At 35.5% G+C, this 57671-nt stretch carries 57 protein-coding genes (1 of these 57 running past the window's edge); 32 read left to right on the top strand and 25 right to left on the bottom strand.

The annotated features are described in order from the left end of the window. Both hemF and EZ449_RS20530 read left to right on the top strand, forming a co-directional pair. Positions 1 to 752, top strand: partial view of an oxygen-dependent coproporphyrinogen oxidase gene (gene hemF, locus EZ449_RS20535; protein WP_131562466.1) — the 3' portion only. Its footprint begins 142 nt before the window's first position; the window shows 752 of its 894 coding nt (coding positions 143-894); its start codon lies beyond the left edge, outside the window; its stop codon occupies positions 750 to 752. After that, positions 743 to 1111 (top strand): hypothetical protein, encoded by a 369-nt coding sequence (locus EZ449_RS20530; protein ID WP_131562457.1) that lies wholly within the window; start codon positions 743 to 745, stop codon positions 1109 to 1111. The genes hemF and EZ449_RS20530 overlap by 10 nt, the downstream gene beginning before the upstream one ends. A 35-nt stretch (positions 1112 to 1146) precedes the next feature. Here EZ449_RS20530 and EZ449_RS20525 read toward each other — a convergent pair whose 3' ends face one another. The 4 genes from EZ449_RS20525 to gyrA form a co-directional block, all read right to left on the bottom strand. Then, on the bottom strand, positions 1147 to 1437 hold the full coding sequence (locus tag EZ449_RS20525) for an endonuclease V (protein WP_131562455.1): 291 nt from the start codon (positions 1435 to 1437) through the stop codon (positions 1147 to 1149). A 148-nt stretch (positions 1438 to 1585) separates the two neighbouring features. Further along, a complete protein-coding gene (locus EZ449_RS20520; RefSeq protein WP_131562454.1) occupies positions 1586 to 2731 on the bottom strand; it encodes a tetratricopeptide repeat protein in 1146 nt (381 codons plus the stop codon). Positions 2732 to 2829: 98 nt separating this feature from the next. Beyond that, positions 2830 to 3918: a tetratricopeptide repeat protein gene (locus EZ449_RS20515; protein ID WP_131562452.1), complete on the bottom strand. Its 1089-nt coding sequence runs from the start codon at positions 3916 to 3918 to the stop codon at positions 2830 to 2832. 25 nt (positions 3919 to 3943) lie between these two features. After that, the gene (gyrA, locus tag EZ449_RS20510; protein ID WP_131562450.1) at positions 3944 to 6535 is read right to left on the bottom strand and encodes a DNA gyrase subunit A; all 2592 of its coding nucleotides are present in this window, start codon (positions 6533 to 6535) and stop codon (positions 3944 to 3946) included. A 215-nt stretch (positions 6536 to 6750) separates the two neighbouring features. Here gyrA and EZ449_RS20505 point away from each other — a divergent pair, with 215 nt between their 5' ends. Beyond that, positions 6751 to 7962: a TCR/Tet family MFS transporter gene (locus EZ449_RS20505; protein WP_131562448.1), complete on the top strand. Its 1212-nt coding sequence runs from the start codon at positions 6751 to 6753 to the stop codon at positions 7960 to 7962. Between the two features lies 1 nt (position 7963). On the opposite strand, the gene EZ449_RS20500 is transcribed toward EZ449_RS20505, so the two are convergent. Together EZ449_RS20500 and EZ449_RS20495 are read right to left on the bottom strand one after the other, a co-directional pair. Further along, positions 7964 to 8671 carry a hypothetical protein gene (locus EZ449_RS20500; RefSeq protein WP_131562446.1) on the bottom strand — a complete coding sequence of 236 codons (708 nt, stop codon included), beginning with the start codon at positions 8669 to 8671 and terminating at the stop codon, positions 7964 to 7966. Positions 8672 to 8780: 109 nt separating this feature from the next. Continuing rightward, positions 8781 to 10133, bottom strand: coding sequence for a PhoH family protein (locus EZ449_RS20495; protein ID WP_131562445.1), 1353 nt, complete (start codon positions 10131 to 10133; stop codon positions 8781 to 8783). Positions 10134 to 10899: 766 nt separating this feature from the next. On the opposite strand from EZ449_RS20495, the gene EZ449_RS20490 reads away from it, so the two are divergent. After that, positions 10900 to 13059 (top strand): FUSC family protein, encoded by a 2160-nt coding sequence (locus EZ449_RS20490; protein WP_131562443.1) that lies wholly within the window; start codon positions 10900 to 10902, stop codon positions 13057 to 13059. On the opposite strand, the gene EZ449_RS20485 is transcribed toward EZ449_RS20490, so the two are convergent. The 3 genes from EZ449_RS20485 to EZ449_RS20475 are packed head-to-tail and all read right to left on the bottom strand — an operon-like array spanning position 13056 to position 16892. Continuing rightward, entirely contained in the window at positions 13056 to 13496 is a 441-nt protein-coding gene (locus EZ449_RS20485; RefSeq protein ID WP_131562441.1) for a hypothetical protein, read from the bottom strand. The genes EZ449_RS20490 and EZ449_RS20485 overlap by 4 nt on opposite strands. Positions 13497 to 13500: 4 nt before the next feature. Then, positions 13501 to 14496, bottom strand: coding sequence for a PorP/SprF family type IX secretion system membrane protein (locus EZ449_RS20480; RefSeq protein ID WP_131562439.1), 996 nt, complete (start codon positions 14494 to 14496; stop codon positions 13501 to 13503). Next, positions 14496 to 16892, bottom strand: coding sequence for a gliding motility-associated C-terminal domain-containing protein (locus EZ449_RS20475; RefSeq protein ID WP_131562437.1), 2397 nt, complete (start codon positions 16890 to 16892; stop codon positions 14496 to 14498). Before EZ449_RS20475 ends, EZ449_RS20480 begins: the two co-directional genes overlap by 1 nt. A gap of 409 nt (positions 16893 to 17301) precedes the next feature. Between EZ449_RS20475 and EZ449_RS20470 the strand changes: the two genes are divergently transcribed. Beyond that, positions 17302 to 17712: an organic hydroperoxide resistance protein gene (locus EZ449_RS20470; RefSeq protein WP_131562435.1), complete on the top strand. Its 411-nt coding sequence runs from the start codon at positions 17302 to 17304 to the stop codon at positions 17710 to 17712. A 59-nt stretch (positions 17713 to 17771) separates the two neighbouring features. Here the strand turns inward: EZ449_RS20470 and bioB are convergent, their stop codons facing one another. The 4 genes from bioB to EZ449_RS20450 all read right to left on the bottom strand — a co-directional run bounded on the left by bioB (position 17772) and on the right by EZ449_RS20450 (position 21954). After that, on the bottom strand, positions 17772 to 18773 hold the full coding sequence (bioB, locus tag EZ449_RS20465; protein WP_131562433.1) for a biotin synthase BioB: 1002 nt from the start codon (positions 18771 to 18773) through the stop codon (positions 17772 to 17774). 20 nt (positions 18774 to 18793) lie between these two features. Continuing rightward, the gene (gene mgtE, locus EZ449_RS20460; RefSeq protein ID WP_131562432.1) at positions 18794 to 20143 is read right to left on the bottom strand and encodes a magnesium transporter; all 1350 of its coding nucleotides are present in this window, start codon (positions 20141 to 20143) and stop codon (positions 18794 to 18796) included. Positions 20144 to 20219: 76 nt separating this feature from the next. Continuing rightward, positions 20220 to 21341: a magnesium/cobalt transporter CorA gene (gene corA, locus EZ449_RS20455; protein WP_165499823.1), complete on the bottom strand. Its 1122-nt coding sequence runs from the start codon at positions 21339 to 21341 to the stop codon at positions 20220 to 20222. Between the two features lies 1 nt (position 21342). Beyond that, positions 21343 to 21954: a WbqC family protein gene (locus tag EZ449_RS20450; protein ID WP_131562430.1), complete on the bottom strand. Its 612-nt coding sequence runs from the start codon at positions 21952 to 21954 to the stop codon at positions 21343 to 21345. A 39-nt stretch (positions 21955 to 21993) separates the two neighbouring features. Here EZ449_RS20450 and EZ449_RS20445 point away from each other — a divergent pair, with 39 nt between their 5' ends. Beyond that, complete coding sequence (locus EZ449_RS20445; RefSeq protein ID WP_131562428.1) at positions 21994 to 22875, top strand: lysophospholipid acyltransferase family protein; 882 nt, start codon at positions 21994 to 21996, stop codon at positions 22873 to 22875. Positions 22876 to 22880: 5 nt separating this feature from the next. Beyond that, positions 22881 to 23894: a glycosyltransferase family 2 protein gene (locus tag EZ449_RS20440; RefSeq protein ID WP_131562426.1), complete on the top strand. Its 1014-nt coding sequence runs from the start codon at positions 22881 to 22883 to the stop codon at positions 23892 to 23894. On the opposite strand, the gene EZ449_RS20435 is transcribed toward EZ449_RS20440, so the two are convergent. Beyond that, complete coding sequence (locus EZ449_RS20435; protein WP_131562424.1) at positions 23887 to 24612, bottom strand: TlpA family protein disulfide reductase; 726 nt, start codon at positions 24610 to 24612, stop codon at positions 23887 to 23889. The genes EZ449_RS20440 and EZ449_RS20435 overlap by 8 nt on opposite strands. Before the next feature lie 10 nt (positions 24613 to 24622). Beyond that, positions 24623 to 25039, bottom strand: coding sequence for a type II 3-dehydroquinate dehydratase (gene aroQ / locus EZ449_RS20430; RefSeq protein ID WP_131562422.1), 417 nt, complete (start codon positions 25037 to 25039; stop codon positions 24623 to 24625). Between the two features lie 234 nt (positions 25040 to 25273). Between aroQ and xerD the strand changes: the two genes are divergently transcribed. After that, positions 25274 to 26170 (top strand): site-specific tyrosine recombinase XerD, encoded by an 897-nt coding sequence (gene xerD, locus EZ449_RS20425; RefSeq protein ID WP_131562420.1) that lies wholly within the window; start codon positions 25274 to 25276, stop codon positions 26168 to 26170. 10 nt (positions 26171 to 26180) lie between these two features. On the opposite strand, the gene prmC is transcribed toward xerD, so the two are convergent. Further along, positions 26181 to 27035, bottom strand: coding sequence for a peptide chain release factor N(5)-glutamine methyltransferase (gene prmC / locus EZ449_RS20420; RefSeq protein ID WP_131562418.1), 855 nt, complete (start codon positions 27033 to 27035; stop codon positions 26181 to 26183). Between the two features lie 80 nt (positions 27036 to 27115). On the opposite strand from prmC, the gene ribD reads away from it, so the two are divergent. Genes ribD through EZ449_RS20400 form a run of 4 tightly spaced genes read left to right on the top strand, consistent with a single transcriptional unit; the run spans position 27116 to position 30525 of the window. Then, a complete protein-coding gene (ribD, locus tag EZ449_RS20415) occupies positions 27116 to 28171 on the top strand; it encodes a bifunctional diaminohydroxyphosphoribosylaminopyrimidine deaminase/5-amino-6-(5-phosphoribosylamino)uracil reductase RibD (protein ID WP_131562416.1) in 1056 nt (351 codons plus the stop codon). Next, positions 28168 to 29028, top strand: coding sequence for a DMT family transporter (locus tag EZ449_RS20410; RefSeq protein WP_131562413.1), 861 nt, complete (start codon positions 28168 to 28170; stop codon positions 29026 to 29028). The genes ribD and EZ449_RS20410 overlap by 4 nt, the downstream gene beginning before the upstream one ends. Beyond that, positions 29018 to 29632, top strand: a complete 615-nt coding sequence (locus tag EZ449_RS20405; RefSeq protein WP_131562411.1) for an IMPACT family protein — start codon at positions 29018 to 29020, stop codon at positions 29630 to 29632. Before EZ449_RS20410 ends, EZ449_RS20405 begins: the two co-directional genes overlap by 11 nt. A gap of 32 nt (positions 29633 to 29664) precedes the next feature. Continuing rightward, a complete protein-coding gene (locus tag EZ449_RS20400) occupies positions 29665 to 30525 on the top strand; it encodes a nucleoside phosphorylase (protein ID WP_131562410.1) in 861 nt (286 codons plus the stop codon). A 367-nt stretch (positions 30526 to 30892) separates the two neighbouring features. Here the strand turns inward: EZ449_RS20400 and EZ449_RS20395 are convergent, their stop codons facing one another. Both EZ449_RS20395 and EZ449_RS20390 read right to left on the bottom strand, forming a co-directional pair. Continuing rightward, entirely contained in the window at positions 30893 to 31288 is a 396-nt protein-coding gene (locus EZ449_RS20395) for a DUF1398 domain-containing protein (RefSeq protein ID WP_131562408.1), read from the bottom strand. A gap of 3 nt (positions 31289 to 31291) precedes the next feature. Beyond that, positions 31292 to 32341 carry an aldose epimerase family protein gene (locus tag EZ449_RS20390; RefSeq protein ID WP_131562406.1) on the bottom strand — a complete coding sequence of 350 codons (1050 nt, stop codon included), beginning with the start codon at positions 32339 to 32341 and terminating at the stop codon, positions 31292 to 31294. 75 nt (positions 32342 to 32416) lie between these two features. On the opposite strand from EZ449_RS20390, the gene EZ449_RS20385 reads away from it, so the two are divergent. The 4 genes from EZ449_RS20385 (at position 32417) to EZ449_RS20370 (ending at position 36348) form a co-directional block, all read left to right on the top strand. Next, positions 32417 to 33568 carry a galactokinase gene (locus EZ449_RS20385; protein ID WP_131562404.1) on the top strand — a complete coding sequence of 384 codons (1152 nt, stop codon included), beginning with the start codon at positions 32417 to 32419 and terminating at the stop codon, positions 33566 to 33568. A 66-nt stretch (positions 33569 to 33634) separates the two neighbouring features. Further along, positions 33635 to 34165, top strand: coding sequence for an RNA methyltransferase (locus EZ449_RS20380; RefSeq protein ID WP_131562402.1), 531 nt, complete (start codon positions 33635 to 33637; stop codon positions 34163 to 34165). Between the two features lie 9 nt (positions 34166 to 34174). Further along, positions 34175 to 34840 (top strand): YdeI/OmpD-associated family protein, encoded by a 666-nt coding sequence (locus tag EZ449_RS20375; RefSeq protein ID WP_131562400.1) that lies wholly within the window; start codon positions 34175 to 34177, stop codon positions 34838 to 34840. A gap of 221 nt (positions 34841 to 35061) precedes the next feature. Beyond that, positions 35062 to 36348: an OmpA family protein gene (locus EZ449_RS20370; protein ID WP_131562398.1), complete on the top strand. Its 1287-nt coding sequence runs from the start codon at positions 35062 to 35064 to the stop codon at positions 36346 to 36348. A gap of 135 nt (positions 36349 to 36483) precedes the next feature. Here the strand turns inward: EZ449_RS20370 and EZ449_RS20365 are convergent, their stop codons facing one another. Beyond that, positions 36484 to 37779, bottom strand: coding sequence for a DEAD/DEAH box helicase (locus EZ449_RS20365; RefSeq protein WP_131562396.1), 1296 nt, complete (start codon positions 37777 to 37779; stop codon positions 36484 to 36486). A gap of 1002 nt (positions 37780 to 38781) precedes the next feature. On the opposite strand from EZ449_RS20365, the gene EZ449_RS23235 reads away from it, so the two are divergent. Further along, positions 38782 to 39351, top strand: coding sequence for a S66 peptidase family protein (locus tag EZ449_RS23235; protein ID WP_225872390.1), 570 nt, complete (start codon positions 38782 to 38784; stop codon positions 39349 to 39351). Between the two features lie 11 nt (positions 39352 to 39362). Next, a complete protein-coding gene (locus tag EZ449_RS23230; RefSeq protein WP_225872389.1) occupies positions 39363 to 39803 on the top strand; it encodes a S66 peptidase family protein in 441 nt (146 codons plus the stop codon). A gap of 99 nt (positions 39804 to 39902) precedes the next feature. Here EZ449_RS23230 and EZ449_RS20355 read toward each other — a convergent pair whose 3' ends face one another. Then, positions 39903 to 41219, bottom strand: a complete 1317-nt coding sequence (locus tag EZ449_RS20355; protein WP_131562394.1) for a nicotinamide mononucleotide adenylyltransferase — start codon at positions 41217 to 41219, stop codon at positions 39903 to 39905. 182 nt (positions 41220 to 41401) lie between these two features. Continuing rightward, positions 41402 to 41836 (bottom strand): Hsp20/alpha crystallin family protein, encoded by a 435-nt coding sequence (locus EZ449_RS20350; RefSeq protein WP_131562392.1) that lies wholly within the window; start codon positions 41834 to 41836, stop codon positions 41402 to 41404. Between the two features lie 69 nt (positions 41837 to 41905). Here EZ449_RS20350 and EZ449_RS20345 point away from each other — a divergent pair, with 69 nt between their 5' ends. Then, positions 41906 to 42394, top strand: a complete 489-nt coding sequence (locus EZ449_RS20345; RefSeq protein ID WP_131562391.1) for an acyl-CoA thioesterase — start codon at positions 41906 to 41908, stop codon at positions 42392 to 42394. A gap of 321 nt (positions 42395 to 42715) precedes the next feature. Here EZ449_RS20345 and EZ449_RS20340 read toward each other — a convergent pair whose 3' ends face one another. Continuing rightward, positions 42716 to 44131 (bottom strand): FAD-binding oxidoreductase, encoded by a 1416-nt coding sequence (locus tag EZ449_RS20340; RefSeq protein ID WP_131562389.1) that lies wholly within the window; start codon positions 44129 to 44131, stop codon positions 42716 to 42718. Between the two features lie 2 nt (positions 44132 to 44133). Further along, entirely contained in the window at positions 44134 to 44502 is a 369-nt protein-coding gene (gene folB / locus EZ449_RS20335) for a dihydroneopterin aldolase (protein ID WP_131562387.1), read from the bottom strand. 113 nt (positions 44503 to 44615) lie between these two features. On the opposite strand from folB, the gene EZ449_RS20330 reads away from it, so the two are divergent. The 5 genes from EZ449_RS20330 (at position 44616) to EZ449_RS20310 (ending at position 48189) form a co-directional block, all read left to right on the top strand. Beyond that, the gene (locus tag EZ449_RS20330) at positions 44616 to 45806 is read left to right on the top strand and encodes an acyl-CoA dehydrogenase family protein (RefSeq protein WP_205943045.1); all 1191 of its coding nucleotides are present in this window, start codon (positions 44616 to 44618) and stop codon (positions 45804 to 45806) included. A gap of 204 nt (positions 45807 to 46010) precedes the next feature. Then, complete coding sequence (locus EZ449_RS20325) at positions 46011 to 46406, top strand: GxxExxY protein (RefSeq protein WP_131562385.1); 396 nt, start codon at positions 46011 to 46013, stop codon at positions 46404 to 46406. 303 nt (positions 46407 to 46709) lie between these two features. Next, a complete protein-coding gene (locus tag EZ449_RS20320; protein WP_131562383.1) occupies positions 46710 to 47090 on the top strand; it encodes an SRPBCC domain-containing protein in 381 nt (126 codons plus the stop codon). 28 nt (positions 47091 to 47118) lie between these two features. Next, positions 47119 to 47931 carry a hypothetical protein gene (locus EZ449_RS20315; protein ID WP_131562381.1) on the top strand — a complete coding sequence of 271 codons (813 nt, stop codon included), beginning with the start codon at positions 47119 to 47121 and terminating at the stop codon, positions 47929 to 47931. A 45-nt stretch (positions 47932 to 47976) separates the two neighbouring features. Beyond that, entirely contained in the window at positions 47977 to 48189 is a 213-nt protein-coding gene (locus tag EZ449_RS20310; RefSeq protein WP_131562379.1) for a hypothetical protein, read from the top strand. A 68-nt stretch (positions 48190 to 48257) separates the two neighbouring features. Here EZ449_RS20310 and lysA read toward each other — a convergent pair whose 3' ends face one another. Continuing rightward, positions 48258 to 49412 carry a diaminopimelate decarboxylase gene (lysA, locus tag EZ449_RS20305; protein ID WP_131562377.1) on the bottom strand — a complete coding sequence of 385 codons (1155 nt, stop codon included), beginning with the start codon at positions 49410 to 49412 and terminating at the stop codon, positions 48258 to 48260. Between the two features lie 165 nt (positions 49413 to 49577). On the opposite strand from lysA, the gene EZ449_RS22745 reads away from it, so the two are divergent. Continuing rightward, complete coding sequence (locus tag EZ449_RS22745; protein WP_165499822.1) at positions 49578 to 49742, top strand: hypothetical protein; 165 nt, start codon at positions 49578 to 49580, stop codon at positions 49740 to 49742. On the opposite strand, the gene EZ449_RS20300 is transcribed toward EZ449_RS22745, so the two are convergent. Further along, positions 49731 to 51044 carry an aspartate kinase gene (locus EZ449_RS20300; RefSeq protein ID WP_131562375.1) on the bottom strand — a complete coding sequence of 438 codons (1314 nt, stop codon included), beginning with the start codon at positions 51042 to 51044 and terminating at the stop codon, positions 49731 to 49733. The genes EZ449_RS22745 and EZ449_RS20300 overlap by 12 nt on opposite strands. Before the next feature lie 263 nt (positions 51045 to 51307). Between EZ449_RS20300 and EZ449_RS20295 the strand changes: the two genes are divergently transcribed. From EZ449_RS20295 to EZ449_RS22865, 7 genes are all read left to right on the top strand, one after another. Continuing rightward, on the top strand, positions 51308 to 53044 hold the full coding sequence (locus tag EZ449_RS20295; RefSeq protein WP_131562373.1) for a phospho-sugar mutase: 1737 nt from the start codon (positions 51308 to 51310) through the stop codon (positions 53042 to 53044). Between the two features lie 346 nt (positions 53045 to 53390). Beyond that, the gene (locus EZ449_RS20290; protein WP_131562371.1) at positions 53391 to 53675 is read left to right on the top strand and encodes a hypothetical protein; all 285 of its coding nucleotides are present in this window, start codon (positions 53391 to 53393) and stop codon (positions 53673 to 53675) included. Between the two features lie 278 nt (positions 53676 to 53953). After that, on the top strand, positions 53954 to 54724 hold the full coding sequence (locus EZ449_RS20285; protein ID WP_131562369.1) for an MbnP family protein: 771 nt from the start codon (positions 53954 to 53956) through the stop codon (positions 54722 to 54724). Between the two features lie 28 nt (positions 54725 to 54752). Then, a complete protein-coding gene (locus EZ449_RS20280; protein ID WP_225872388.1) occupies positions 54753 to 55757 on the top strand; it encodes a cytochrome-c peroxidase in 1005 nt (334 codons plus the stop codon). Further along, on the top strand, positions 55747 to 56697 hold the full coding sequence (locus EZ449_RS20275; RefSeq protein ID WP_165499821.1) for a transporter family protein: 951 nt from the start codon (positions 55747 to 55749) through the stop codon (positions 56695 to 56697). The genes EZ449_RS20280 and EZ449_RS20275 overlap by 11 nt, the downstream gene beginning before the upstream one ends. An 11-nt stretch (positions 56698 to 56708) precedes the next feature. Further along, positions 56709 to 57164 carry a hypothetical protein gene (locus EZ449_RS20270; protein WP_131562365.1) on the top strand — a complete coding sequence of 152 codons (456 nt, stop codon included), beginning with the start codon at positions 56709 to 56711 and terminating at the stop codon, positions 57162 to 57164. 298 nt (positions 57165 to 57462) lie between these two features. After that, on the top strand, positions 57463 to 57671 hold a 209-nt coding region (locus EZ449_RS22865; protein ID WP_205942949.1), incomplete at its 3' end, for a hypothetical protein.

Raw genomic sequence — 57671 nt, 5'->3', positions numbered from 1 at the left:
TGCAGAATGGGGCAATCATCGAAAAAGGTGGTGTTAATTTCTCAGCTGTTCACGGTAAGCTACCAGAAAGTGTAAAAAAAGCATTTAATGTTACCGAAGAAGATTTTTTTGCAACAGGAGTTTCTATTGTAATTCATCCAAATCATCCACTGGTTCCAATAATACATATGAACATTCGCTATTTCGAGCTAAACGAGGAAACTCGATGGTTTGGTGGCGGCATTGATTTAACACCACATTACGTTTTTGAAAACGATGCTCGCTTTTTTCATTATAAGTTGAAACAAGCTTGTGATGAGTTCAATACAGATTTTTATCCTAAATTTAAAACCCATGCCGATGATTATTTCTTCATTAAACACCGTGAAGAAACCCGTGGAATTGGAGGCATTTTTTATGATAGATTAAAACCTGAAAGTACCAATTTAACTTGGGAACAAATTTTGGATTTTTCTGCGAACATTGGTGAAACATTTTTACCGATCTACACAGAATTAATTGATAGAAACCGTAATAAGGAATTTACCCAATTACAAAAAGAATGGCAATATCAACGTCGTAGTCGTTATGTAGAATTTAACTTGGTTTACGATTCGGGAACAAAATTTGGATTAGAGACTAATGGCAGAATTGAATCGATCTTAATGAGTTTACCGCCACAGGCAAACTGGGGTTATAACGTTCAACCGAAGCCAGATTCTGAAGAATATAAAACGCAACAATTTTTTAAAAAAGGCATTAATTGGATTTAGTAATGAATGAGTTGAGGGAATTTGAAAGATCTCTATTAGAAGTTATTATTAAAGCTAATGCGGCTAAATTTGCTTTTCTACAAACTCATTTAGATTTCATAAGAGTTAAATCGAGAGAAACAAAAGCGATTAGTCTGGTTTTGAATTTTGAGTATTTAAAAGAATTTAATGAGGAAGAATTTGTTAATGGTTTATTGAGCGCTGAACAAAAATTGATCGCTCCAAACTTGAAGAACGAACTAACTTACTGCTTGGATATTACCAATGGAAAGTTAGATTTCCTTGAGATTGTAACGAATGGAAATGAAACCTGGGATGGTAATCTTGAGAATTGCATTTTAAAAGAAGCATCAGAATAAAGTTAAAGGCTGGTCAACAATATGGAACCCGGCACTTAATTTTCCAATTCTAAAATAGTTAATACATCAGACTTATCGGCAATCAAATCCCAAACTTTCAATAATGCGGGAACTTCTTTAAAACCTAAAAACCCAGCTTTGTAAGGAAATGATGTTTCATAGGTTTCTAATGCAAAAGACTTCAAAATCATTTCTGGATATTTTAAAATTACAATTCCAGCATACATCGTTGTGTTGTTTTTATTGAAAGAAATATCTGCGCCAGCTATTGTAGAAATACTTTCAACTTTTTGAAATTTTAATTGTTTTACAAGCTCAATCAGCAATGCCGTTGCTTCTAAAAAACTTTAATGATCATACATGATATGAGTACAATTTATGTTCTAAAAATATTTTTATATTTGTCCTATAATTAATATTATGTTAAGTTGTATTTAATTCACCATCCTGCTTTCACTTAAATTCATTCATCATCTATAACTCCTGTAATCTACGATTTAGCTCCTGAACTTTGTCAGTTGCATTTTTACGAGTGTAAATATCGATTAGCAACTGAACTGTTTTCTTATCATTAGGATTAATTTCATTTGCTCTCTGTAAAGCCAGTTGAGCTTTATCAATTAATCCATTGTACTTAGCAGCTTTGTCCTGCTCGTTTTTATTCAAACTTTCATTAGCTGTGTTTAAATAAGCCAAACTCAATTGGTACAGCGCATCAAAATAATTCTGGTCTGATGTTAAGGCTCTATCATAAGCTAAAATTGCAGTCGCATTATTTCCTCCAGCCTGTTGTAGGTAGCCATACAGAAAATATAAAAGCTTGTTGCCTTTTTCCACTTTTAGGTTGCCTTCAATTAACCCTTGAGCTTTACTATAGTTTTCTGTATCAAGTAAAAGATTGATATAATCATTGGTAAGAAAACGATTGAATGGATTTAGTAATAACCCATCTTCTAATGTTTTGATAGCAGTTTCGTTATCAGATTTAACTACATACATCTGCGCCATTTTCTGAAAGACAGATGGATTTTTAATTCCGTTTTCTTTTGCACGCTTAAAATAATTTAAGGATTCATCATAAGATTGAATATTTAAAGCACAAATGGCAGTATTTAATGCCAAAGTTGTATCACCAGGAAAGCTATCGCTCACTTCTTTCAAATCAGCAAAAGCTTCATTAAAATCATTGTTAAAATATGCTTCGTTGCCTTTATCTTGTTTTTTAATTAAGATATTATGTCGTGAAGCTTTGATTAATCCAGAATTGTCATCGTATTTATCCAAGCTTTTAGCCTGCTTAACGGCTTCTACAGCAGCATCATAAAATTTATTTGCATTGTTTGGATCAGTGTCAATTAATGATGCAAAGGATGTTAAGTATGATTTTATCGACCAAGTTTCTGACCATTTTTTGGTTTTATTATCCTTTTCTGCAGATTCAATAGCCTTTAAACCATCGTTGATAATAGACAATTGCTTTTTTGAATCCTCCTTATTGGCGATGGAAGCTTGTAGTTTTCCAACGGAATTTCTTGCTATTAAAATCTGACTTTTTTGAGCTGATGCATTTATTGAAAGTAAAAGAAGAGCCGCTAACGATATTTTAAAGCAATTATACATGGGATAAATCTATTGGTAAACCTTTTATAAATGATAAAAATAAACATAAAAAAAAGAGCCCCGAAATTTCAGAGCTCTTTTTTTCTATGTGAAGTAAATTATTGCTTAGGTAAAGCGTCTATACGTTTTTTAATTTCATCATAATTTTTAGTGTCGTTTCTGAAAGCATAAATCGTTTTCAGCGTATCTAATGCTCCTCTATTATTGGCATCAACAGCTAAAGCTTTTTTATAAAAAGGAAGTGATTTATCCAATAAACCATTCATTTTGGTAGTTACTTCATTAAATTCCTTTACTTTTTTAGCATCGATCTTATTTCTAACATCTTGCAATTTTAAGGCCTGAGCGAAATAAATATTACCCAATAATACCTGATAATTTGGATTCTCTGGCTCTTTGGCAGCTAAAGCAATAAGCATTTGCTCAGATTTTGCAGCATCTCCCCTGTCAATATAAATTTGGGTCTCCGTTTTAATCCAGTCTGTATTATCTGGGAACTTTGCAGATGCTTCTTTAATTAAAGCTAAACCAGCAGTAGTATCCTTTTGCATGCTCAAAGTGGTATTAATAATTTCTGAGTATAAATCTTTCGACTGCGGAGAATTCATAGAAATTACTTTTTTGAATTGCGTAATCATATTTGGATAATCCTCAATAAACCTAGCAGCAATACCAGCATTTAAATACATAGAGGTGTCTGTAGGATTAATTACCGTTGCAGCCATAAATTTTTCGTATGCTGCTTTGTAATCCTTTTTATTATAGGCAATTACGCCGCCATTTCTAATTGCATTGATAATGTTAGTCTCTGCCAAAGCGATATTATCTTTTTCAGCTCCCTTGGTATCTAATTTTTTAGCTTCAGCCACTGCCTCTTGTGCAATTTTTAAGTTTGCATCTGCATTGGCTGTACTTGTAGAATCCAAAATTGCAACCGATGATGCAAATAGAGCTCGGTAAGACCACGCATCAGGCATTACTTTTGATTTCTCATCAGCAATAGCTTTATCTGTATGGGCCAATCCGGTTTTAAGTGATTCTAACTTTTTATTCAAAGGACCACTTTGATTCTGAAGTACAAATTGGCTTATACTCCAAGCTTTTTTTGCTTCACTAACTTCGCTTTTCTGAGCAAATGCAGCGCTTACTGCACCTGCTAAAAATATACCTAGAAATACTCTTTTCATAATTTTTATTCTAATCTTAATTTAGTTAATTTTCTTCTTTTGATTCCTCATCAGATTCTTCTTCATCTTCAGTTTCGTCGGCTTCAACGGTTGGATCTGCTTCTAATTCTTCACCATCAACCACTAAAACATCCGCTAAATCAACCTCTTCAACTTCATCCTCTTCATGGTCGATTTTAGTAACCGATGCAATTTCGTCATCACCTTTTAAAGATATTAAACGAACACCTTGTGTTGCACGTCCCATTACTCTTAAAGCCGATACAGGAATTCTAATAACTATTCCAGAACGGTTAATGATCATTAAATCTTCGCTATCAGTAACATCTTTTATAGAAACCAATTGTCCTGTTTTTTCTGTTACGTTAATAGTTTTTACACCTTTACCACCACGGTTTGTAACACGATAATCTTCAATATCAGTACGTTTTCCGTATCCTTTTTCTGATACTACTAACACCGTAACCTCTGGATTGTTTACAGCAATCATGCCAATAACTTCATCCTGATCATGTGCAAGTCTAACACCACGTACGCCAGTAGCCGTTCTACCCATCGGACGAACAGTTTTCTCATTAAAACGAATTGCTCTTCCTGAACGTAAAGCCATTACAATTTCGCTTTCACCGTTGGTTAAACATGCTTCTAATAATACATCACCTTCGTTAATGTTAATGGCATTTATACCGTTAACACGAGGACGAGAATAAGATTCTAGAGAAGTTTTCTTTATGGTACCTTTTTTAGTACACATAATAATGAAATTGTTCTCTAAATATTCTTGATCCTTAAGGTTTTTAACTTTAATGTATGCCTTAATTTTCTCTTCTTTCGGTATGTTGATAATATTCTGAATTGCTCTTCCTTTACTGGTTCTAGAACCCTCTGGAATTTCATAAACCCTTAACCAGAAGCATCTTCCAGCCTCGGTAAAGAATAACATATAATTGTGGTTAGTTGCAATAAGCATGTGCTCAATAAAATCTTCATTTCTTGAGTTACTACCTTTCGATCCCTTTCCACCTCTGCCCTGCGCTCTAAATTCTGTTGCTGGAGTACGTTTTACATAACCTTCGTGAGATATTGTAATTACCACCTCTTCATCATCGATGAAATCTTCCATGCTCATATCCTCTGCCGAGTGAACGATTGTTGTTCTACGTTCATCGCCAAACTTCTGACGGATTTCTGCCAATTCATCCTTAATGATTTGCATACGCAAACCTTCATCGGCTAAAATAGATTTCAAATGCTCAATGGTTTTCATTAATTCAGCATATTCTTCTTTAATTTTATCACGCTCTAGTCCTGTTAAACGACGAAGCGTCATATCCAAAATCGCACGAGCTTGAAGATCGCTCAATCCGAATTTTTCCATTAAGCCAACGCGGGCTTCCTCTGGAGTTTCTGATGCACGAATTAATTTAATTACTTCATCTAAATGATCTAAGGCAATTAAATAACCTTCTAAAATATGTGCACGTTTTTCAGCTTCTGCTAATTCATATTTGGTACGGCGAACCACTACATCATGACGGTGATCGACAAAATGCATAATTAAATCCTTAAGATTTAACATTTGCGGACGACCTTTAACCAATGCAATATTATTTACACTGAAAGATGTTTGTAAAGCCGTGTACTTATATAGGTTGTTTAAAACGATAGAGGCATTTGCATCGCGTTTAATTTCGTAAACAATGCGGATACCATCTTTATTAGATTCATCACGAATGTTAGAAATACCCTCTAATTTTTTCTCATTTACCAGTTCAGCTGTACGCTCAACCATGTTGGCCTTATTTACCTGATAAGGAATTTCGGTAACAATAATTACTTCACGATCCTTAACACTTTCAATTTCAGCTTTAGCACGCATCACAATACGGCCACGACCAGTTTCAAATGCTTCTTTAACACCAGTGTAACCATAAATGATACCACCAGTAGGGAAATCCGGAGCTTTAACAAACTTCATCAATTCCTCAATAGTAATTTCGCTATTATCAATATAAGCAACAACACCATCAATAACCTCAGTTAAATTGTGAGGAGCCATATTGGTGGCCATACCTACTGCAATACCTGATGATCCATTAACTAAAAGGTTAGGGATTTTTGCAGGTAAAACTGTTGGTTCCTGCAAGGTATCATCAAAGTTTAGCTGAAAATCTACCGTATCTTTATTGATATCGGCAAGCATCTCCTCTGCAATTTTGGAGAAACGTGCTTCCGTATAACGCATTGCAGCTGGTGAATCACCATCGATGTGACCAAAATTTCCTTGTCCATCTACCATTGGGTAACGTAAGCTCCAATCTTGAGCCATACGAACCATGGTAAAATATACAGATGCATCACCGTGTGGGTGATATTTACCAAGAACCTCCCCTACAATACGGGCAGATTTTTTATGTGGCTTATTGCTTGTTACACCTAAATCGAGCATACCATATAAAACACGGCGGTGTACCGGTTTCAATCCATCGCGTACATCAGGTAAAGCCCTCGATACAATTACCGACATTGAATAGTCAATGTAGGCCGATTTCATCTGCTCTTCAATATTTATTTGAATGATTTTGTCGTTTTGCTGATTTTCTAAATCTTCTGCCATAAATTATTATTCTCGTTATCAAAAACGATATTTAAAAAGGTATTATTATAACCTTGCGAATTTAGCAAAAATATGGCGAAATAAGGCATTGTGGAAAAGTTTTGGGCATTGATTATGGTTTTTAGACGGCAAATTATTTTGCGGCCTTACATAGCTGTTTAAATCAGTAATTTATTAACCTAAAATTCTATTTTTGTTTAGTAACCACAAACACTATGGCAAAAGAAAAAAAATCGGCAATGGTATTTATCATGATCACACTCTTGATAGATTTTACAGGTTTCGGAATCATTATTCCTGTTCTACCAAAACTGATTCAGGAGTTTACAGGTGGAAGTGTAAGTGTGGCGGCAGATTACGGCGGATATTTAATGGTTGCTTTTGCCTTGGCTCAGTTTATTTTTTCACCCATCATGGGCGGTTTGAGTGATCAATATGGTCGTAGGCCAATCTTGCTTTTCTCCTTATTCGGACTCGGAATAGATTACATCTTTTTATCATTTGCGCCATCAATTTTCTGGTTATTTATTGGGCGGATAATCGCTGGCATTACTGGAGCCAGTTTTACTACAGCCATGGCCTACATTGCAGATATTTCAGAACCGGAGAAGAAAGCCCAAAATTTCGGTTTAGTTGGCGCCGCTTTTGGTGTGGGTTTTATTCTGGGTCCAGTCATCGGTGGCTTATTCAGCACATTTGGTTTAAGGGTTCCTTTTATGATTTCTGCAGGATTAGCGCTCGTAAACTGGCTATATGGTTATTTTATTCTGCCTGAATCTTTATCAAAAGTCAACAGAAGAAAGTTTTCTTGGAAACGGGCCAACCCTATTGGATCATTTTTTACAGCATCTAAATACCCAGCCATTTTGGGTTTGTTGGCCACACTCCTATTATTATATGTCGCAAGTCATTCAGTTCAATCGAACTGGTCGTACTATGTTATCGAAAAATTTAAATGGGATTCTACCATGATCGGCTACTCCTTAGGCGTTGTTGGTTTGTTGGTAGCCATTGTTCAAGGTGGATTAATTCGGATTATTATCCCCAAAATTGGAAATAGAAAAGCGATTTATTTTGGTTTGATTTTATATGTAATAGGTTTTGTTTGCTTTGCCTTTGCGGCAAATGGCTTAATGATGATGCTTTTCATTATTCCCTATTGTTTAGCAGGAATCGGTGGACCAGCAATGCAAAGTATCATTTCGAATCAAGTTCCGGAGAATGCACAGGGAGAAATACAAGGGATAACCACTAGCCTACAAAGTTTGGCCGCCATTATTGGGCCTTTCTTGGCGAGCCATATTTTCGTGTATTTTATCCAAGATGGAACACCGCTCTATTTTCCCGGTGCGCCATTTATATTTAGTGCTTTCTTAACCCTAATTGGATTATTTATCGCCATTAGAGCCTTACGGAAATATCATTAATTTAAGCGTTGAGGATTTTGTATTCGTTGTAAGCCATTACAACATTGTAAACCAGCAATACAATTCCTTGGACATTTACCATTTTATCAATATTCAATTTTAATAGCGCTGAGGTAATAAATATTACCAATATCAACCCTATTGAGATAAAAAAAGATAATTTAAAAGAGCGGAAAAGCATAGACATTCTGAATATCGTTTTCTGTTTAAACAGCACCGGGTTTTTAATGAGTTGAATAATGTTTCCAAATACGAAAAAGAGAATCAATATGATGGCGATGCTTGAGATTGTGCCTTGATTAAAGTTTGGGATCACCAGGTATTTATTGTAAATGAAATAAGCTACAATTAAAATGCAAAAAAGTGCTTTTATTAATTGCCAATTACGATTTTTTAAAAACCAATTTAACCATTCCCCTTTGGGTACTGAAGCCAGCTGTTCTATTTTTAATCTTGTTTCGGGCGAAAAGGAAACGAAGGGATTTATTAAACCTATAATCACGATTAACACCGTACTTACAAATTGAAAAATACCATCAGCTACTAAAATTCCAATTTTCTCCGCACTCAAAATTCCTGGTGTAAAACAAGAAATTAAAATGATTACGATAATCACCAGGTGAAAAACCATTGGCGAATAATTCTCTATTCGGTTTTCGCTGATGTTTGGGTTTTCGGTGATAAGAGGTTTGTTGGCGTTCTTGCTCACATAATTGTTCATTATGCGAAGCGCAACCAGCACTATAAATAAAGAAAACGTCGAGCCCAAGAGTGAAAATTTAGCGCTATAAAATTAATTGTGGAGCAAAATAGTAAACTTAAAGCAATTCGTTGGCAAGATTTGCCAATTCACTTCTTTCCCCTTTTTGTAAAGTGATGTGTGCATAAAGTGGGTGATTTTTAGCATTCTCAATTAAATACGATAGACCATTACTTTCCGAATCCAAATAAGGTGTATCTATTTGATAAATATCTCCAGTGAAAACGATCTTTGTATGCTCTCCAGCTCTGGAAATAATCGTTTTAACTTCGTGTGGAGTTAAATTTTGTGCTTCATCAATAATAAAAAAGATCTTGGTGAGCGTTCTTCCACGAATAAAAGCCAAGGGTGCGATGGCAATTTTTTCGGTAACGATTAATTCATCAATCTTGGCCGACATCTTATCATCGCCGATAAATTGTTCCTTTATAAATCGGAGATTATCCCAAATGGGCGCCATAAACGGATCTGTTTTTGATTTTGCATCGCCAGGTAAAAAGCCAATGTCCTTGTTGCTTAACGACACAATAGGTCGTGTAACGTAAATTTGGCGGAAATTTTTGCGCTGTTCTAAGGCACTTGCTAATGCTAAAAGTGTTTTCCCGGTTCCCGCGTTTCCCTGTATGCTTACCAGCTTGATTTCTGGATCGAGAAGTGCATGAATGGCGAAAGCCTGCTCAATATTTTTTGGTTTGATTTTGAAAATTGCTTCTGTAGAAACCGATGATAGGATTTTTAAGTTGTGGTTATAAAACACATTGGCCACTTTGCGCTTATTCCTCAAAACATAAAAGTGATTACCACTTCTTGCTGGCAGTTCTAATGCTGCGGAATCGAGAAACTTTTCTTTTTTTACCTCATCAATAATCGTTTCAGAGAAATTAATCAGTTCCGTTTTGCCTGCATAAAGTTCATCTACATTCTTGATTTTGCCAGTTTCGTAATCTTCGGCAAATAAGTCAAGTGCCTTTGCTTTTAAGCGCAAACAAATATCTTTGGAAACCAAAACAACCTTTTTATCAGGATTTTCCTCACGAAGAAATAGAGCGGCATTTAGGATTTTGTGATCTGTTTTGCCTTTACCAAAAACTACTTCAGCATCTGTTTTTAAAGGCTTTTCGTTCAACACGACTTTAAATTTGCCAGCGTTGGGCGCTTTAATGGTTACCCAATCGCTGATCAGTTTTTGCTGTGATGTTTGATCAATTAATCGAATAAAACTTCGAGCTTCGAAATTTCTGGTGTCGTTTCCACTTTTAAAATTATCAAGCTCTTCTAAAACCTGAATGGGAATGGCTACATCGTGCTCGTGAAAATTGTTGATAGCATCATGATCGTAAAGGATAACAGAAGTATCTAAAACGAAAATCTTTTTTGATGGATTGGAAACTGGTTTACCTTTTTTGGCCATGTGGTAAATTTAATCTTTTACCCATAATTTGCAGAAGATTTGAAAATTCTTTTTGATTTAAAGATGCATCTTTCCAAATTTTGGGCAAAATAAAAACGGGGTTCTTCTTCTTTCGATTCAGTTCCCCGTTTTAACCCTAAAATCAACCGTGGTTGTGTTTCAAGGCACCTAATTCTTGTTACTCTGATTTTTCCGTTATTTGCTTGGCCTTGCGACTTTTGCAACTCTTGAAAATTTATTTCCAACTATTCCGTCCTTAAACTTCCTAGTTTTCAATAAGCTCTGTTTGGGCCTGTGCGATTTTCTTATTTTCGAATCTTGCGATTACCTAATGTATATTCTTAATCGGTTTAACCCTTTCTGAAATCAATCGTTTTCCCTGTGAACAAATCCGAAATAATTTCCCTTTCGGTGCTTTATCTCTTTTGGATTGTTTTGTCAGAATTCAAAGTACTTCGTATTTGATATCATCTAATTTACTATCGAATCGCTTATTTGTCAAGAGAAAAATGATTGTTTTTATAAACAAAGTTATTAACCTAAATAACCTGTTTATCAACATGTTAAAAAGTTATTTAATGGCTTCAATATAGCTCAAAACTCATATCGATTAGGTTATTAACATTTATGGAAGTCGATCTTATAAACAATTGCTAAGTTTTTAACCATCAATTAAGTAGCCTCTTTCTGCCTAAAAATCAAAATTTTCTGAAAAACTTAATTTTATGGTCAATAAAAAACATCCATATTATGTTATTTTTGTACCATGCAGATTAGGCAACCCATTCGAAATATACAAGACTTTTTATTGAGTACGTATTTTGCAGACGGCTTGCGCATTACAATAGGCGTACTCCTCCCCTCACTAATTCTGGCACAATTTGGCATGCTCACTTACGGCATGACACTTTCCTTGGGCGCATTATGTGTGAGTGTGGTTGATAGTCCGGGTCCAATGGTTCATCGTAGGAATGCGATGTTGGTTACCACAGCACTTATTTTTGTGTTTTCGATATTAACTGGATTAACCAACAAAAGCCATTATTTCATTGGTTTTTTATTGGCTATATCTAGCTTCATCTTTTCCATGTTCTATATATATGGCGTTCGTGCTGCCTCAGTTGGAACTGCCGTGCTTTTAATTATGGTGTTGAGTATCGATGATGTCCGCCCTTGGCAAGATGTGCTTATTCATGGATTTATGGTGCTTGCCGGAAGTTTATGGTACACGGGTTTAAGTTATTTCGTTTATCGATTGCGCCCTTTTAGGTTGGTGCAGCAATCATTAAGTGATTCTATTTTAGAGGTTGCAGAATTTTTGAGGGAGAAAGCAAAGTTTTATCACCAGAATAATAACTACGATAAAACTTATGCAGATTTAATTCAATTGCAAGTTTTAGTTCACGAAAAGCAAGATGCCGTAAGAGAATTACTTTTTCGAACCAGAGAGATGGTGAGAGATTCAAGCCCTGAGGGTAGATTTCTCCTTTTGATCTTTGTAGATATGGTCGATTTGTTTGAGCAAGTGATGTCAACCTATTATAACTATCAGCAATTACACGATCAATTTGATAAAGCTGGAATTTTATCAGATTATGAGATGGCCATTAAAAGGATTTCTTATGCATTGGATGATATTGCTTTTGCGTTAAAAAGTGGTGGAAAACCGGTTCTTTCTAAAAGATTATTAATCGAGATAGAACGCCTAAAAATTAAGATCAATCAACTGGAAACCAATAATACCAATCAGGAATACAGCACCATTGGAATCATCGCCCTAAAAAATATTGAAGTAAACATTGAGAATATCCTATCCAGAGTAAAAACAATTTACAGTTACTTTAAGGTTAGAACCAGTAAGGATATTCGCCAAGCGGAAGTAGATCGAGAAAAATTTATCACCAGACAAAAGTTCGATTTTGATTTATTTAAGGATAACCTCACCTACAGCTCATCTACTTTTAGGCATTCTTTAAGGGTTACTGTGGTAATGTCCTTAGGATTTATCGTTTCACAGATCTTAAATTTCTCTCATAGTTATTGGATTTTGCTAACGATTCTTGTGATCTCAAAACCAGGATTTAGTCTCACCAAAGAGCGCAACTATCAACGCTTAATTGGAACTACCATCGGGGCATTTGTAGGGATGGCGGTAGTGAGTTATGTTCACGATAAACATGCGCTTTTTATAATCCTGTTGATTTGTATGATTGGCAGTTACAGTTTTCAAAGGAAGAATTATGTGGTAAGTGTACTTTTTATGACACCCTATATTCTTATTCTCTTTGATTTCCTCGGAATGGGATCAATCGCCTTGGCCCGAGAAAGGATTTACGATACATTTATTGGTTCTGGAATTGCCTTGCTAGCCAGTTATTCGCTCTTTCCTACTTGGGAACATGAAAAGTTGAAAGAAGCAATGTTGAATATTATTAAGGCCAACAAAGCTTATTATGAGCAAGTTGCCCGGATGTATTTTGAAAAGGCGTACAATAGAACGGATTATAAATTGGCCAGAAAAGAAGTTTTTGTGAGCACAGCCAACTTGGCATCACTGTTTCAACGAATGTTTTCTGAGCCTAAAAGCAAGCAATTGTATATTAAGGAAGTTCATCAATTTACAGCTTTAAGTCATTTACTTTCCTCCTACATTGCAACCTTATCCCTTTATAATAAGGAGCATGAGTTTACTTTTGAAAGTTTTGATGCGCTAAAACCAATGTCGAACAATACGGATTATTTGTTGGATGCCTCGATTACAAATCTTTTGGATGGAAAAAGTACGATTGATAATGTTCCGTTGATTAGGTTAAACGATACAGGCTTATCCATACAAAAAGGACAAGATCTGATTCCAGAACAGTTTGATCTGATTCAAAAGGTAGCTTACGATATTTATAAATTATCGGTAAAGGTTAAGCTCTAATTTTTGGCGATGAACTCGATTACGTTGCAGGTACTGAAAGGCAATGAGTAAGAGGTCCCGTTATCCAACTTGAAAATAATTTGGGCATTGCAAGGTAATTTCTTATTCTCCAGATCCTTTCCATTAAAAACTATCGGATAAAATTTCTGTTCTGGATTATCAGATTTAACAGTTTCTTCTCGGACTTTAAATTTCAACCTCAATTCTACCTCGCCTGCTTTTACATATATTTTTTCTATCTTTTTAAAACTGCTATTTGAGGTGAAATTGATCATCAATTGATCATCCATTCCGTTATTAGAGTTTTTAAACAACTCAAATGCATAATAGCTTTTATCATCTCTAAAGTATTGATAATCGATGCTTTGCTTGACTTGCTGGCAATAACCCATTTTTCCGAAAGCCATAAAAGCAAATAAAAATAATGCCGTTTTCATAAGATTAAAATTTAGGACATGGAACTTTAAAACCTTTAAAATTATTGTGTCGATATATTAATGACAATTCATAAGTACGTGGCGTTGCACTTAATAATTTGCTTCCGTAAACGGTGTAATTCATTCCAGCACTTACATTTCCTACTGCAACGCCGAGGTACGGATAAAATGACGCTTCGTTAAATTTATACCACTTACCGAAATGGAGTTTCATGCGGGTTTCATCATTGGGCTTAAAGCCTAAAACGGTTCCGAATATGGTATCCTTGTTATTTCGTTGCACATTGTAAACCCCAGTGAAATTTAAATCAACGTAGTTATTAAGGAGGTAAAGCATCCCAAAAGTTGCTGTTTTTCTGGCGGCTACCACTTCACTGCTATTGCTTAATAAGCTTTCTTGGGGTTTAGTTAAGTGATATTGCGCATAACCAACTGCAAAGCTCACCCGATCGAAACTTGCCGCAAAGTTTGCCCCAATATTGACATCAAAATAGGAAGTTTTATCGTTTTTTAAATCGAGGTAATTTGGCATTGATGAATCAAAACCACCATCGGTATACTGAGAAGCAAAGGTAAGTTTGTTGTAATCTAAATATTTAGAAACGTAGGATACCTGAGGCGCTAAACCAAACTTAAATTTATGTTGAACATCTAGATATTGATAATATGAAACACTAGCGCTAACGTATTGCGATTTTAGTGCTCCATTAAATGATTCATCGAAAAGTCCGCTTAAGCCTAAACTAAAAACACTGTTTGTAAAATTTTCATCCTCAACAAGTTTAACATCACCCGAAACGCTGTAGGTATTATAGGGATCGCCTAAGTTTCCCCACTGCTGGCGGGTATTGGCTGCAAATCGATATTCACCATCAAAAAAACCTGTATAAGCTGGGTTTAAAGTTAGTGGAGCCGCAAAGTATTGCGAAAACTTTGGGTCTTGTGCAGCACAACATAATGTAGCTAAGCACAATAAGGTGATGAGTAGCGATTTGTACATTACAGTATCAGTATGGTTTTTCCTGTTGATTGATATTTACCTCCAAACGTATCGATGCCCTCGGCAAACCAAGAAAAGGTTTCCAAGGGTTGCATTTTGCTCTTAAATTGACCATCCCAACCGCCATTTGCCAAGGCATCGGTTTGATAAACCAGAATTCCCCATTTATTAAAAACCTTAAAACTGGTTAACTTTTGGATGCTAACCAAAAATGGATATAATCGATTATTGGTTTCTTTATGAGGCGTGAATGCTGTTGGAACGATAATTTTTGGTTGTGGTAAAATATTTAATTCAATTGAGGCTGATACTGAACAGCCTTTGTCGTTTTGTAAAGAAATATAATACACACCAGCCTTGTTTATTTTGGTTGGATTAGCAATTGGCCTTGTTAAAGCTGCATCTTCAAAATAACTGGCTTTTACAAAACTCTTGCTCCCTTTGATAATCTTTGCTGAAGTAAGATCTATAAAGTTGTAATCAAAAATAGGATTTGGCTTGTTTAACACAATTGTGGGAAGTGAATTTACCACCACGTTAATTTTTCCAACAACGAAACAGCCAGTAGAATTCGTTGCTTTTACATAATAGGTTCCTGTTTGATTAATAGCTTTTGGATAAACAATTTTGTTCGTTAAATCCTGATCATAAAAGAAAGTATAACTAATATTTGCTGATGAACCTTGGTATAATGCTAATGAAGTGATATCTACCTTTTCTGGATAACAAACCGCACTGGGATCCTTTACAGCTAAAACCGGTAGTTCATTTACAACGACATTAATCTGGCCAGATACAGCACATCCTAGGTTATTTGTTGCTTTAACGGAATAAGTAGCGCTTTTTTCGATATTTTTAGGATCGATAACAGACTTAGTTAAAGCTTGATCTTCATAAAAGGCATAAGTAAAGGATGCATCGCTACCAGCAAAATTATGATTTGCCGTAATATCAACTTTGGCAGGAAAACAAACTGCAGCAGGATCAGTAATTTTTAAAATTGGTTTGGGATTGATAACAACATCAATAGGAAGAATCTTATTACAGCCATAATTATTACTCAGTTTCACGAAATATTTGGCCGAAACTTTAATGTTTTTAGGATCAGCCAAGATTTGAGTCGCATTTATATCAGTGTAATAACTTCTCGCAACACTTGTTAAATCAGAATAAAGTTCATCTTTTGTGATATCAATAAATTCATTATAGCAGGCAACTTCCGGATTTTTAACGGTTACATTCGTAAGATCGAAAACCGAAATATCGATGGTAGCAAAACTCTCGCATCCCTTATAATTGGTTGCCTTAATATAATATTTTGTATTGCCGCTTATTCTTATCGGTCCATTTAACTGTTTGGTTAAATCTTTATCCTCATAAATTAGATAAGTAAACTCAGCAGATTTGTTTAAAATATATTCAGTACTTGTTAAATCAATTTCTGTGTTTTGACAAACCAAATTTTTCTCCAAAACCTGGACTTGGTAATCTACGCTATGAACGATGGCACTAATCGAACTGGGGCAACCAAATCCAGAATATGGAGTTAAATCTAAAATAACTTTCGAACTTTCTGCTGGTGTAGGTTTAATTACAATTGACTGGCCAGAGCCATATTTCACAGATCTATCTTCATTAAACCAATTGTAATTCTGGAAACCACTTGGGCCAGAAATATTGAGCTGAGCAGTACTTTTACAATAAGTATTGCCGATTATAAGATCTCCACATAAGTTATTTACATCTACATAAGCATAACCAAAATGCCCTCCCAACGTACAATCTGCACTAATAAACTCTATTAATAATTGTTTGCCTTGATAACCAGATAAGTTAATGGTGACTGGTGACCATTCTTTATAGATAACCGTTGCATTTGACTTCGATTTCTTGAAACCTGGGAGTGATGATGTGGCTATATATTCGAATGATGCACAGGGAATGTATTCATTTTTCTCTAAATCCTTTACTCGGGCAATAAATCGAGGCTGCTCATTTGGTAAGTGATTTGGATCTTCTAAAACAACCGCGTATTGATAGGTAAGCGTAAATTCTGGTCTATTTGTAGGAATATTGATTAAGTAAGAAATACCATCCACCTGAGCACCAGTTCCGTTATTACCAAGTTTTACAGAGAAATTGCCACCTGATGCTGGAACTAAAGCAAAGCCACCATAAGGATCGGTTAAGTTTTTGTCGCTAATTACGGTGTGCCTACCATAAGCTGGGTTGGCGATTTCGTTGGTGGTAACAATGTTTTTGTTGTTCGAAATGGTAGTCACACCATTAGATATCTTCCAGTTCTGAAAATTTCCATTTTCAAAACCGATATTCTCCGGGCAGGATTGAGCGTACAAAATCGATGGCATAGCAAAACTGGCTATTAGCAGCATCAAAAACAATCTATTTATCAACGGGGGACGATTTAAACAGTTATGATGTAAAAATATTGTTTTAGTATATCCACAGTTGTACTGTCAAGATGGATGAACTGTTTTTTACACGAATGTTTAATTATAAATGAGTATCTAGAAATGATTAATCAGTTGATGCATTAATGATACCTCCTTATAAGTTATTGATTACTAAATATATATATACTTTTCAGCGCCAATTTGCCTTTTAAGATAATACGATCATTGCTAAATAATAGCTTGATTAGGATCTTTGTTTTTTTTACCAAGTCTATTATTCTTTTACCTAAAACGATTCAGGTTATGCTATTTCAATCTTATACGACAAATTTATCATACAAAACAAAGCCATCAGCAGATTGTTAATACTGTATTAAAAACTTAAAATATTATGGAAAAGCTATATACAGCTGAAGTTACAGCTACTGGAGGAAGAGACGGACACATTAAATCTAGTGATGGGATTTTAGATTTTGAACTTAGGAAACCGAAAGAATTAGGTGGACAAGGTGGAGCTACCAATCCTGAAGAATTATTCGCAGCAGCTTGGGGTCCATGTTATTTAGGCGCACTAGGTTCTATTGCTGAACGTGAGGGCGTAGATGTAAGTGAGGCAAATGTGAAAGTTTTGGTATCTTTTAACAAGGATGGAAACTCATTTGCATTATCTGCTGATTTGGATGTGCACATACCAGGTATTTCGCATGAGGAAGCACAATCGATAGCCGATAAAGCACACAGAGCCTGCCCTTATTCAAAAGCCGTAAAAGGAAATATTGATGTTAGGGTTACAGCAGTTTAGAATACTTTATACAACAAAAAAAGCGGCAAATGCCGCTTTTTTTATGCTTAAATTTTTAGCTATACAGCTTCTTGTTCAATTCTAGTATTCGCTGGTCTGCCGTTTTTAAAAGCATCTCTAGTTTTAAGTCCTAATAACTCAAACATGGCCATATCATCCACAAAAGCTGGATTTGGTGTAGTTAATAATTTATCTCCAGCAAAAATAGAGCTTGCTCCTGCCATAAAGCAAAACGCCTGTTCTAAAGTACTCATTTCATTTCTTCCAGCTGATAAGCGCACGACCGAATTCGGCATTACAATACGAGCGGTAGCAATCATCCTCACCATATCCCAAATCGGAACACGAGGTTGATCTTCCAATGGCGTACCCTTAACAGGAACTAAAGCATTAACAGGAACTGATTCAGGGTGTTTTTCCATGTTAGATAAAGTCTGTAACATCGAAACACGATCTTCAACAGTTTCACCTAAACCAATAATTCCGCCGCTACAAACAGTTAATTTTGCCTTACGTACATTTTTAATGGTATTTAAGCGATCATCAAAAGTTCTCGTAGAAATAATGCGTTTGTAATCATCCTCAGAAGTATCTATATTATGATTGTAAGCATATAATCCTGCATCAGCTAAACGTTGTGCCTGGTTTTCTGTAAGCATACCTAAAGTACAGCAAACTTCCATATCCATGTCGTTAACGGCTTTAACCATTTCAATAACGCGATCGAAATCGCGATTATCGCGAACTTCTCTCCAAGCTGCACCCATACATAAGCGAGATGCGCCACCCTCTTTTGCCTTAACAGCGGCATTAACCACTTGGCTAACTTGCATAAGCGGTTGAACCTCTAATTCTGTGTGGTAACGAGCCGCTTGTGGGCAGTATGAACAATCTTCGGCACAGCCGCCAGTTTTAATCGAGATTAATGAACTTACCTGAACTTCATTATAATCTTTGTTTTCTCTGTGGATGCTTGCGGCCTCATAAACCAAATCTAAAAATGGTCTGTTATAAATTTCAAATATTTCTTCTTTGCTCCAATCGTGTCTTGTTGTTTGCATCGGGATCAGGATTTTTTGTTCTATAGTAATAGTTTACTGGCCAATCCTAAAATTAAAAGGAAGCCAAAAACATCGGTAAAAGTAGTAATAATAATAGAGGATGCAATGGCTGGATCGATACCTACACGTTTCAGAATTAAAGGAATTCCGGCACCGGTAATGCCAGCAATAACGAGATTCCCCGTCATAGCCAAGAAGATAACCAAACCTAACATGGGGTTTCCATCAAAAAAGAAAGCAAAAATAAATACGATTAAACCATTTGCCGCACCATTAATTAATCCCACAGTAAATTCTTTCAGCACCGTTCGGTATGCTTGGTTATCACTTAAGTCATATAAAGAAATCCGTCGGACAGTAACCGCAAGTGCTTGTGTTGCAGCATTTCCGCCCATTCCGGCAATAATTGTCATGTAGGCCGCTAATGATGGAATAAGTTTTATAGTTGGATCAAAATAGCGAACTACCGATGAAGCTAAAAACGCAGTGCCAAGATTGATAATTAACCAAGGAAGCCGAGATTTTACAGCCTCGACCCAATTACCACTTAATTCCTCATCTTCAGAAACCCCAGAAATTTTTAAGATATCTTCGGTACTTTCCGCTTCCATTACATCAATAACATCATCAAATGTTACTCGACCTAATAATTTTTGGTGATCATCGATTACTGGAATACTAGTTAAATTATATTGAGAAATTAGATTCGCTACTTCTTCCTGATCGGTATTTGGATGAACATAAACAGCATCCATTTTTACCAATTCGGTAATTTGTGCATTGTGTTTCGCCTTGATAATATCTTTTAGTGAAACAATTCCTTTGAAAATTTTATCATCATCTACTACGTAAATGGTGTAAAATTCTTCCATTTCCTCGCTCTGGCGGATAATCTCATCAATAGCATCCTTTTTAGTAAGATTAATGTTTACACAGATTAATTCCGTGTTCATTAAACCACCGGCGGTTTTCTCGTCGTAGGTTAAAAGGTTTCTAATTTCTGAAGCGTCTTCTGCATCGAGATTTTCTAGAATTTCGTTTTGCTCATGATCTTCTAACTGCGAAATAATATCAGTTGCGTCATCATAATCGAGTTCTTCAACAATTTCTGTACGCTTATCGGGGTGGAGTTTAAATAATAAATCCTCTGGATGGGATTCTTCATGCATCTCAGAAATAATTTCTGAAGCAACTTCCGTAGGAAGAAGATTGATAATGTGCTGTTGTTCAGACTTATCTAAACGCTCGAAAAGTTTTGCAATTTCTGAAGCATGATAATCTGCTAAAACCTCTTTTAAAGTTTCATCACCAGCTAAAATTGCATTTTTAACCTTTAGTACATCGCTTTTATCTATCTCGAATGACTGCATCTAATTACCTAACCATAAAACTTTCTAAAGCTACTAATATTAAATGCAGTTGAAAATTTTTAAACGCAATTTATCCTTATTTAAACCAACCTCTGCGCCAGAAATAAATTACCTGAAGAACCGCTATTACCGCCATCACAATCCAAGTCCACATATAGCCATGCGGACTGTAAAGCTCGGGCATATTATCTGGTAAAACTTTTCCAGTAACCGGATCTTCACGACTGAAATTCATCCCGTAGATACCAGCAATAAAGGTTAATGGAATAAATATGGATGAAATAATGGTGAGCACTTTCATAATCTCATTCATTCTATTGCTAATGATGGAGAGATTCATATCTATATTGGCTGATGCAATTTCTTTCAGTGATTCAATAAAATCAATAATCTGGATGCAATGATCGTAAGCATCTTTCATGTAGGTTTTAGTCAGATCTGAAATCAGAGCACTATCCGTACGAATAATATCGTTAAGTTTATCACGCTCAGGCCAAGCTACTTTTCTAATGGTAATCAAAGATCGCTTAATGGCTTGTGTATCAAACATGATCCGCTTATCAGGATTATCAAATAAACGATCTTCAATCGCATCCAATTCTTCTCCCCAGAAATTTAAAAGCGAAAAATAATTATCTACAATCACATCCATAATGGCGTACATTAAATAACTGCTTCCACCAATACGGATATTTCCTTTGCCAACTTCTAGCCTTTTCCTAACGGGTTCAAAACAATCGGCATAAGTCTCTTGAAAGGTTATTAACGTTCTTTCTGATAAAATAAACGAGATCTGATCATTGGTAAGGATGTTATCCTCATTTAAATAAAGGTGTCTGCTTACTGCAAAAATATATTTGTCGTTATCGTATTCATCCAGTTTTGGGCGTTGATAAGAACTGGTGATATCTTCCAGAACAAGCCGACTGATATCGAATTTATTGTATAGAGTTTCAAAAATATTGGGATCAGCCAAGCCCTTAATATCAAACCAATAGTTGAAATCCTTATTCTGAACCAGCTTATCGATGTTATTAATATCCTTTAATTCCTCTTTCTTATAACTTTTATCATTATAGGTATGAAGAACAATTTTAGGTTTTAAAGCATCTTGATCAATTTCATATAAACCCGGGCTAGTTCCAGGTTCTGGTACCTTATAATGTTTATGACGTGCACGTGGCTTGTTTTTTCCCATTTTACAAATATAATCTAGCCTGCGGACCTTGATTAAATAACAAATCAACAATGCTTAAGTTGGGCAAAAATTGATGTCTGTCTTCAAAAACCTGATAATATGGTTTATTGTTTACAATATCTTCAGTTTTTTTTGGGTTCATTATCCCTCTATAATCTAATTCAGGTTTTATATCATCAAAATATTCGCTTGTTACATTAAACTCAATATTGAGTTTCAATTTTTTACCCAGCCATTCTAGCAGCTCTAGGTTGTAATCAAATAAGAATTCAAATTTTTCATTGTAAAATCTTGATAATTCGTCTTCATAAAATTCGAAATAGGCCGAACTTCTGTAACAACTTTCCAGGCTTAACCAATGCAACCGCTGCCATTTAAAATCATAGCTAATGCGAACATCTTTCATTTTCCTGTGCGTTTTTGATCCCTTAATGATGGGAACTGTAATATCCAATTTTCCATTAGGAGAATAAACACATGCCCTATTCCTATAAGTTTGCTTTACCAAATGTTCCTGTTTCTCGATTAAAAAATCGGGACTAACCTTTTGCAATAGACTAAAGTAACCAACTGGTGGAAGATAAAATAAAGGAAGTATAGCTGTATTTTGCATTTGAAAATTTATGTTTGTAGCTGAAACGTTTTAAAAATAATGATTAAAAGAGGAATTGCGCATCTAGGCGTATTTTTTTTATACCTATTGTCGCTGTTGCCTCTGCCCTTGCTATTCTTTTTTGCAAGATTACTATATTATCTGCTTTATTACGTAATTGGATATAGAAAAAAAGTTGTGAGGCAGAATCTCACTCATTCTTTTCCAGAAAAATCTACTTCCGAAATCATTAGTATCGAAAAGAAATATTTCAGATACCTGGCTGAATTGATTTTTGAAATCATTAAACTTACTACCATTTCTGAAAAAGAAGTACTTCAACGTGTTAAATTTAAAGGCTTGGAACAATTAGCTGTTCATTTTAAATCTGGTGAAAGTGTTCTGGCTTGTACTGGTCATTATGGCAACTGGGAATTAGGAACATTAGCCTTGGGTATTAACGTAGCTGCCATTTCTGCTAAAACATTGGTGATTTTTAAACCCATAAATAACAAAATTTTCGAGGCTTGGTTTAACAAATTGAGAACTAATTACGGCAATATTTTTATCGCCATGCGCCAAACCTTACGAGGAATGGCAACCTATAAAAACGAACCAACTTTGTTGTGTTTTGCCAGCGATCAATCGCCAACACGCGAAGAAACGAAGTATTTTGTCGATTTTTTGCACCAGCCTACTGCTGCATTATTGGGTGTAGAGAAGATTGCAAAATCTACCAACCGACCAATTTATTATTTCAAGGTAACGGTTGTTAAAAAAGGTTATTACCATGTTGAGGTTTTGCCGATGTGCCTCGATCCATCAAAAATGAATGAATTTGAAATCACCAATCTGCATTTCAAATTTTTAGAAGATATTATTAAAGAACAGCCACAATATTGGCTTTGGAGCCATAAACGTTGGAAATTTAAACCCGAATAACACGAATGAGTCCCTCAGTAGCCGTAGTCATATTAAACTGGAATGGTAAGGCATTTTTACAGCAATTTTTATCAGGAGTATTACTTTCTGAATATGATAACCTGCAAATAATTGTTGGAGATAACGCTTCTACAGATGATTCTGTCTCATTTCTAGAGAAAAACTTTCCAACCGTTAAAATCATCAAAAACGATTTGAATTATGGTTTTGCCGGAGGATACAACAAGGTTTTGGAACGTGTAGAGGCAGATTATTTTGTGCTTTTAAATTCTGATGTGGAGGTTACGCCCAATTGGATTCAACCCGTTATCGATTTAATGGAAAGTGATGCACAAATTGCAGCAGCGCAACCTAAAATTAAATGGCAACTCGATAAAAATCAATTTGAATATGCAGGTGCGGCTGGTGGTTACTTGGATATTTACGCCTACCCTTTTTGCCGCGGACGATTATTTAATGTTTATGAGTTTGATCAAGGCCAATACAATGCACAAAAAGAAGTTTTTTGGGCAAGTGGAGCGGCTTTCTTCATCAAAAGCAAATGTTGGATCGAAACTGGCGGATTAGATGCTGATCTTTTCGCTCACATGGAGGAAATAGATTTATGTTGGCGCTTAAAAAACCTGAATTATAAAATAATGTTCTGCCCCGAGGCTGAGGTTTATCATGTCGGCGGTGGAACTTTACAAACAGAAAACCCATTCAAAACCTATTTAAACTTTAGGAATAACCTCATTATTATGCAGAAGAATCTTCCCGCAGGTGATGCAATTTTTAGAATCACCATTAGGATGTGGATTGATTTTATCGCTTGGTGGCATTTCCTTTTATCGGGCAAACCTAAGTTTACACTAGCGGTAAGTAAAGGCCATTGGCATTTTATTAAGTCGATTGCTAAAACCAACAAGAAAAGAGCGGCTATTCAAAAACCATACACTAAACATGCTGGAGTTTATAACAAAAGCGTGGTTTGGGCCTTTTTTATCAAGAAAATAAAATACTTTTCTAAGCTTAATTAGCCGCTAAAGAATCATCAATCGATTTTTTTATCCAGTAAATTGTATTGGAAGCTAGGCCAACTGTTCCAAATTTTACCTTTCCATTTTTATCGATAATGGCATGGGTTGGATAAAGCTTTACGCCATATTTGCTTGCAAGGTAACTTCCTCCATCAATAATATTATAATTGTAAGGATTGGTTTTGAGAAAGTTCTTAAGATCGTACTTTTCATCAGTTGCAATGGCGAGAAAAATCACATCTGGATTATTTTTATATTCTGCAACCAGCTCATTTAATTGCGGAATTTCTTGCCTGCATGGCGGACAGTTAATGAACCAAAAATTGAGCACAATAACCTTTCCCCTGGCTTCCCGCAGATCGAACTTGTTGCCGTTCATATCTGTTGCTTTAAAACCCTTAAAATCATCGTTTTCCTTGAACGAATCGCTAATTCTAGGTTTCGCCATTCTAGCAAAATAAGTAGCTTTTTGTTCAGCAGATAGTTCATAAACTAAATATTCTGGGTTTCCACTATCAGTATTTGTACCCCGACTTCTTAAACCGTACTTGCCAGTCGACATTAATTTCTTCCAAATAGCATAGGGATAAACCATCCCATCCTCACCCCTTACGATTGAGTTTTCATCAATTTTATTTTTAGGCAGTGCAGTGTTTGTTTGCGCTTTTCCAACTAATGCAGCAAAAATGAAAACGATAAATAAGAGCTTTTTTAACATAGCGTTTTAATTAACCTAACAAACTTTCAATAGCCAAACGATAGCCTTTCATGCCAAATCCCGTTAAAACACCTTGGCAATTTTTACCTGTTAAAGAAACGTGACGATATTCTTCTCTGGCATAAATATTAGAAATATGAACTTCAACCACCGGTGTTTTAATGGCCGAAATCGCATCTGCAATGGCTACAGACGTATGTGTATAACCACCTGCATTTAAAACAATGCCGTCATAGCTGAAACCAATTTCATGAAGTTTGTTGATGAGCTCTCCCTCAACATTACTTTGATAATAGTCGATTTCTATTAATGGATAAATTGATTTAAGTTCTTTTACGTAATCTTCAATACTTGTATTGCCATAAATTGATGGCTCACGAACACCCAAAAGATTTAAATTCGGACCGTTTATAATTTGTATTTTCATTTCAGGATTAATATGATTTAAAGATTTTCAGGATCGATGTTATTGTTAATTAAAAGAATTGATATTGCAATATTAGGTTTTTTAAACTGTATTGTAAATTCCATTTTTTGGTATTCCTTTTCAATCATAAAACTTAACTAACTTTACAACTCGTCAATAATTGAAAACAGATTTGATTTCATCCTATCACAAAATATGATGATGTTAATCTAAAATCACGTAAATTTTAATTCTGTGTGGCAATCATATATTAAAGGATTTAAGTCTTATCTAAAGTTAGAGCGCTCACTTTCTGGAAATTCTGTCGATGCTTATTTAGGTGATTTGGATAAACTGATCCAATACTTTCAATCCTTGTCACTAGAGCCAAAGTTGACTGATATTAAGGTTGCTGATTTAAAGTCATTCATTTCCTGGCTAAACGAATTGGGTACGCAAGCCAGTACACAAGCGAGAGTAATTTCGGGTTTAAAAGCTTTTTTCAAATATTTAATGCTGGAAGAACTTATTCAAAATGATCCTACGGCATTAATTGAAGCTCCAAAATTGAGTAGAAAATTACCGGATACTTTGAATATTCACGAGATCAATGAGCTGATTTCTGCGATTGATGCCTCTAAGCCTGAGGGAATGCGCAATAAGGCCATTATTGAGGTTTTATATGGTTGCGGATTGAGGGTTACAGAATTAACGGAGCTTAAAATCTCCAATCTGTATCCTCAAATTGAATTTGTAAAAGTAATTGGTAAGGGAAATAAAGAACGTTTGGTTCCTATTGGTGGTGTTGCCCTAAAACTTTTAGATATTTATTTAACGCAAGTTAGAGTACACATGAGCATCAAAAAAGGAAACGAAGATTTCATCTTCCTGAATCGCTTCGGCGCAAAACTTTCAAGGATTTCGATTTTTAACTTAATTAAAAGCCTTGCCGTAGCAATTGGATTAAAAAAAACAATTAGTCCACACACTTTAAGGCATTCGTTCGCAACGCATTTAATTGAAGGTGGTGCCGATTTAAGAGCCGTTCAGGAAATGTTAGGTCACTCAAGCATTACCACAACTGAAATTTACACACATGTAGATCGAGATTATTTGCGAGAAGTGATTACGCAATTTCACCCAAGATCTTAAACCACACCTCTTAAAGGAGTCTTGTTTTAATCATTCTATCTTTACCTTGCATATCTTGCTTCAATTCAATTTCTACAAAGCCTTTCTGCTGAAGCATTTCGATAGTTTCTGTAGCCAGATATTCATTGATTTCAAAATAAAGTTCGCCATCAGGTTTTAGATTTGTTTTGGCAAAATCAGCAATCGCTTTATAGAAAATTAATGGGTTTTCATCACTCACAAATAAAGCTAAATGCGGCTCATGAACTAGAACATTATTATGCATTTGAGCTTTTTCTAAATCTCTGATATACGGCGGATTACTAACTATAATATCAAATTTAGCTTCAGTAGCAAAGTTCAATATATCTGCGTTAATAAAATTGATTGTAACTCCAATTGAATCTGCATTTTCTTTAGCTACATTAATTGCAGCTAAAGAAACATCCAAAGTTGAAACTTCGGCATTTAGTAAATACTTTTTTAAGGTAATTGGAATACAACCAGATCCGGTTCCAATATCGAGTATATTTAGATGGCTAGCTGGAGATTTCGAATTGACCACTGAAATAATCCAATCCACCAGTTCTTCTGTTTCTGGCCTTGGAATAAGTACATTTTCATCAACCTTAAAAATAGATCCGTAGAAGTGAGCTTCACCTAAAATGTGCTGAATAGGCTTCCCAATCTTCAAATCATTTAAAATCGTCAGCAATTTTTGAAAATGGATGAAATCGGTAGAACTTTCTTTCATCAGCCTCAACTTGGTTGGAGAAAATTCCAGAACGTTTTCGGCTGCCAAGCTGAATAATGCTTTTGCTTCATACTCGTCGTAAAGTTGTTCCAACTCCAAAACATAATGTTCTTCTAATTCTCCAATTTTCATTGGCACAAATTTACTTATTTGTAACCGTATCAATTCTGATTTATCAAATCCATCAGTCAATTTTTACTATTTTTGCGCTAATGAGCGATGAATTCTACATTAAACGCTGTCTAGAGCTGGCATCGCTGGCAATCGGAAACGTAAGTCCAAACCCAATGGTGGGCTGTGTCATTGTTGTTGATGGGAAAATCATCGGCGAGGGTTATCATCAGGAATTTGGGAAAGCTCATGCAGAGCCCAATGCAGTGAAAGCTGTTTTTGATAAATTCGGAGATCGAGCAGAAGAATTACTTAAACAAGCAACTGCTTACGTTAATCTTGAGCCTTGTGCGCATTTTGGAAAAACACCACCATGTGCTGATCTTTTTGTCAAGCATCAAATTAAAAAAGTAGTTATTGGCAACAGAGATCCATTTTCTGGTGTGGATGGAAAAGGATTAGAAAAATTAAAAAATGCTGGGATCGAAGTTGTGAGCGGTATTTTAGATGAGGAATGTAAATATTTCAATCGCAGGTTTTTCACTAGGATACAACAACAACGGCCATACATTATCTTAAAGTGGGCGGAAACCGCAAATGGTTATTTCGCAACAATTGGCGGTCACCAAAAGTGGATTAGTGGTGCTCTTGCGAAACGTTTAGCACATCAATGGCGAACTGAAGAAGACGCCATTCTTATTGGAAAGCAAACGGCGATTATCGATAATCCACACTTAACGGCCAGAGAATGGGTTGGAAAGAATCCAATTCGCTTAGTAATTGATAAAAATCTGGAAGTTCCACATACCAATCATATCTACAATAACGAAGCTAAAACCATCATTTTTAATGAGGTTAAAACCGATGTTATCGAAAACATCCATTACATCCAAATGGAAGATATGCACTTTTATCTGGCACAAAAAATAGCTTTCCAGCTTTATTTAATGGATATTCAATCTGTAATTATAGAAGGTGGCGCTAACATTTTAAAGCAATTTTTAGATTCAAACCTGTGGGATGAAGCTCGTGTATTTACCTCATCTAATAGTTGGGATAGCGGCATCCCATCACCTACAATTAACGGTAATATACAAGAACAAATTCAAATTGGATCAGATAAACTCTCCATGTATATAAACGATATAACTAAATGATATACATTTTATTAAGCATTTTTTGTAGTGTTACTGTTGCTATCTTATTAAAGCTGGCAAAGCGTTATCAAATCAGCATTATTCAAGCCGTAACTGTAAACTATTTAACTGCTTTAGCGTTGTGTTTTTTCTTTTTTAAGCCCGATGTTAAACTTGTAACTTCAGCCGCACCATGGCCAATATATATTGCTTTGGCCATATTGCTACCGACAATCTTTTTATTCTTGGCTGCATCCATTAAAAATTTAGGAATTGTTAAAACCGATATCGCCCAGCGCTTATCGTTATTTATTCCAATTTTAGCTGCCTATTTTATTTTTCAGGAAGATTTTAATTACCTCAAAATAATTGGCCTATGTATTGGGTTTCCGGCAATTCTTTTAACTTTTCTACGCAAAACAGAAGAAGATAAAAAAGGGAATTGGGTATATCCTGTTATGGTTTTTGTTGGTTTTGGTGTGATAGATGTACTTTTCAAACAAATCGCATTGTACAAAGCACTACCCTACACCACTTCACTTTTTACGGTTTTTTGTTTATCGTTTATTGTTTCACTAATCATCGTAACGGTGATGGTTATTCATGGTAAAATAAAAATTCAGTTGGTAAATTTGGCTTGTGGATTAATCCTCGGACTTTTTAATTTCGGTAACATTTTGTTTTATATGAAAGCCCATAAGGCGTTGGCAGAAAATCCATCAACAGTATTCGCTGCTATGAATTTAGGGGTAATCATTGTTGGCAGTTTAATTGGAATTATTGCTTTTAAAGAAAAACTGACCAAGTTAAACTACCTTGGAATTCTTTTAGCACTCGCGGCTGTTGTCTTCATTAAACTTTCGCAAGATGCTGTTTGATGATACCTATAAAACCATAGAAAAAGCCGCCGAGGGTATTTTTCGAGATAAGGGAAGTAAATTTATCGCCATTGCCTATCCTATTCGGTCGGAAGATGAGGTTAAGCCCATTATAACAAATCTAAGAGCTGAGCATTCAAAAGCCAGGCATTTTTGTTATGCATATCGATTAACACCAGATCGTTCCATTTTTAGAATTAACGATGATGGAGAACCATCTGGAACTGCCGGGAGACCGATTCTTAACTGCTTATTATCTGAGGATATTACTAATATTTTAATTGTGGTAGTTCGTTATTTCGGTGGGACTTTATTAGGTGTTCCAGGTTTAATTAATGCTTATAAATGTGCTAGTATAGTAGCAATTACAGAATCGAATATTATTAGTAAAACGGTAAATGATATCTACGAAATAAATTTCGATTACCTACAAATGAATGATGTGATGAAATTAGTTAAGGATGAAAACTTGCAAGTTCTTGGGCAAAACTTCGATACCAATTGTACACTTAAATTTGAGGTTAGAAAAGCACAACTCAACCAAGTTTTAAGTAAGTTTGATAAAGTTGAAAATGCGAAGCTAAAATATTTGCAGACTGTTTAATTGCCTAACCAAATTTAATCTATCACAATCTCATGAAAATATCCGATAGCGACTTAATCATCAATCCTGATGGAAGTATATATCACCTTAATCTTTTGCCAGGCGATGTTGCGGAAACCGTAATTACAGTCGGCGACCCTGATCGTGTTGGCGAAGTGAGTAAATATTTCGATAGTATCGAATTTGAAAAGGGCAAACGCGAATTCATAACGCATACCGGTTATGTGGGTAAAAAGCGAATTACTGTACTTTCAACCGGTATTGGAACCGATAATATCGATATTGTTTTCAACGAATTAGATGTCTTGGTTAATGTAGATTTCGAAAGCCGTGAAGTTAAAAAGGAACTTACATCCTTAAATATTATTCGTGTTGGCACATCTGGGGCAGTTCAAAAAGATATCCCGATGGGAACGATTTTAGCCTCATCGCATGGTTTAGGGATGGATGCGTTAATGAATTATTATGTTCATGAACTATCAAACGATGAACAGGTTCTGATGGATGAAATTAAGATTCATTTCGGAAACCTTGAAAATATTAATCCTTACCTAACAGCGGCAAGTGAAACATTATTAAATACCATTGGCAAGGATTTGCCAAAAGGAATTACCATTACGGCACCAGGTTTTTATGCGCCACAAGGTAGAATTGTAAGGGCCAAAAACGCTGTTCCAAATTTTATTAGCCTAATTAATAGTTTCCACAGCAATCAATATCGAATTACCAATTTAGAAATGGAAACCGCAGGAATTTATGCTTTAGCAAAGATTTTAGGCCATCAAGCGCTGTCGATCAATGCAATTTTGGCCAGCCGGGTAAATTTTGAATTTAGTAAGGAACCTAATAAAATCGTGGAGCAAGCCATTAAAATGGTTCTGGAAAGGATTTAGAATCTCGAAAATGATTAGAAAATGAAAGCCAGAAATCTTTAGCTTGCTGCAGCCCTGCTAATGTTTCAAATCCGCTCCCGATGCTGCTTCAGTGCCAATTGCTCGGTAGAAAATCGGGAGGCGGGTTTTCCACTTATATCAGGTTTAGGAATATTGGCACCATGCCATGTAGCCAAGGCCTGCTCCCATTCCAATCCAAACCCGACAGTCGTGGAAATCCTTTTCGATGCAGATCTTAAAACACAGCTCTAACCTTCACGAAAAGATTGCAACAATGGCGGGAACAAATTTGCCAATAATTACTGCAATTGATTTACAAAAAAAAATGATCTGGAAATGCAGACCATCTTAAAATTTTATTTTAGGTCTACACAATAGGGATTTTTTCCTTTACCAATTCGTTTCCCTCAGCGTCCAAGTAAGTACAAGTCATTTCTTCCAAATCAATTACCCATTTCTCCACACCTGCATCTGCGGCCTGCTTACAAAATGTAAAATAGTCAGTCTCACCTTTCTGGTGTACTGTTAAGGCATGTTGAAGTTTCTCAACCGAGGGCTCATCATTTATAACCAAACTTGGGTATTCATTTGGGCTAGCTTGGAGCGATTTATCTTCATTATCAAAATAGATAGATAAGCCGTTGGAAACATAAACATCATTTCTGGTGATGCCCATTTCCTTAATCTCCTTTATAAATTGGGGAAAATCTGCTCCGGTTTTAATTTTGGATTCTGCTGCCTGAATATTCTCTATGGTAAACATAATTTATTTATTTAATGATACTTTGTAAATGGTAGTTTGCGTGTACAAATCATCGGGCTTTAATACTGTGCTAGGAAATTCGGGAATGTTAATCGCATTCGGATGATGCTGTGTTTCAATACAAAACGCATCGTAAGCAGCATAATCCTTTCCTCCTTTTCCACTTCTTGCTACTAAATATTTAGCTGTATATAAATGTGCAACAGGCTCTGTTGTGTAAACGCTAAGTGTTAAACCGCTCTCGGCTTCAGCTGTTTTACTGGCTAATGATAAGTCGCCATAAATTTTATCAAGCACAAAAGTTTGATCGTAGCCCACCTCTGGATCCCAATCCTTACCAATTTCCTTGGCAACAGTAAAATCTAGTGGGGTGCCCGCAACTGGAATAAGTTTGCCAGTAACACAAAAATTATCATCTTGCTCTAAATAATTAGAAGCAAAAATCTGTTGTTTATGCTCACGTATGTTTCCACCATTTGGTGCCAAATTAAAATAACCATGATGAGTTAAGTTTATCGCAGTAGTTTGATCTGTTTCTGCTTCGTAACTTAAAATCAGTTCATCATTTTCGGTGAGTTCAAAAGTTAAATCGACAATTAGGTTTCCAGGAAAATGCTCTTCTCCATCAACACTTTCATATTGCAAGGTAACTATCGATTGATCTTCATCTTCGATCTCCAAAACATCCCAAACTTTCTTATCGAAACCAACTATACCGCCATGTAAGGTATCTTTTCCGTTATTCTGAGCCAATTGATAGGTTTCGCCATCAATTGTAAATTGGCCACCCTTAATTCTATTTGCATACCTGCCAATAACGGCGCCCAGGTAAACACCATTTGCCACATATTCTGGATCTAGATATTGCTCAATAGTGTCGAAACCAAGTACAATATCCTGCATTTCACCCTTGGCATTTTTGACGATGAATTTGTTAATAATTGCACCGTAATTAAATATTTTAACGTAAGTGCCTTTATTATTGGTTAGTTCGATTGCGATAACTTCTTCGCCATCAATAAATTTTCCTGTTGGTATTTGCTGAACGCTCATAAATTGTAACTTAGGGCTTTTGTTTCCTAAACAAACATACTATTATTAGTTGTTTTTATAAATATTTTTAACCAAATGAAGATTAAACTTGAGGAAAAATTTGCCGAGCAATATCACCAAAATGCCGATGCAGTTTATTTTACACCCGGTCGTGTTAACCTAATTGGCGAACATATCGATTACAATGGCGGCTTGGTTATGCCATGTGCCATCACTTTAGGAACTTGGATTGCTATTGCACCAAACAACGACAATAAGTTTAGATTTAAAAGTTTAAATTTTGATGCACAAGCTGAAGTTGAAAGCAATAAAACTCATGAAAAGAACGGAAGCTTGTGGGCAAATTATCCGATAGGTGTAATTAATGAGTTTATTAAGGATGGTAAGGAAATTAATGGTTTCGATTTTCTTTACTATGGAAATATCCCCATCGGATCTGGTCTATCTTCATCAGCATCAATAGAAATCGCCACAGCTTTTGCTTTGAACAGTTACATCAATTTAGGTTATGATAACTTAGAGTTGGTAAAAATTGCCAAACGTGTTGAGAACGATTTTATTGGATTAAATTCTGGAATTATGGATCAATTTGCAGTTGCCTTTGGCGAAAAGGATAAAGCTATTGTTCTAGATTGCGAAACACTTAAATATAAAATGGTTGATGTTGATTTGGGGAATTATGTTCTTGCAATTATCAACACAAACAAACCTCGAGAACTTGCAGATTCTAAATACAACGAACGTGTTGAGGAATGCCAAACCGCTTTAAAGCTACTAAACGAGGAAATTACACTTCATAATCTCTGTGAGTTAACAGCAGAAAAATTTGCATTACATAGCCATTTAATTGCTGACGAAACGGTTCTGAATCGTGCGACCCATGTAGTTAAGGAAAACGATCGCGTTCATTTAGCCGCAAAAGCCTTAAATGCTGGCAACTTAGAAGAATTTGGTCGGTTAATGTACGCTTCCCATCAATCACTAAAAGAACTTTATGAAGTGAGCGGCAAGGAATTAGATGCCGTAGTAGATTTTTGTTCAACTTATAATCACGTTATTGGCGCTCGTATGACTGGCGCTGGTTTTGGTGGATGCGCCATAGCCTTACTAGAAAAAGGGTACGAAGAAGATTTTGCTAAGCAGCTAACTGATTATTATGTAGATAAAATTGGTTATCCTGCGGCTATTTATGTTAGTGAAATTGGCAACGGACCAACTAAATTGTAAAATATTATTCAGTCGAGATTCATAATTGATTAAAACTTAATCTGCGAATCTGCGGCAATCTTGAAAATGAGAAAATTAAAATTAGACGAATTAAATCGTCCAGATATTGAAGAGTTTAAGGCGCAGGAAAAACTACCTGTTGTTGTGGTTTTGGATAATGTTCGCAGTATGCACAATGTAGGCTCAATATTTCGCACTGCAGATGGATTTGCGCTTGAAAAAGTTGTGCTCTGTGGAATTACAGCAGAGCCTCCACACCGAGAAATCGAAAAGACAGCTTTGGGTGCAACACAATCGGTAGATTGGATACATTTTCCCGATACAGTTACAGCTGTTGATGCTTTAAGAGCGCAAGGTTATGAAATCGTAGCCATAGAACAAGCAGAGAATAGTACGATGTTAAATACATTTCAGCCAGATCCTACTAAAAAATATGCGCTAATATTTGGCAACGAGGTTGATGGTGTAAGCGATGAAGTAATGGCTAAGATTGATGAATGCATTGAAATTCCTCAATTTGGAACCAAACATTCGTTTAATATCGTAATCTCTGCGGGCATTGTTTTTTGGGATTTCTTCGCCAAATTGAGACTTTAACATTTTACGATGGAGAATCTATTTCTTAAAAAGCTGCAAATAAAACCTACTCATGTAGTAAAAGTTGTGGGTGCTTCAGAAAATAGTGCCGGTATATTCGGAGATATTCCTAATGATGTTTTTTTTAGATACTCAGCAGAAACTGATTTCAACGTATTAATTGCATTCTCTGTTACCTGGCAACAACTTAACGATCAAATAGAAAGCCATATTAAAAAAATTGATTCGAAAACAATTTTTTGGGTTTTCTTTCCAAAAAAATCCTCAAAAATCGAATCTAATTTAGATTTGATGAAAACATGGAAAGAGTTAAGCATTTACGGTTTATCGCCCTGCGCATCAGCGGCTGTTAACGAAACATGGACAGGCTTAAGACTAAAATTAGAAGCTGATGTTAAACGTTCTGGACTTGGAAACGGACAAATTAAATCAAATGAATTCGGCGAATACATCGATCCAGTAAACAAGATTGTAAAGTTACCTAAAGACTTTGAAGCCATTCTTACTCAGAATTCCACTGCGCTAAATCATTATAATAGTCTCGCATATTCACATAGAAAGGAATATGTACTTTGGATTTTAACCGCCAAGCAAGAGAAAACTCGTTTGAGCAGAATTGAAAAAGTGCTTGAAATGTTATTAAACGGCAAGAAAAATCCATCCGATAAAAGTTAATCTTCACCAATCTAAATTTAATGTCTGTATAGAAAACTATACAAAACTTTCTATGCTTTTATATTCGAAGTAACTTTTTTGCGAGAATACATTCTTCTCTTAATCTTCTGATAATACGCTATTTGTAAATGAAAACCATCTTTGGCAAGGTTTTTTCTTAGTGCAAGCAAAACAGTACTATAAAAAAACTGTTTAGAGACTAACATTTATAAAATAGAACAATGAATACGAGAATTACTAAATCAACAATGTTGATTGCCCTATTAGGCTTATCATCACAATTATTTGCACAAGAAACACCAACTCCGTCTGGTAGATTTGGCAAACAATCTTTAAGAACATGGAGCGTTGGTGCTCACGGAGGTATCTTAAGTCAAAACACTTTTCTAGGTGGCGGAAGCGTTGATGCTAGAGAATTTAAAAGTATCGGTTACGGTGCATTTGTTAAAAAACAAATTCTACCAGCTTTAGGTTTGCAAGCAGACTTTTTACGTGGTGAAGTTAAAACAACAAATTATTTTGCTCCAAATGTTGAGCAAGTGAATAGCATTAATTGGTCAGGATCATTAACAGCTGTATTAAATATTGCAAACTTCAGTTTAAATACGGAGAACGCAGTTTTAATCCCTTATGTTAAAGCTGGTGCTGGTTACATGTCATCTGATTCTAAAGTTGGAACTACCGAAATATTCAATGGCAGAGAAGGTTGGTTCATCCCAACTGGTGTTGGATTTAAGTTAGGCGTATCTAAGGGCATCAATTTAGACTTTGGTTATGATATTAACTTCATCAAATCTTCTCCAACAGTTAAAAATGCTTATAACGAAAGTAGGTTCTCTTATGCACATGCAGGTTTAGAATTTGCGCTTGGTGATAAAGAAAAATCTCAATTACAAAACTATAGCGCAATTGCTGATTTACGCAAACAAAGTGCTGAAGAAAGTGCTGAATTAAGAAGAGCATTATCTAGTGCTGAAGAAAATGCAGCTAGAGATAGAGCACAATATACTAAGGACTTAGGTGATGATGATAGCGATGGTGTTGCAAATAAATTTGATAAATGCGCTGGAACTCCATCTGGTACTGTTGTAGATGGTTCTGGTTGTCCATTAGCTGCTCCAAAAACTCAAGTAATTAAAGAAACTACTGTAATTACAGAAGCAGATCGTAAAGTGGTAAGAGATGCCATCTCTAACTTAGAATTCGATTTAGGTAAATCAACTATCCGTGCTAAATCATACTCAACTTTAAATAGAGTTGCTGGTTTGTTAGTAGAGAAAAACTTTAGCCTAAAATTAGCTGGTCACACAGATAATACTGGTGGTAGAGAGTTAAACCTACGTTTATCTAAAGAAAGAGCAGAATCAGTAAAAGCTTATTTAGTATCTCAAGGTGCTAATGCATCAAGAGTTGAAGCTACTGGTTACGGACCAGATCAACCAATTTCAACTAACAAAACTGCCGCTGGTCGTCAAGAAAACCGTCGTGTAGAATTTACATTATACTAGTAAATAGTTAAGTTTAATAGAAAAGCCCCGATGAAAATCGGGGCTTTTTGCGTTCTAGCAATCTTGTCATTGCGTGTTACGAAGCAATCTATGTTCAAGATATTGCTTCCGAACTTCACAATAACTTTTTATCGATTAAGACAATCCTTTTTTATTCTTGTAAGTCATCTTAGCTTTTGTTCCAGCACTATAGTTGTAATTTTTTAAGTTACTCGCTTTCTTATCATGGAAAGCGGCACCACGCTCAGATGTATCTTCTTCCTCACCTTTCTTTTTCTTAGGTTTCGAAGCTGCATCAACAATTTTCAAATCATCTGGCAATTCCATCACTTCCATTCTCTGACCAATTGCTTGCTCAATTTTCTTTACTTCAATCAATTCAATATCCGTAGAAAAAGTTATCGCAACTACATCTTCATCACTCTGTTTAACAATACGCTGAATTAAAGTTTCCTTTTGCTCTGGTAATTCTAAGTGAAGTATAAACGGAATACCCTGAATATCCAAGCCGTCTAAATTTTCATTTGCAACGATTAACACCCTTGCATTAGGATTCCCCTTAAAATCTTCAATATCATCGTAACCTTTATCATCAAAAAACAAAGAGCGGTAAATGCTAATCTCGTTCTCTTTAGAATTATTAAAGTTTTTATAAACTGTTTGTGCGGTCAATCTAGTATTCACAAAAACTACAATCTTATCAAAAACCTCTACATCATTTAATAATAAGGTTAAAAGATTAAGCTTAGTTCTAAAATTAGGAACATGATAGAGCATTTGCTGATAAACTTCTGCTTGAGCTTCCCGAATTTCATCTACTTCGATGGTTGTAGTAGATTCTTTCATAAAAGGCGAAATCATTAGATTTAGCTTTTCATGTAAAACCTCGGTAAATACTACGTGTTGAGCTTTGTAAGCACTATTTGCCAATTCCACTACAGGTAATTGTAAGCCTTTTTTAACAATAAGTTCTGCATTATCTAAAATAAATAACTGAATTTTATTGGTGTTAAGTGCCAATTTCAAATACAAAGCACGAGCCCTGTCCGGTACGGCAACAATAATATCAACACCATCGGTAATCTCATTCATCTGCGTATCTACCGCACCGCGACTATCGATTCCTAAAATTCTAAAAGTTTTGTTTCTGTTTAATAATTTGAATTGTTCCAAAACGAGGTCAACATGCTCGGCATCAGGAACTAAGATTAAAGCCCTTGGCGCCTCTTCGAAAGCATATTTTAACTTCATTAATGTAGCTAAAACATAAGTTGTAGTTTTTCCTGCCCCCTCCGGTCCTACTGCGATAACATCTTGTCCACCTAAAATTCTCGACATGGTTTTGATTTGGATTTCTTTTGGAGTTAAAAATCCTGCATCAGTCATGGCTGCAACAAGTGGTTTGCTTAGTTTTAATTTATCTAATGACACGTTTACTTTTTTAATGTTTGAAAATGCAAATATCCTCAAAAAAATTAGCTTTTGAGAAACTGAATTTAAAGCTTGGAAATGAACGCCGCTAATCCTTAGGCACTTCAGTCCTGCTATCCATTATTTCCGATGAAAAATCGGAATCATTTCTATCAGGTTTAGACAATTTAGCTGCTGTTTCAAAATGAAATAGCAGGCGAAATATAAATTAATCATCTGATAATAAATAAGTTAATCCTAAACTCAAATTAAATACTACTAATTCTATAGATGTTATATGCTAATTTATATATTTGCCTCACCATTAATCATTAATTAAAAATATGTTAAACAATTAAATGCTGAAATTATGTCAATCTATTTTCAATATCCGACAATAAACAATTACCCAAATCTTTCTTATCCAGCAAAGAATATTGAAGTCGACGTTAAAAAGATTGTGGATGAAGATAATATAAATAGAGAGCATATTATAGAATTGAAAGATTTTTTAGCATTAAAACCTGTTTAGCATATACGGCCAGTTGACCGATTGGGAGGTTGAAGTTTCATAAACTTTTGCATAATGGTTCGAATCCATTACTAGGCCTCTAAGTGTACTCATAGCACTTACCCTGATTCTGCTCAATCAGGAAGATTTGGTTATCTTATATTTGTTTTGTTGTTAGCAAAGGCTATCCGCGATGGATAGCCTTAACTTTTACATGGTTTTTTTTACAATTCGTCATTTCGACAGAAAGTGGAGAAATCTTTGAAATAAGGTTTCAAAGATTTCTCTGTTCCGCTACGCTTCAATCGAAATGACAATAAAGAAACTTTTTTCAAAAAATCGCAAACATTTTATTTACTCATTGGTTATCTATTCATAATTCACATTATACTAATCTTTTACAGATTAATTTGTTTGGTTTAAAAAAGGGATTTATGGATATAGATCCCTTTTCTTTTATGCAGAAATTTTAAATCATATATTAGCTAAACGAAAAATCATCTCCTATTTAAATGAACAGAAAATATTTCCTTTCTTCATTCATTGCAGCTGCAACCGTACTTCCTGCTTTTAAAACTTTAGCCAGTACTGTAGAAAACGAAAGTTCATTGTTTAAAATTCCACCTTATTTAAAGAAAGGCGATACAATTGGTATTACCAGTCCAGCGGGTTACATTACTTTGGAACAAGTTCAGCCGTCGGTATTGCAAATGCAAAGTTGGGGTTTTGATATTCGAATGGGCGAAACGATTGGTAAACGAGATTTTACCTACGGCGGTACAGATGAAGAAAGGTTAATGGATTTTCAGAAAATGCTGGACGACACGAATATCAAAGCAATTATGTGCGCTCGTGGTGGTTACGGTTTTGTTCGTATAATTGATAAACTAGATTTTTCTTCATTTAAAAGGAACCCAAAATGGATAATTGGTTTTAGCGATATTACTGTCCTGCATTGTCATCTGGCCAAAAATTATGGCATTGCCTCTATTCATTCTAAAATGTGTAACAGTTTTCCTGATGATTGGTCGAAAGCTGAACCGATTCAAATTGAACCATTTTATCCATCAAAAATGCTTTAATTGGCGAGCAAATGGGCTATACGGCTCCTACTAATCCCAATAATCGATTAGGAAAAGTTGATGGAATTTTAGTTGGTGGTAATTTAAGTATCATCGAAACCTTAGCAGGAAGTGATTCTGATTTAGATACCAAAAACAAAATTCTTTTCATCGAAGATACAGGCGAATATCTTTACAGCATTGATAGAATGCTTTGGAACTTGAAGCGTAGTGGAAAACTAAAAAATCTAAAAGGTTTAATTGTCGGCGGTTTCAAAGTTAAACCAGATGATGTAGGTGAAGAGTTCGGCAAAACTGTGTACGATGTTGTTTTAGAGAAAGTTTCCGAATACAACTACCCTATCTCTTTCGATTTCCCGGTTGGTCATCAACGGAATAATTATGCGTTAAAATGTGGCGTAAATCATGTTTTGGATGTGAGTAAAACTGGTTCTTCACTTCGAAGTCTTTAATTTCTAATGATTTAAACGTGTAAGAATCATATAAGCTTAAAGGTGGCTAACATACAACTGTTTGTCATTCTGAATGCAGTGAAAAATATACAAGAAAAACTAAACAGTTTTCACTTCATCTTCACTATAATCCTTAATATCAGTAATATATCCGTTTATTAAAAGAAAATCAAAAAGTGGTTTTGCTTCTGGGGTAACAGGCATATTTGAGGTTGTGATTACTTCGTTTGTCTTTTTGTCTAAGAATGGATAAGCAAATAATCGAACGTTTGTATTAAACATATCGTTTACATAACTCAACAACTGACCAGAATAATTTTCGCCTTTAAAGTTTGTAGAATTGAATACAAATTTTAAGTTATTAATGTTCGTAGCTAAGCCCACACTTTTGGGTTTACAACGGGCTAAATATTTTGCTAAACGGTTATGACGAGTAAAATTAGATACAATTACAATATTGCCTGTATCGCACATTTCCTGAGCACGTTTCGCTACTGATTCCAAATCGATATCATCTGGCGTTTCCTGGTCGTCTGTTAAAACGTTGGTTAATAGAACCTCAATCATTACCGCCAGATTCCCGTCTTCTACTTTATTTGTACGTTTAAATTGGTCGGTAGCTTTATTAAACAAGTTGAAGTTTGGCAATGATTTCTGACCATATTTGGTTCTCAAAATCATGATATCTTTTTTGTACAACAAATCTTTCGCCTGACGAGGATGCGCATCTGCATCAAAAATTGCTGCTGCTGAAAAATCTTTCATAATCATATACAGATTAAGCAAGATATTATCTACTTCAGGAAAAGCAGGTCCTTTAACAGAAATCAAATCTATTTCAACAGAACCAATAGTCAAATTATCAGCTAAGGACTCTACCATTAATTTTGGGTCTTGATAATGGTAAAAAGCTGCATAAAGTAAGTTAACGCCAATAATGCCTAGAACTCTTTGCTGCATGTTTACATCAGTATCGAGCAAGCGAACATGAAAGAATATTTCATTTGGCAAACCTCCAGGTTCATTTTGAAATCGAATTCCAACCCAACCATGAGGTTCATTTGTACGTTTGTAATTTAGCGTCGTAACGGTATCCGCGAATGCGAAAAAGGTTCTGCTCTCGTATTTTTCGCCAGATAAACGCTCTGTAAGTAAACCAAATTCATGGTCGAGCATTTGCAAAAGCCTATTCTGACTAACATAACGGCCTGAAGCTTCAGTTCCATAAATGGCATCACTAAAAGTCATATCGTAAGCCGACATGGTCTTAGCAACCGTTCCAGATGCTGCACCAGCATTAAAAAAGTTTCGGGAAACTTCCTGCCCTGCTCCAATCTCGGCAAAGGTACCGTAGATTCTTGGGTCGAGGTTTATTTTTAATGCTTTACGTTTAGTATCCAGAATTTCTCTTTCCATGCCGCAAAAATAACAAAAATCATTAGTTCATTGGCATCATTAGTTCATTTGTTTAGCTGCATGAATTGTCGACAGAAAACCGATATCGTATAACAAAATAAGGTTAACGCCATCCAGCGTTAACCTTATAAAACCTAAACTTAAACTATTATTATGAAAAACCCTCTTTCGAGAATATTTTATTATGATACTACAATTTCTTTGTGTTGTAACTTAGCATCGTCTTTTTTGCTGATGTTGATGTTTAAAATACCATCTTTATATTCGGCGGTAATGTTATCACCATCGGCTGTATCTGGTAAATTAAATGACCTTGCAAATGAGCTGTAGTCAAATTCTTTACGTGTAAAATCTTTAGCTACCTGGGTTTCGTCTTTTTTTACATCTGCCCAAACAGAAAGCATATCTTTTTTTAAGTTGATTTGAAAATCTTCTTTCCTTAAACCTGGAGCAGCTAACTCAATAACGTAAGCAGTTTCATTTTCAAGAATATTTACGTTTGGCGATTTATCAACCATTTTGTTTTTAGTTACTGCATCGCTAAACAATGAATCAAAAACATTGTTAAAGTAAGGAGCTGTGTTACGGGTTCTGTTGTTAAAATTTACAAGTGTCATATCTCTAATTTTTTATTTTTTTAATTTGATATTAACCTTTATTCAACTTACATACCAAACCAAATATTTATGATTTTTAAGACATTATGGCAAAGTATTTCTAAATCAAAAGACAAATTGACAGATATTCGTGATTTTTCAGACAAATTCAACTATAAAACGAATATACATTTGCGCTTTATCGATTTTGATTTGATGGGTCACGTTAATAATTCCGTGTACTTTACCTACCTAGAAATCGCCAGAACTAAATATTGGGAAGAGATTGTAAAATGGGATTGGAAGAAAACAGGAATTGTAATTGCCCATGCCGAAATAGATTACATTCTACCAATTGTGATGAATGATAAAATTGCGGTTCACGTAAAAACCTCACGAATTGGAAATACAAGCTTTGATTTGGAATATCAAATCGTAAAAATAAAAGGAAGCGAAGAAGTAATTTGCAGTAAAGGAAAAACGGTTTGTATTGCTGTTGATTATACCACCAGCAGGCCAATGGCTATACCAGAGGCTGAAAAGCAGAAGATGTTGGGGTTTGAGCAGTTAACCCCCTAGCCCCCTAAAGGGGGAACTACAGGCGAGGTGGAAAAGCAAGTTGATTATGTAATCCGCAGAATTAAAAATTCGGATAAAGCATCCCTCTGAATCTAATATAAACGAAAGAAAGACAACTTCCCTAGCCCCTAAAGGGGGAACTACAGGCGAGATGGAAAAGCGAATCTATCACTTAAAATATTCATTTAAATCCCATAAAGCCTTTTCAGAAACCTTATATAAATGATAAAAAGAACAACTTCTCATTTAGGGAAACCATGAAAAAGATAATACACTTTCTTTTAAAAACTTCACATGAACGATAGAAAGGCAACTCCCCCTTTAGGGAGTTGGGGGGTTAGGCATTATCTTCCCAGGATTTAAAATCCCGTTCGGGTCGAAAACCTTTTTAATTCCTCGCATTAAGTTTAAATGGATTTCAGAATATTTAATTGGCATGAATTCCTTTTGCACCAAACCAATTCCATGTTCGCCTGATAAAGTTCCACCTAAAGCAGTTGTGAGTTCGAATATTTCAGCGATACCAAATTTGAGTTTATCTTTCCAGTCTTCATCGCTCATTCCTGCCTTAATAATGTTTACATGCAAGTTTCCATCACCTGCGTGACCATAACAAACGCTTTCAAAACCATACTTGCTGCCTATTTCTTTAATTCCGTTAATTAATTTTGGTAAAGCCGCACGAGGAACAACAGTATCTTCTTCTTTGTAAACCGAATTGGATTTTACCGATTCAGCCATTGTTCTGCGCATCCGCCACAATTCTTCCTTTTGCGATGCGGTATCAGCAAATAAAACTTCCGTACAGTTGTGTTCCTCTAAAACAATGTTTGTTTTCTCACAGTTTTTGAAAATATCATCCAAATCATCACCATCAAATTCAATCATCAATAAAGCTGCAACATCATCCTTTAAATCAAATTTTATATCATCAAATTTGATTACCCACTCCACCCCTTTTCGCTCCATAAACTCCAGGGCTGATGGTGTTACGCCTGCCCTAAAAATAGCTGAAACAGCTGCACAAGCATCCTCGCTTGTACTAAAAGAACCCATCATTAAAACAGACTGACTTGGTTTTGGCAAAAGCTTGGTTACGATTTTTGTTACTACGCCTAAAGTACCCTCAGAACCTATCATCAACTGTGTTAAATTATATCCTGATGCGTATTTTAAGGTATTTGCACCTGTCCAGATGATATCGCCGTTTGGCAGAACAACTTCCAGATTTAAGATATACTCGCGAATGGTTCCATATTTAACAACCCTTGGTCCGCCAGAACCATGAGCCACATTTCCACCGATAAAACACGAGCCTTTACTGCTTGGGTCAACAGGATAAAGCAGTCCTTTTTCTGCAACAGCATTGATAAATTCCTCTGTAATTACGCCAGGTTCGACGGTTGCTTGCAGGTTTTCGGTATCAATATTAATAATCGATTTAAATTTTTCCATCGATAAAGAAACCCCGCCATAAATAGGTAAAGCCGCTCCGCTCAGACCCGTTCCGCCACCACGAGGCGTTACTGGAACGTTATGTGCGTTACAGATTTTTAACAGTGCAGAAACATCTTCAGGCGATATTGGTTTTACCACAATCTCTGGCTGATAACGTAAATCTTCAGTTTCATCGTGACTGTAATTATCTAAACTCTCGGCATCGGTAAACACTTTTTCCTCGCCTAAAGCTGATTTAATTTCTGCTAAAATCTCCGAATTTATTTTGGTAAAGTTCATTTTTATTTGGCTGATGTATAGGATAATTTAACAAATGAATGTCCGATTTGTCCTGGCATTGGTGGATTTAATTTTTTCATACTCACATTTATAGTCTCCACAAAAGGATAATGCTCAATAACTTTCGAAATAATATTGTTCAAAACTGTTTCCAAAAGCTTTTGAGTGTTTTTCATTTCCTCTTGGATAATCGTATTCAAATCTTCATAATTTACCGTTTGAGCAAGCTCATCATCGAAACCTTGAGGTGTAAATTCCGTTTCTAAATCGATAACAAAATGATTTCCAATAATTTGCTCTTCGGGATAATAACCATGCAAGGCAAAGCATCTTACATCTTTTAAAGCTACGGTTTGTTTGAATTGACTCATGTATAATTTGTATGCGGTAAAATTAAATTTTTATTCATGAATATAATGCCCATTGCCGTAAATTGTTACCTTTGAAATGAACGCTATTTCTTAACCAGATAAGACGATATTACATGAGCAAATCAGTGAAAAAAGACCTATACGAGGCGCCAGACTATTATTTATTGGATGAATTGTTAACTGATGAGCATAAATTAATTCGTGCAACAGCAAGGGAGTGGGTTAAAAAAGAAGTGAGCCCGATTATTGAGGATTATGCTCAAAAGGCTGAATTCCCAAAACATTTAATAAAGGGGTTAGCTGATATTGGTGCTTTCGGACCAACAATACCTGTAGAATATGGTGGCGCTGGTTTAGATTATACCGCTTATGGAATTTTGATGCAGGAAATTGAGCGTGGTGATTCAGGAATTCGCTCAACGGCATCTGTTCAGGGTTCTTTGGTAATGTATCCTATTTATGCCTATGGAAGTGAAGAACAGCGAAAAAAATATTTACCAAAATTAGCCAGCGGCGAAATGATGGGCTGCTTCGGATTAACTGAGCCTGACCATGGGTCAAATCCTGGCGGAATGTTAACCAATATAAAAGATGCTGGTTCGCATTATATTTTGAATGGCACCAAAATGTGGATTAGCAATGCTCCTTTTGCAGATATCGCCGTTGTTTGGGCAAAAGATGAAGCTGGTAAAATACGAGGGATGGTTGTGGAACGTGGCATGGAGGGATTTTCAACTCCCGAAACACATAACAAATGGAGTTTAAGAGCATCAGCCACAGGCGAATTGGTTTTCGATAATGTTCAAATTCCTAAAGAAAATGTTTTCCCTGAAATTAGCGGATTGAAAGGTCCGTTAGGTTGCTTGAACCAAGCCCGTTACGGAATTGCCTGGGGTGCTTTGGGTGCTGCAATGGATTGTTACGATACTGCATTGCGTTACTCGAAAGAAAGAATTCAGTTTGGGAAACCAATCGGAGGTTTTCAATTACAACAGAAAAAACTTGCAGAAATGATTACCGAAATTACCAAAGGTCAGCTTTTAGTTTGGCGTTTGGGCGTACTTAAAAGTGAAAACCGAGCCACCGCAGAACAGATATCAATGGCTAAAAGAAACAGTGTAGAAATTGCATTGGATATTGCCAGAAATGCCCGTCAGATGCTCGGCGGAATGGGAATTACAGGTGAATATTCCATTATGCGCCACATGATGAACCTGGAATCTGTAGTAACTTACGAGGGAACTCATGATATACATTTATTGATTACAGGAATGGATGTGACGGGACTAAACGCGTTCAAATAAGGAACAGGATTTAAGGTGATTTTAGGATTTACATGATAAGGCATGTATTAATAAGTTCAAAACAATAAAATTATAATTCAATTAATTAAATCTTATAAAGTTTTTTAGGTTTGGATTTTTCTGAAACTATCATTTTGAAAATCTTTTAATCCTTAAATCCTGTTCCCCTGTTGTTGTAGTTTTCATTCCATAAATTTTAATAAAATGGATATTGAAGATTTGACTTATCGAATAAATGGTTGTGCAATGAAAGTGCACAATGTTTTGGGAAACGGATTTCAAGAAGTGATTTATCAAAGATGCTTAGCAATTGAATTAGAAAAAGCTGGAATAAAATTTAAGAGAGAAGTTGAGCAGGAGATTTTTTATGACGGAACAATAGTTGGAAAGCGTCGTGCAGATTTTGTAGTTGAAGAATTAATTACTGTTGAACTTAAAGCGTGTGTAAATCTGGAAAACCACCATTTGGCTCAAGCAAAAAATTATGTGGTTGCTTATAATTTCAATATCGGATTATTGATTAATTTTGGTGCGACAAGTTTACAATTTAAAAAGATTTACAATCCTGCAATAAATAAATATAGAGCAGGATTAAAATGATTTAAGGATTTGCATCCATAGTGTTTAATAAATAAAAAATAAAACTAAAATTTCCATAAAAACAAAAACCTAAGATTGGATTTTATTTTCTTGAACTGTCTCTTGAAAATCCTTAAATCCTACAAATCATGATACAGAATGGATTAAAGGATTTGCGTGATTTATGATAATTAAACTTTAACCTAAATCGCACTACTTAAGTATTAAACTTGAACAAATATTAAAAAATAAATAATTATTGGATTTTGATTTTCTTGAACTATTCTCTTGAAAATCCTTAAATCCTACAAATCATGATACAGAATGAAAGATTTTAAAAAATACGTTTACATCCCTGCAACACCAGAAGAAGTTTATTTAGCGTTAACAAAAGACATCAGCATTAAACTCTGGACTGGCGCCGAAGTAGAGTTTGAAGAAAAACCAGATACAGAATTTTCTCTATGGGATGGCGATATCGTGGGCAAAAACCTTGAGTTTGAAACTAATAAAAAAATTGTTCAGCAATGGTATTTTGGAGAGCAAGCTGAGCCATCAATCGTTACCATTAAACTTCATGAGGATAAAAAAGGAACATCATTAGAGTTTAAACAAACCAACATTCCTGACGAAGATTATAAAGATTTTACTGAGGGCATTGAAGAATATTTCCTTGGAGGTCTGGTAGATTTCTTTGATGAATAATTCGTAAAAATTAAACTCTCAACCTAATATGAAAACGAAAATCATCTCTCTCAGCTTTTGTTTATTATTTCTACTCATTTTTAGTTCTTGCAGAACCTATCTAACTCCAGCTATATTGGGTAACAATATGGGTTACCTACCAAAAGCCATGGGGGCTGATAGTGTAAAATCTATAACTAATTTTTCGGCAAGTTTTGCTGGAGCAAATTCCCCCGATACAAAAGTAACTTTCGAATTAGGCATGGCTAACATAAGTCAGGCACGTACTTTTAAACAATTTAATATTGCATACGGAGTTTTTGGCTATGCCGGAAAGGCGTCAAACGGGATTAGAGATCGTTCTAATGATGATACTGATGATTACTTACCATCTTTTAACAAGTCTATAAGTGGTTTTAGTTTAAGATTTTCTACTGGCTTACACAATACGTCATCAAATGGAAATACTGATTTTCGGTATATAAACTTTGAAAATGCCATCAGCTTTGAAAGCGGAGCATATGGAAATTTTAGAAAGGAAATTTATAATGGTAGGGTTCCAAATTATGTAGCCGTTACAGATAGAAAAATTATCTGGTCAACTGGATTATCAACTGAAGTAATTTGGAGAGCTAGGCGAAATCATGATATTAGAAATGCTTTCAGATTTTTTATAGGTGGCACACCAGGTTTAGCCAGTAGTTTTAAATATGGTGGAAATGTAAGTGATTACGAAAATGATCAAAATTCGGCTGGCTTTGTTGTCAGTTATTATCTATACATAAAGAAATTTACAATGACATTAGAGACTGCAAATAGCGTAAACCTAGCAAATAAGATAACATTAGGTTATTCGCTTTAGCAAACTTAATTGTTTATTCAGTGTTCTGATATAAAATCAATTATCATGAACAAAACCCTAGGACTAATATTAATCATCGTTGGAATAGCAATGCTGGTTTGGACTGGCTTTACTTATACCAAAAAAGAAAAAATTGTTGATGCTGGGCCGATTCAAATATCGGCTGATAAAGAGAAATCTGTGAACTGGCCGCCTTATGCTGGTGGGATAATTTTAGTAGCAGGCGTTATTGTATTTGTGGCGTCGAAAAGGAGATAAAGAACTTCTCATTCTGAGCTTGTCGAAGAACTTTAAAGCATTTCGACAAGCTCAATGTGACAAAAACTCTATATCTCGTTACTGTAAACCGACCTTATCGCATCTCGCAAATTATATTTCGACGCCATCACTTCTCCGTAAGCGCCTGCGCTACGAATGGCGAAAACATCACCTCTGAAAGATTCTGGTTGTTCTACTTCTTTTCCAAAACAATCGGTGCTTTCGCAAATTGGCCCAACGATGTCGTATTTAACTTCAGTTCCGTTTCCACGACTCAAGTTTTCAATTTTGTGGTAAGCCTGATATAAAGCTGGGCGCATTAATTCCGTCATTCCTGCATCTAAAACCACAAAGTTTTTTTTCTTACCATTTTTGATATACAAGGCTCTGGTAATTAGCGAGGCAGATTGTCCAACCAATGCTCTACCTAATTCAAAATGAACTTCTTGGTTTGATTTTACTTCTAAGAAATCTTTAAATATTTTGAAGTAAGATTTAAAGTCAGGTATTTGACTATCAGGATTATAATAGTCGATACCTAAACCACCACCTACGTTTAAAACTTTAACAACGAAACCTTTATCTTCAAACCAAGAGCAAAACTCGTTTACGCGAACACAAAGGTTTTTGTAAACATCCAGATTGGTAATTTGCGAACCAATGTGGAAGTGAATTCCAATAAACTTCAGGTTTGCAGATGCTTTTAAGGTTTCGGCACATTCTTGTAAATCCCAAGAATTGATACCGAATTTATTTTCATCTAAACCAGTCGTAATGTTATGGTGTGTGTGTGCATCAACATTTGGATTGATTCGAATTGCAACCTGCGCTGTTTTACCTTTAGCCGCTGCAAGCTCATTTAAAACTTCCAATTCCTGAATAGATTCTACATTGAAGCAGAAAATATCCAAATCCAAAGCTTCATTTATTTCTTTGTCAGATTTACCAACACCTGCGAACACAATTTTTTTATTATCGAAACCTACTTCAACGGCTCTTCTCACCTCTCCAGCACTTACACAATCTGCACCGAAACCAATTTGTTTAATTTGTTCAAGCAGAACAGAATTGAAGTTTGCTTTTAATGCGTAATGGATGTGAAACTGATAAGGCTTTGCAGCTTCAGCACAAGTGCTTAAGGTTTTCTGCAATAAATCCGTATCGTAATAGTAAAAAGGCGTTTCTATATTGTTAAACTTTGATATATCTTTATCGGCGAACATGTTCAAATTCCTTATTATAATTTTAATTTTATTCTTTGGGCTGATTTATTTGGGTAATTACCTCGATTTAAAGCATGGAAGAATTACCCAAAAACAATACAATGGAAAAATTCGATTCTCTATCGTTTTACTTCTAATTGTATTGTTTCTTTTATTTATTAAAAAATGAAGATAGTTGCTGCCATATTTATCGTTTTAATCATTTCCTTAGGATTATTTAATTCCTATAAGAAATACAAAAACGGATTATTACCATCAAGCTTTTTGGCTTTCCATTGCTTTATTGGCTTGCTTGTAATCATTGGCGCTTTCTATCTTCTATTCGAATAATCTATTGTGCAGACTTCGTAAAGCCTCCGTTTTATATTCGCTTAAAATCAAAAGAGAAACGTTGTAGTTACTTCCCCCATAAGAAATCATTCGAATTGGAATGTGTTTTAATCCCTCTAAAACCCTGCTTGCGAAACCATGCTTTTCAGAACCAAAATCGCCAACCACACAAACAATGCTGTGGTCGGTATCTACTTCGACGGTTCCGAAACTTTCTAATTCCTCAATAATTTTCGGCAAATGTGCGGTTTCATCAATCGTTAAAGAAACGGCGACTTCTGAAGTAGTAATCATATCGATTGGCGTTTTATAACGCTCAAAAACTTCAAAAACACGACGTAAAAATCCGTAAGCCAATAACATTCGGCTCGATTGAATACGTATTGCCGTAATGCCATCTTTCGCTGCGATAGATTTAATTTTTCCTTTTTCGCTATCATGCGTAATTAAAGTACCAGCAGCCGATGGCTCCATCGTGTTTAATAAACGAACAGGAATTTTGTATTTCTGTGCTGGAAAAACTGACTGTGGATGCAAAATCTTCGCTCCAAAATAAGCCAATTCCGCTGCCTCATCGAAAGATAATTGTGCAATTGGTTTGGTTCCTTTTACAATACGAGGGTCGTTATTGTGCATTCCATCAATGTCAGTCCAGATTTGAACTTCTTCTGCCATGATTGCTGCACCTAATAAAGATGCGGTATAATCACTTCCACCGCGACGTAAATTATCTACTTCGCCAAAACTATTGCGACAAATAAACCCTTGCGTAATAAATAATTTATTTCCTTTATTTGCTTCTAATAATGGAGTTAAATGCTTCGTTGTGAATGGTATATCAGGCTCATTATCTTCATCCGTTTTCATGAAATCCAAAGCTGGCAGCAAAACTGATTCTACTCCAATAGATTTTAAATAGATATGATATAAGGTAGTAGATAATAATTCGCCTTGCGCTAAAACAACTTTCTCTTCAATTGAAGTAAAAATATCGTTGGTTAAAACAGCTAAGAAACTGAAATGATAATCTATAACTTCATTACCCATCTCCTGAAAATCAGCAGCTGGCAAAAGTTCAATTACAAAATATTTATATTTTTGATACAAATTCTCGACGCACTCGCTTCCCTTTTTCTTATCTCCAGCTAAAAAATAATTAGAAATTTCTACTAAACTGTTTGTTGTACCAGATACGGCTGATAAAACAACAATTTGCTCTTCATTTGGATTAATGATATCCAACAACTTCGTCATGCGCTCGGGACTACCTACTGAAGTACCCCCAAATTTTAATATTTTCATTTAATGTTTCTTGTTTTTTAGCGGTTACAAATCCACCATAACTTTACATTTTACCATACACACTGTGAAAAAGTTATGCTGGTTTCATTTTAGTACTGGATTTTCTTTATTATTGTATCGGGGCGTGAAATTAAGCAAAAGCAGCTTAAAAGCAACATCCTCAACAAAATAAAATTTGGATGAATTGAAATTAATTGATTTCAACCAAACATCATCCACCTAAATTTGTTCAACACCAGATATTAAATTAAAAATAAAGCTCAATGCAATCAATTGACCAATCGACCCAAGCCACAATTAATCAGTGGTTAAGCGGAAATTACGACGAAAAAACGAAGTCAGAAATTCAGACCCTTGTAGATAATAACTCAACAACCGAACTTACCGATGCTTTTTATAAAAGCTTAGAATTTGGTACGGGTGGTTTACGCGGAATTATGGGTGCTGGTTCTAACCGTATAAATAAATACACTATCGGAACTGCGACCCAAGGTTTAGCGAACTACCTGAACAACAAATATCCAGGTGAGAAAATCAGTGTAGCCATTGCGCATGATAGCAGAAATAATTCTGATTATTTTGCAGGAATTACGGCAGATGTTTTCTCGGCGAATGGCATTCATGTTTACTTTTTCGAGGCTTTAAGACCAACTCCAGAATTATCTTTTGCCGTTCGTCATTTCGGTTGTAAAAGTGGTGTAATGTTAACGGCATCGCACAATCCGAAAGAATATAATGGTTACAAGGCTTACGGTGCAGATGGCGGTCAGTTTACTTCTCCTGATGATAAATTGGTTATCGATGAAGTAAATAAAATCAAAAGTATTGATGAAGTAAAGTTTGATAGAGTTGATGCAAACGTTGAATTAATCGGCGAGGCTGTTGACAAACTTTATTTAGATGGCATCACGGCACTTTCCATTTCTCCTGATGCGATAAAAAGACAGCATGACTTAAAAATCGTGTACTCGCCTATCCACGGAACTGGAATTACTTTGGTACCAAAAGCCTTAGCTCAATTCGGTTTCACAAACGTAACTTTAGTTGAAGAACAAAGTACACCAGATGGTAATTTCCCAACGGTTGTTTATCCAAACCCAGAGGAAAAAGAAGCTTTGACTTTAGCCATGAATAAGGCAAAGGAGATTGATGCTGATTTAGTTTTGGCGACTGACCCCGATGCTGACCGTGTTGGTATTGCAGTTAAGGATAATGATGGCGAATGGGTATTATTGAACGGTAACCAAACAGGAAGTTTATTAATTAATTACCTTTTAACCGCTTGGCAAGAAAGTGGTAAACTAGATGGTAATCAGTTTATTGTGAAAACAATTGTTACTTCAAACCTGATTGAAGAAATCGCTAAGAAAAAGGACGTTACCTATTACAATACCTTAACAGGATTTAAGTATATCGGTCAGTTAATGACTGAATTAGAGGGTAAAAAGTATTTTATTGGTGGTGGCGAAGAAAGTTATGGTTACTTAATCGGCGATTTAGTTCGTGATAAAGATGCTGTAGTCTCTGCGGCTTTCATTTCTGAAATGACAGCTTACTATAAAGATAAAGGCGCAAGTTTGTATAATGCGTTATTAGATATGTATGTTGAATACGGCTTGTACAAAGAAGATTTAGTTTCGTTGACTAAAAAAGGCAAAACTGGCGCTGAAGAAATCAAGGCTATGATGGAAAAATTTAGAAATAATCCACCTGCAAGCTTAGGCGGTTCTAAAGTTTTTGTATTGAAAGATTACGAACTCAGTCAGGAAACGGATTTAGCGACAGGAAAAGTGACTAAATTAGATTATCCAACTTCTGATGTTTTACAATTTATCACTGAAGATGGAAGTATCGTTTCTGCTCGCCCGAGCGGTACTGAACCGAAAATTAAATTCTACTGCAGCGTAAATGCGCCATTGGCTGATAAAGCAGATTTTGCAAAAGTGAATGAAGAATTAGGCGATAAAATTAAAGCTGTAATGGCTGATTTGCAGGCTTAGTTTTAGCCGCAGATTCGCAGATTAAATAATTTATTAATCCAGATGCATAAAATTGCATCTGGTTTTTTTTATATCCGTCAGTTTCAACTGACGGCAAGGAATAGCATTTAGTATAATCGTTCCGTTGACAATTGAAAGATTCTGCACTTGTCTTTTCACATATAAGGTATTCATTGCCGTTGATTTCAATCAACGGTTAAAAAAGGCTTTCTTTTCCTTTGCAGCAACCAATTTCTTTAATACTTTTGCAGCAAATAAAATGTTGAAAAAAATCCTGATATACCTATTAGTGATTTGCTCGGTTTCAAACGGGGCGATGCAGCTGGTGGTTTATTCTGGTTACAAAATGAACAAAGAATACATCACAAGTGTATTTTGTATCAATAAAGAACATCCAGAACTGCATTGTGATGGACAATGTTTCTTAGCTAAAAAGCTAAAAGACTTAGACAACAAGAACAAACAAGTTCAAGAAAATTTAAAAAGAGTTGCAGAGGCTGAACCCAAATTTCAGACCATTGCAATCAATCATCAAATCCCATACATCATTATTAAATCAGAAAGCGGTTACTTCGAAAAACCTGTTAAGGACCTTTCTGTTTCTATTTTTCATCCACCGAAAACGGTTTAAGGAAATTTTATTTTTATTGTGATGGCTTTGCTATCGCAGGATTTAGGCTGTTTGTCATTCTGAGCACAGCGAAGAATCTCATTGCCAAGAACCACAAAACTGCCATTCTAATCATGTCAATTCCTGCAAAAACGTTAGGGATTCTTCGTGCCTCAGAATGACAGCATTATTAAAGGTTTTCAATGCTCGATTTATGCATGTTCAAAAATGCTTACTTCTCAGTATGACGACCGCCTTAGAATTATTCTACTATTTTTACTTATCCCAATTTTCAAGAAATGAAGATTTCACAATACTTATTGGCGCTGTTATGCCCTATTATACTTTTATCATCATGCAAAAAAAGCAATGATGAAATAAACCCAAATACAAAATCAAGCTTTACAATCGAATTTGAGCACCAGGTTAACGGTGCTGCTTTAGCTTTAAATACAACAACATATAAAAATGCCAAAGGCGAAGATTTTAAAATAAATGTATTCAAATATTACGTCAGCAACATCAAATTAAGCAAGACTGATGGAACAACTTATTTGGTTCCTGAAAGTTATTTTCTAATTGATGAATTGAAAAGTGTATCAAAACTGATTACCGTTAATGATGTGCCGACAGGCGATTACACAAAGATTGAATATACCATTGGCGTGGACTATGCCCGTAATTTTGCAGGTGCGCAAACAGGTGCACTAGACCCAATCAACGGAATGTTCTGGACTTGGAACAGCGGTTATATTTTTGTTAAATTGGAGGGAACTTCGCCACAATCTACAGCAGCAAACAATATGTTAACTTTCCATATTGGCGGCGTTGTCGACCCCAGTAACACTATCAGAACCTATTCCACAGAGATTAATGCGGCAAATCCGTTACGTGTTAGAACTGATGCCAAGCCTGATATGCACTTCATTGTAAACGCTGCTGCATTATTTACAGGCACAACAGATATCAGCTTTGCTACATTAAATTTTACAATGGGTGGTGCTAACTCTGTTATTGTAGCCAACAATTATGCGAAAGGATTATTCCGTTTAGACCATATCCACAACTAATATGTGGCGGAAATCAATCGTCTTTGCAATGCTTTTTTTAAGCATTGCATTGATGTATGCTTGTAGAAAAGATGAAATTAAACCTGAAGAAGCGAAAATAACTTTTGCGATTCCATCAAATTTCCCTGCGCCCGCATACAATTTCGAAGATAATCAATTAACTAACGCAGGCTTTGCTTTAGGTAAGAAGTTGTTTTATGATGCTCGGTTATCGGCCGATAAAAGTGTTTCTTGCGGAAGTTGCCATCAGCAATTTGCGGCATTTGCAAACCTCGACCATAAGGTAAGCCACGGGGTGAATAATTGTCAAGGAAAAAGGAATGCCCCGCCCCTTTTCAATTTGGCCTGGCAAAAAGCTTTCTTTTGGGATGGCGGTGTAAAAAACATCGAAACCTCACCATTAAATGCCATTACCGATGCTTGTGAAATGGGAACGGATATCGAAGCCATCATTGCTTTTTTGAAAAGTACAGCACCTTATCCTGACTTATTTAAGCAAGCCTTTGGTTCTACTGATATTAATTCACAAAGAATTTTGAAATCGATAACGCAATTCACAGCCGTTTTGGTTTCAGGAAATTCGAAGTATGACAGAGTGATGCGTAAAGAAAGTGGTGCAACTTTTACTTCTGACGAGTTAGCAGGCTATAATCTATTTAAAGAAAAATGTTCATCATGCCACACAGAGCCATTTTTTACTGATTTTTCGTACCGAAGTAATGGCTTGGATTTGGTTAGTGCTGACGAGGGTCGCTCTCACATTACTGGTGTAAATGCAGATTTCGGAACATTCCGAGTGCCCACACTTCGCAACATCGAATACACTGGCCCATACATGCACGATGGTCGTTTTTACAGTTTGGATGAGGTGTTAGAACATTACAATTCAGGCGTAAAAGCATCAGCAAATTTAGATTCCAAATTGAAAAATGGCATTCCACTCAATGCATCAGAAAAAGAACAAATCAAGGCATTTTTAAAAACATTAACAGACAATGAATTTATCAAAAATACATTATACAATGAATCGTAAATTACTGATTTTACTATTCGTTTTAATGAGCAGTCAGGTTTTTGCCTGTGATATTTGCGGATGTTTTATGGGCATCACACCTTATAATAACCGTAACAGCATCAGCTTATTATATCGCTATCGCTCATTTAACGGATATAATGGTCAATCCCATTCGTTATTTCCTAACGGTGGAAATTTCTTCATTCCCGCCCAAAGTCAGAATTCGCCGATAACTGACCACGCAGGTAATCCAGATGATTATGAATTGTATCGTTCGCTGGAAATCAGAGGGAAATACTTTATCACTAGCAAATTGGAAATCAATGCTATTCTTCCCTATGTTTCAAATAGCGAACGCTACAATGGTTATACTTCTTCCATTTCGGGTATTGGCGATATTAACTTTTACGCAGGATATCATGTTGTTCAAAAACTGGAAGATAATTTCAAGCAGCAGCTTATCGCAGGTGCAGGAATAAAACTTGCTACAGGAAAAAACGATTTCAAAAACAATGAAAGAATTCGTTATTCATCGCTAATGCAAGGGGGAACCGGTAGCACCGATGGATTTGTTTACCTGAATTACTTGGTTGGATTAGGCAAGTTTGGCGCAAGTTTAAACACATCTTACAAAGTAAACGGAACCAACAACCGTGATGAGGGAATTGCAAACAGTACGACCAGTTTCCTTAATATTTTCTACATCCAAAGAATTGGAAAAGATGCGCAAGTAATGCCATCAGCACAGTTTTTCTATGAATATTCTGCAGGAGAAAAATATAAAGGCGTTAAAACAGGCGAGCACGTAATGAACAATTTAATGGGTGGCGTTGGTGCAGATATCTTCTATAAAAACATTGCCTTAAATGCGGGAATACAAAAAAACATTTGGGAGGGCGAAACAGACCATCCTATGAGTGCAGGGAAAGTTTATGTTGGAATTACTTATAATTTTTAAAAATCAATAATATGAAAAAATTAATAACATTTGGATTTTGCTTGTCCGTAATACTTTTGGGTTCTTGTAAATCAGAACCCGATGTAAAAGCAGTGAAAAAAGAAGTACTAAATATCCATGATAAATTAATGATGGATGGCGAAAAAGTGGTTAAGAATAAAATGAAGCTGGATTCTGTTCTGAAATCGGATAAAATTAAATCTGCTGAAGATTCAATAAAATTGGCTGATTTGATTGTCAGATTGAATAAAGCCGATGAAAACATGATGGATTGGATGCATTTTTTCAAAGATGATTTCAAAGGTAAAAGTGAACAGGAAGATTTGGACTACTATAAATCTGAAATGGTAAAAATCAGAGCAGTTGAAGATGGCTATATTAAAGTTACCCGAGAATCAGATTCTGTGTTAAAAGTTTACAATGTTTTGCCAGCTGAAAAGATGGAAATGGAACATCATAAGCATTAAAGCCTTACCCTATCAAAGTTAGTGCTTTGGCTACTGTTGTAGCCGCCCTCTCCAGAAGAGAGGAATTTAGGGGGCAGCATTTTAAACCCTCCAATTCAAACCACTGTTCTTTATTTCCCTCTCTTTTGGAGAGGGATTTACAGAAAAATACCATTTACTACAAACTTTCATAGGGTGAGGCTTCTGTTCTTTGTTTCCCTCTCCAGATGCTAATCTTTACACACATTTATTTAGCAGATATAATTAATTAATACGCTGATTATCAGTTAATTACGGTTTATTTTTCGTATATTTAGTGATGTTAGATCATTGCTATTCAGGTATTTACAAGGGTTTTTTATCAGATAATCGTATTGCTGCCAGATTGGAAAGTTGTCTATCAGATTTATTATCTTCGGGAACAGCAGTTATCAATCAGTTAGCCCAGACTCATACCCTAAAAACTGCTTTTTACCGTATGCTATCAAATACTCGATTAGATCACGATGATATCCTGGAAGGCGGCTA

This window comes from Pedobacter frigidisoli, assembly GCF_004331675.1.
GTDB classification, from domain to species: Bacteria; Bacteroidota; Bacteroidia; order Sphingobacteriales; family Sphingobacteriaceae; genus Pedobacter; species Pedobacter frigidisoli.
This window is presented reverse-complemented; position numbering and strand designations above follow the sequence as displayed.

Bases quoted from the DNA above. Each gene is read 5' to 3' on its own strand.
- EZ449_RS20520 (WP_131562454.1), bottom strand. From the start codon at position 2,731: ATGTATAATTGCTTTAAAATATCGTTAGCGGCTCTTCTTTTACTTTCA.
- EZ449_RS20515 (WP_131562452.1), bottom strand. From the start codon at position 3,918: ATGAAAAGAGTATTTCTAGGTATATTTTTAGCAGGTGCAGTAAGCGCT.
- gyrA (WP_131562450.1), bottom strand. From the start codon at position 6,535: ATGGCAGAAGATTTAGAAAATCAGCAAAACGACAAAATCATTCAAATA.
- EZ449_RS20505 (WP_131562448.1), top strand. From the start codon at position 6,751: ATGGCAAAAGAAAAAAAATCGGCAATGGTATTTATCATGATCACACTC.
- EZ449_RS20495 (WP_131562445.1), bottom strand. From the start codon at position 10,133: ATGGCCAAAAAAGGTAAACCAGTTTCCAATCCATCAAAAAAGATTTTC.
- EZ449_RS20490 (WP_131562443.1), top strand. From the start codon at position 10,900: ATGCAGATTAGGCAACCCATTCGAAATATACAAGACTTTTTATTGAGT.
- EZ449_RS20485 (WP_131562441.1), bottom strand. From the start codon at position 13,496: ATGAAAACGGCATTATTTTTATTTGCTTTTATGGCTTTCGGAAAAATG.
- EZ449_RS20480 (WP_131562439.1), bottom strand. From the start codon at position 14,496: ATGTACAAATCGCTACTCATCACCTTATTGTGCTTAGCTACATTATGT.
- EZ449_RS20470 (WP_131562435.1), top strand. From the start codon at position 17,302: ATGGAAAAGCTATATACAGCTGAAGTTACAGCTACTGGAGGAAGAGAC.
- bioB (WP_131562433.1), bottom strand. From the start codon at position 18,773: ATGCAAACAACAAGACACGATTGGAGCAAAGAAGAAATATTTGAAATT.
- mgtE (WP_131562432.1), bottom strand. From the start codon at position 20,143: ATGCAGTCATTCGAGATAGATAAAAGCGATGTACTAAAGGTTAAAAAT.
- corA (WP_165499823.1), bottom strand. From the start codon at position 21,341: ATGGGAAAAAACAAGCCACGTGCACGTCATAAACATTATAAGGTACCA.
- EZ449_RS20450 (WP_131562430.1), bottom strand. From the start codon at position 21,954: ATGCAAAATACAGCTATACTTCCTTTATTTTATCTTCCACCAGTTGGT.
- EZ449_RS20445 (WP_131562428.1), top strand. From the start codon at position 21,994: ATGATTAAAAGAGGAATTGCGCATCTAGGCGTATTTTTTTTATACCTA.
- EZ449_RS20440 (WP_131562426.1), top strand. From the start codon at position 22,881: ATGAGTCCCTCAGTAGCCGTAGTCATATTAAACTGGAATGGTAAGGCA.
- EZ449_RS20435 (WP_131562424.1), bottom strand. From the start codon at position 24,612: ATGTTAAAAAAGCTCTTATTTATCGTTTTCATTTTTGCTGCATTAGTT.
- aroQ (WP_131562422.1), bottom strand. From the start codon at position 25,039: ATGAAAATACAAATTATAAACGGTCCGAATTTAAATCTTTTGGGTGTT.
- prmC (WP_131562418.1), bottom strand. From the start codon at position 27,035: ATGAAAATTGGAGAATTAGAAGAACATTATGTTTTGGAGTTGGAACAA.
- ribD (WP_131562416.1), top strand. From the start codon at position 27,116: ATGAGCGATGAATTCTACATTAAACGCTGTCTAGAGCTGGCATCGCTG.
- EZ449_RS20410 (WP_131562413.1), top strand. From the start codon at position 28,168: ATGATATACATTTTATTAAGCATTTTTTGTAGTGTTACTGTTGCTATC.
- EZ449_RS20405 (WP_131562411.1), top strand. From the start codon at position 29,018: ATGCTGTTTGATGATACCTATAAAACCATAGAAAAAGCCGCCGAGGGT.
- EZ449_RS20400 (WP_131562410.1), top strand. From the start codon at position 29,665: ATGAAAATATCCGATAGCGACTTAATCATCAATCCTGATGGAAGTATA.
- EZ449_RS20395 (WP_131562408.1), bottom strand. From the start codon at position 31,288: ATGTTTACCATAGAGAATATTCAGGCAGCAGAATCCAAAATTAAAACC.
- EZ449_RS20390 (WP_131562406.1), bottom strand. From the start codon at position 32,341: ATGAGCGTTCAGCAAATACCAACAGGAAAATTTATTGATGGCGAAGAA.
- EZ449_RS20385 (WP_131562404.1), top strand. From the start codon at position 32,417: ATGAAGATTAAACTTGAGGAAAAATTTGCCGAGCAATATCACCAAAAT.
- EZ449_RS20380 (WP_131562402.1), top strand. From the start codon at position 33,635: ATGAGAAAATTAAAATTAGACGAATTAAATCGTCCAGATATTGAAGAG.
- EZ449_RS20375 (WP_131562400.1), top strand. From the start codon at position 34,175: ATGGAGAATCTATTTCTTAAAAAGCTGCAAATAAAACCTACTCATGTA.
- EZ449_RS20370 (WP_131562398.1), top strand. From the start codon at position 35,062: ATGAATACGAGAATTACTAAATCAACAATGTTGATTGCCCTATTAGGC.
- EZ449_RS23235 (WP_225872390.1), top strand. From the start codon at position 38,782: ATGAACAGAAAATATTTCCTTTCTTCATTCATTGCAGCTGCAACCGTA.
- EZ449_RS23230 (WP_225872389.1), top strand. From the start codon at position 39,363: ATGGGCTATACGGCTCCTACTAATCCCAATAATCGATTAGGAAAAGTT.
- EZ449_RS20355 (WP_131562394.1), bottom strand. From the start codon at position 41,219: ATGGAAAGAGAAATTCTGGATACTAAACGTAAAGCATTAAAAATAAAC.
- EZ449_RS20350 (WP_131562392.1), bottom strand. From the start codon at position 41,836: ATGACACTTGTAAATTTTAACAACAGAACCCGTAACACAGCTCCTTAC.
- EZ449_RS20345 (WP_131562391.1), top strand. From the start codon at position 41,906: ATGATTTTTAAGACATTATGGCAAAGTATTTCTAAATCAAAAGACAAA.
- EZ449_RS20340 (WP_131562389.1), bottom strand. From the start codon at position 44,131: ATGAACTTTACCAAAATAAATTCGGAGATTTTAGCAGAAATTAAATCA.
- folB (WP_131562387.1), bottom strand. From the start codon at position 44,502: ATGAGTCAATTCAAACAAACCGTAGCTTTAAAAGATGTAAGATGCTTT.
- EZ449_RS20330 (WP_205943045.1), top strand. From the start codon at position 44,616: ATGAGCAAATCAGTGAAAAAAGACCTATACGAGGCGCCAGACTATTAT.
- EZ449_RS20325 (WP_131562385.1), top strand. From the start codon at position 46,011: ATGGATATTGAAGATTTGACTTATCGAATAAATGGTTGTGCAATGAAA.
- EZ449_RS20320 (WP_131562383.1), top strand. From the start codon at position 46,710: ATGAAAGATTTTAAAAAATACGTTTACATCCCTGCAACACCAGAAGAA.
- EZ449_RS20315 (WP_131562381.1), top strand. From the start codon at position 47,119: ATGAAAACGAAAATCATCTCTCTCAGCTTTTGTTTATTATTTCTACTC.
- EZ449_RS20310 (WP_131562379.1), top strand. From the start codon at position 47,977: ATGAACAAAACCCTAGGACTAATATTAATCATCGTTGGAATAGCAATG.
- lysA (WP_131562377.1), bottom strand. From the start codon at position 49,412: ATGTTCGCCGATAAAGATATATCAAAGTTTAACAATATAGAAACGCCT.
- EZ449_RS22745 (WP_165499822.1), top strand. From the start codon at position 49,578: ATGAAGATAGTTGCTGCCATATTTATCGTTTTAATCATTTCCTTAGGA.
- EZ449_RS20300 (WP_131562375.1), bottom strand. From the start codon at position 51,044: ATGAAAATATTAAAATTTGGGGGTACTTCAGTAGGTAGTCCCGAGCGC.
- EZ449_RS20295 (WP_131562373.1), top strand. From the start codon at position 51,308: ATGCAATCAATTGACCAATCGACCCAAGCCACAATTAATCAGTGGTTA.
- EZ449_RS20290 (WP_131562371.1), top strand. From the start codon at position 53,391: ATGAACAAAGAATACATCACAAGTGTATTTTGTATCAATAAAGAACAT.
- EZ449_RS20285 (WP_131562369.1), top strand. From the start codon at position 53,954: ATGAAGATTTCACAATACTTATTGGCGCTGTTATGCCCTATTATACTT.
- EZ449_RS20280 (WP_225872388.1), top strand. From the start codon at position 54,753: ATGCTTTTTTTAAGCATTGCATTGATGTATGCTTGTAGAAAAGATGAA.
- EZ449_RS20275 (WP_165499821.1), top strand. From the start codon at position 55,747: ATGAATCGTAAATTACTGATTTTACTATTCGTTTTAATGAGCAGTCAG.
- EZ449_RS20270 (WP_131562365.1), top strand. From the start codon at position 56,709: ATGAAAAAATTAATAACATTTGGATTTTGCTTGTCCGTAATACTTTTG.